Annotated in this window: 52 protein-coding genes and 1 other annotated feature (2 of these 53 only partly in view); of the genes, 4 read left to right on the top strand and 48 right to left on the bottom strand. The window is 43.3% G+C overall.

Translation table 11 applies throughout. The annotated features are described in order from the left end of the window. The 29 genes from rpoB to OCV60_RS12535 all read right to left on the bottom strand — a co-directional run. On the bottom strand, window positions 1–2,400 hold the 5' portion of the coding sequence (gene rpoB, locus OCV60_RS12395) for a DNA-directed RNA polymerase subunit beta (protein ID WP_118483189.1). 1,440 nt of this gene lie to the left of the window's left edge; 2,400 of the gene's 3,840 nt are visible here — the first part of the coding sequence; its start codon is at window positions 2,398–2,400; its stop codon lies off the left edge, out of view. A gap of 449 nt (window positions 2,401–2,849) precedes the next feature. Beyond that, window positions 2,850–3,215: a 50S ribosomal protein L7/L12 gene (gene rplL, locus OCV60_RS12400; protein WP_118675227.1), complete on the bottom strand. Its 366-nt coding sequence runs from the start codon at window positions 3,213–3,215 to the stop codon at window positions 2,850–2,852. 84 nt (window positions 3,216–3,299) lie between these two features. Further along, window positions 3,300–3,788, bottom strand: a complete 489-nt coding sequence (gene rplJ, locus OCV60_RS12405; protein ID WP_008402032.1) for a 50S ribosomal protein L10 — start codon at window positions 3,786–3,788, stop codon at window positions 3,300–3,302. A 55-nt stretch (window positions 3,789–3,843) separates the two neighbouring features. Beyond that, window positions 3,844–3,981 (bottom strand) — a sequence feature (ribosomal protein L10 leader region). A gap of 93 nt (window positions 3,982–4,074) precedes the next feature. Beyond that, the gene (fabF, locus tag OCV60_RS12410) at window positions 4,075–5,310 is read right to left on the bottom strand and encodes a beta-ketoacyl-ACP synthase II (RefSeq protein ID WP_117785714.1); all 1,236 of its coding nucleotides are present in this window, start codon (window positions 5,308–5,310) and stop codon (window positions 4,075–4,077) included. A gap of 202 nt (window positions 5,311–5,512) precedes the next feature. Then, a complete protein-coding gene (locus OCV60_RS12415) occupies window positions 5,513–6,268 on the bottom strand; it encodes an OmpA family protein (protein ID WP_262530267.1) in 756 nt (251 codons plus the stop codon). A 3-nt stretch (window positions 6,269–6,271) separates the two neighbouring features. Then, the gene (locus OCV60_RS12420) at window positions 6,272–7,282 is read right to left on the bottom strand and encodes a MotA/TolQ/ExbB proton channel family protein (protein WP_161117202.1); all 1,011 of its coding nucleotides are present in this window, start codon (window positions 7,280–7,282) and stop codon (window positions 6,272–6,274) included. A 277-nt stretch (window positions 7,283–7,559) separates the two neighbouring features. Continuing rightward, window positions 7,560–8,408, bottom strand: a complete 849-nt coding sequence (locus OCV60_RS12425; RefSeq protein WP_008402025.1) for a hypothetical protein — start codon at window positions 8,406–8,408, stop codon at window positions 7,560–7,562. Between the two features lie 75 nt (window positions 8,409–8,483). Further along, complete coding sequence (locus OCV60_RS12430) at window positions 8,484–10,379, bottom strand: fibronectin type III domain-containing protein (protein WP_021944602.1); 1,896 nt, start codon at window positions 10,377–10,379, stop codon at window positions 8,484–8,486. 3 nt (window positions 10,380–10,382) lie between these two features. Next, window positions 10,383–12,602, bottom strand: a complete 2,220-nt coding sequence (locus tag OCV60_RS12435; RefSeq protein WP_021944603.1) for a hypothetical protein — start codon at window positions 12,600–12,602, stop codon at window positions 10,383–10,385. Between the two features lie 35 nt (window positions 12,603–12,637). Further along, on the bottom strand, window positions 12,638–13,705 hold the full coding sequence (locus tag OCV60_RS12440) for a hypothetical protein (protein ID WP_021944604.1): 1,068 nt from the start codon (window positions 13,703–13,705) through the stop codon (window positions 12,638–12,640). Between the two features lie 337 nt (window positions 13,706–14,042). Beyond that, window positions 14,043–14,216: a hypothetical protein gene (locus tag OCV60_RS12445; RefSeq protein ID WP_173788741.1), complete on the bottom strand. Its 174-nt coding sequence runs from the start codon at window positions 14,214–14,216 to the stop codon at window positions 14,043–14,045. Next, on the bottom strand, window positions 14,206–14,496 hold the full coding sequence (locus OCV60_RS12450; protein ID WP_118483180.1) for a type II toxin-antitoxin system RelB/DinJ family antitoxin: 291 nt from the start codon (window positions 14,494–14,496) through the stop codon (window positions 14,206–14,208). The genes OCV60_RS12445 and OCV60_RS12450 overlap by 11 nt, the downstream gene beginning before the upstream one ends. Window positions 14,497–14,734: 238 nt before the next feature. Then, window positions 14,735–15,475 carry a 3-oxoacyl-[acyl-carrier-protein] reductase gene (fabG, locus tag OCV60_RS12455; protein ID WP_118483178.1) on the bottom strand — a complete coding sequence of 247 codons (741 nt, stop codon included), beginning with the start codon at window positions 15,473–15,475 and terminating at the stop codon, window positions 14,735–14,737. Continuing rightward, a complete protein-coding gene (gene fabD, locus OCV60_RS12460; RefSeq protein WP_008402593.1) occupies window positions 15,468–16,391 on the bottom strand; it encodes an ACP S-malonyltransferase in 924 nt (307 codons plus the stop codon). The genes fabG and fabD overlap by 8 nt, the downstream gene beginning before the upstream one ends. A 118-nt stretch (window positions 16,392–16,509) precedes the next feature. Next, the gene (gene acpP / locus OCV60_RS12465; RefSeq protein WP_008402591.1) at window positions 16,510–16,743 is read right to left on the bottom strand and encodes an acyl carrier protein; all 234 of its coding nucleotides are present in this window, start codon (window positions 16,741–16,743) and stop codon (window positions 16,510–16,512) included. 118 nt (window positions 16,744–16,861) lie between these two features. After that, window positions 16,862–18,145 carry an ABC transporter permease gene (locus OCV60_RS12470; RefSeq protein ID WP_262530268.1) on the bottom strand — a complete coding sequence of 428 codons (1,284 nt, stop codon included), beginning with the start codon at window positions 18,143–18,145 and terminating at the stop codon, window positions 16,862–16,864. Then, window positions 18,146–19,066, bottom strand: coding sequence for a COG1361 S-layer family protein (locus tag OCV60_RS12475; RefSeq protein WP_262530269.1), 921 nt, complete (start codon window positions 19,064–19,066; stop codon window positions 18,146–18,148). 2 nt (window positions 19,067–19,068) lie between these two features. Beyond that, entirely contained in the window at window positions 19,069–19,746 is a 678-nt protein-coding gene (locus OCV60_RS12480; RefSeq protein WP_008402588.1) for an ABC transporter ATP-binding protein, read from the bottom strand. Between the two features lie 146 nt (window positions 19,747–19,892). Further along, window positions 19,893–22,349: an ABC transporter permease gene (locus OCV60_RS12485; protein ID WP_262530270.1), complete on the bottom strand. Its 2,457-nt coding sequence runs from the start codon at window positions 22,347–22,349 to the stop codon at window positions 19,893–19,895. 62 nt (window positions 22,350–22,411) lie between these two features. Continuing rightward, a complete protein-coding gene (locus tag OCV60_RS12490; RefSeq protein ID WP_117785872.1) occupies window positions 22,412–24,841 on the bottom strand; it encodes an ABC transporter permease in 2,430 nt (809 codons plus the stop codon). A gap of 213 nt (window positions 24,842–25,054) precedes the next feature. Then, the gene (locus OCV60_RS12495) at window positions 25,055–26,092 is read right to left on the bottom strand and encodes a HAMP domain-containing sensor histidine kinase (RefSeq protein ID WP_117822297.1); all 1,038 of its coding nucleotides are present in this window, start codon (window positions 26,090–26,092) and stop codon (window positions 25,055–25,057) included. Window positions 26,093–26,109: 17 nt separating this feature from the next. Continuing rightward, complete coding sequence (locus OCV60_RS12500; protein ID WP_021944614.1) at window positions 26,110–28,215, bottom strand: glycoside hydrolase family 13 protein; 2,106 nt, start codon at window positions 28,213–28,215, stop codon at window positions 26,110–26,112. 647 nt (window positions 28,216–28,862) lie between these two features. Beyond that, window positions 28,863–30,785, bottom strand: coding sequence for an ATP-dependent zinc metalloprotease FtsH (gene ftsH, locus OCV60_RS12505; protein WP_021944615.1), 1,923 nt, complete (start codon window positions 30,783–30,785; stop codon window positions 28,863–28,865). A 49-nt stretch (window positions 30,786–30,834) separates the two neighbouring features. Further along, window positions 30,835–31,356: a hypoxanthine phosphoribosyltransferase gene (hpt, locus tag OCV60_RS12510; protein ID WP_021944616.1), complete on the bottom strand. Its 522-nt coding sequence runs from the start codon at window positions 31,354–31,356 to the stop codon at window positions 30,835–30,837. Beyond that, the gene (tilS, locus tag OCV60_RS12515) at window positions 31,340–32,782 is read right to left on the bottom strand and encodes a tRNA lysidine(34) synthetase TilS (RefSeq protein ID WP_262530271.1); all 1,443 of its coding nucleotides are present in this window, start codon (window positions 32,780–32,782) and stop codon (window positions 31,340–31,342) included. The genes hpt and tilS overlap by 17 nt, the downstream gene beginning before the upstream one ends. A gap of 211 nt (window positions 32,783–32,993) precedes the next feature. Next, window positions 32,994–35,117 carry a SpoIIE family protein phosphatase gene (locus OCV60_RS12520; RefSeq protein ID WP_262530272.1) on the bottom strand — a complete coding sequence of 708 codons (2,124 nt, stop codon included), beginning with the start codon at window positions 35,115–35,117 and terminating at the stop codon, window positions 32,994–32,996. A gap of 130 nt (window positions 35,118–35,247) precedes the next feature. Next, entirely contained in the window at window positions 35,248–35,547 is a 300-nt protein-coding gene (locus OCV60_RS12525) for an FtsB family cell division protein (protein WP_117808147.1), read from the bottom strand. Between the two features lie 85 nt (window positions 35,548–35,632). Continuing rightward, window positions 35,633–36,013: a spore cortex biosynthesis protein YabQ gene (gene yabQ, locus OCV60_RS12530; protein ID WP_021943526.1), complete on the bottom strand. Its 381-nt coding sequence runs from the start codon at window positions 36,011–36,013 to the stop codon at window positions 35,633–35,635. Next, on the bottom strand, window positions 36,013–36,297 hold the full coding sequence (locus OCV60_RS12535) for a YabP/YqfC family sporulation protein (RefSeq protein ID WP_021943527.1): 285 nt from the start codon (window positions 36,295–36,297) through the stop codon (window positions 36,013–36,015). The genes yabQ and OCV60_RS12535 overlap by 1 nt, the downstream gene beginning before the upstream one ends. A 333-nt stretch (window positions 36,298–36,630) precedes the next feature. Between OCV60_RS12535 and spoVT the strand changes: the two genes are divergently transcribed. The 4 genes from spoVT (at window position 36,631) to OCV60_RS12555 (ending at window position 38,682) form a co-directional block, all read left to right on the top strand. Beyond that, window positions 36,631–37,176, top strand: coding sequence for a stage V sporulation protein T (gene spoVT / locus OCV60_RS12540; protein WP_262530273.1), 546 nt, complete (start codon window positions 36,631–36,633; stop codon window positions 37,174–37,176). A 187-nt stretch (window positions 37,177–37,363) separates the two neighbouring features. Further along, window positions 37,364–37,636 (top strand): HU family DNA-binding protein, encoded by a 273-nt coding sequence (locus OCV60_RS12545; protein WP_008402552.1) that lies wholly within the window; start codon window positions 37,364–37,366, stop codon window positions 37,634–37,636. 278 nt (window positions 37,637–37,914) lie between these two features. After that, window positions 37,915–38,373 (top strand): ferritin-like domain-containing protein, encoded by a 459-nt coding sequence (locus OCV60_RS12550; protein ID WP_262530274.1) that lies wholly within the window; start codon window positions 37,915–37,917, stop codon window positions 38,371–38,373. A 69-nt stretch (window positions 38,374–38,442) separates the two neighbouring features. Then, window positions 38,443–38,682, top strand: coding sequence for an RNA-binding S4 domain-containing protein (locus tag OCV60_RS12555; protein WP_117785864.1), 240 nt, complete (start codon window positions 38,443–38,445; stop codon window positions 38,680–38,682). A gap of 451 nt (window positions 38,683–39,133) precedes the next feature. Here the strand turns inward: OCV60_RS12555 and epsC are convergent, their stop codons facing one another. The 19 genes from epsC to OCV60_RS12650 all read right to left on the bottom strand — a co-directional run. Continuing rightward, window positions 39,134–40,036: a serine O-acetyltransferase EpsC gene (gene epsC, locus OCV60_RS12560; RefSeq protein WP_021943530.1), complete on the bottom strand. Its 903-nt coding sequence runs from the start codon at window positions 40,034–40,036 to the stop codon at window positions 39,134–39,136. A 183-nt stretch (window positions 40,037–40,219) separates the two neighbouring features. Further along, the gene (locus OCV60_RS12565) at window positions 40,220–41,845 is read right to left on the bottom strand and encodes a response regulator (RefSeq protein ID WP_262530275.1); all 1,626 of its coding nucleotides are present in this window, start codon (window positions 41,843–41,845) and stop codon (window positions 40,220–40,222) included. Window positions 41,846–42,165: 320 nt separating this feature from the next. Further along, window positions 42,166–43,227 (bottom strand): IS30 family transposase, encoded by a 1,062-nt coding sequence (locus OCV60_RS12570; RefSeq protein ID WP_173698538.1) that lies wholly within the window; start codon window positions 43,225–43,227, stop codon window positions 42,166–42,168. 277 nt (window positions 43,228–43,504) lie between these two features. Beyond that, a complete protein-coding gene (locus OCV60_RS12575) occupies window positions 43,505–43,999 on the bottom strand; it encodes a hypothetical protein (RefSeq protein WP_262530276.1) in 495 nt (164 codons plus the stop codon). Window positions 44,000–44,020: 21 nt separating this feature from the next. After that, window positions 44,021–44,218: a helix-turn-helix domain-containing protein gene (locus tag OCV60_RS12580; RefSeq protein ID WP_055148480.1), complete on the bottom strand. Its 198-nt coding sequence runs from the start codon at window positions 44,216–44,218 to the stop codon at window positions 44,021–44,023. A 463-nt stretch (window positions 44,219–44,681) separates the two neighbouring features. Next, the gene (locus OCV60_RS12585; RefSeq protein WP_262530277.1) at window positions 44,682–46,091 is read right to left on the bottom strand and encodes a phage tail tip lysozyme; all 1,410 of its coding nucleotides are present in this window, start codon (window positions 46,089–46,091) and stop codon (window positions 44,682–44,684) included. A 78-nt stretch (window positions 46,092–46,169) separates the two neighbouring features. Beyond that, window positions 46,170–46,652: a phage holin family protein gene (locus OCV60_RS12590; protein WP_002591287.1), complete on the bottom strand. Its 483-nt coding sequence runs from the start codon at window positions 46,650–46,652 to the stop codon at window positions 46,170–46,172. A gap of 2 nt (window positions 46,653–46,654) precedes the next feature. Further along, window positions 46,655–46,834 carry a hypothetical protein gene (locus tag OCV60_RS12595; protein ID WP_117553022.1) on the bottom strand — a complete coding sequence of 60 codons (180 nt, stop codon included), beginning with the start codon at window positions 46,832–46,834 and terminating at the stop codon, window positions 46,655–46,657. Between the two features lie 24 nt (window positions 46,835–46,858). Next, the gene (locus OCV60_RS12600) at window positions 46,859–47,920 is read right to left on the bottom strand and encodes a reverse transcriptase/maturase family protein (protein ID WP_021870670.1); all 1,062 of its coding nucleotides are present in this window, start codon (window positions 47,918–47,920) and stop codon (window positions 46,859–46,861) included. Between the two features lie 326 nt (window positions 47,921–48,246). Further along, window positions 48,247–48,603 (bottom strand): diversity-generating retroelement protein Avd, encoded by a 357-nt coding sequence (avd, locus tag OCV60_RS12605; RefSeq protein WP_002591284.1) that lies wholly within the window; start codon window positions 48,601–48,603, stop codon window positions 48,247–48,249. Between the two features lie 40 nt (window positions 48,604–48,643). Beyond that, a complete protein-coding gene (locus OCV60_RS12610; RefSeq protein WP_262530278.1) occupies window positions 48,644–49,786 on the bottom strand; it encodes a phage major tropism determinant in 1,143 nt (380 codons plus the stop codon). Further along, window positions 49,779–50,216, bottom strand: a complete 438-nt coding sequence (locus tag OCV60_RS12615; RefSeq protein WP_209291098.1) for a hypothetical protein — start codon at window positions 50,214–50,216, stop codon at window positions 49,779–49,781. Before OCV60_RS12615 ends, OCV60_RS12610 begins: the two co-directional genes overlap by 8 nt. Before the next feature lie 14 nt (window positions 50,217–50,230). Continuing rightward, window positions 50,231–51,211, bottom strand: coding sequence for a hypothetical protein (locus tag OCV60_RS12620; RefSeq protein ID WP_262530279.1), 981 nt, complete (start codon window positions 51,209–51,211; stop codon window positions 50,231–50,233). 161 nt (window positions 51,212–51,372) lie between these two features. Then, window positions 51,373–52,527, bottom strand: a complete 1,155-nt coding sequence (locus tag OCV60_RS12625; protein ID WP_262530280.1) for a siphovirus ReqiPepy6 Gp37-like family protein — start codon at window positions 52,525–52,527, stop codon at window positions 51,373–51,375. A gap of 4 nt (window positions 52,528–52,531) precedes the next feature. Next, entirely contained in the window at window positions 52,532–53,419 is an 888-nt protein-coding gene (locus tag OCV60_RS12630; RefSeq protein WP_003023324.1) for a phage tail family protein, read from the bottom strand. A gap of 3 nt (window positions 53,420–53,422) precedes the next feature. Continuing rightward, a complete protein-coding gene (locus OCV60_RS12635; protein WP_262530281.1) occupies window positions 53,423–56,422 on the bottom strand; it encodes a phage tail protein in 3,000 nt (999 codons plus the stop codon). A gap of 205 nt (window positions 56,423–56,627) precedes the next feature. Next, on the bottom strand, window positions 56,628–57,032 hold the full coding sequence (locus OCV60_RS12640; RefSeq protein WP_009297822.1) for a hypothetical protein: 405 nt from the start codon (window positions 57,030–57,032) through the stop codon (window positions 56,628–56,630). Window positions 57,033–57,081: 49 nt separating this feature from the next. Next, window positions 57,082–57,645, bottom strand: coding sequence for a major tail protein (locus OCV60_RS12645; RefSeq protein WP_002591275.1), 564 nt, complete (start codon window positions 57,643–57,645; stop codon window positions 57,082–57,084). A gap of 7 nt (window positions 57,646–57,652) precedes the next feature. Beyond that, a protein-coding gene (locus OCV60_RS12650; RefSeq protein WP_002591274.1) for a hypothetical protein crosses the window boundary here: on the bottom strand, window positions 57,653–57,671 show its 3' portion. 308 nt of this gene lie beyond the right edge of the window; only the last 19 of its 327 coding nucleotides appear in the window; the start codon falls outside the window, past its right edge; it ends in the stop codon at window positions 57,653–57,655.

Below are 57,671 nucleotides of genomic sequence, written 5' to 3' on the forward strand. Positions count from 1 at the left end.
TCTTTCACTTAAAAGAACAGCATCCTCGTAGTTGTAACCTTCCCAGGTCATGAAACCGATCAGCGGATTCTTTCCAAGTGCGATCTCTCCACCTGAAGTAGATGGTCCGTCTGCGATAACCTCTCCAGCCTTAACATGCTCGCCCTTGAATACGATAGGTCTCTGGTTCATACAGTTACCCTGATTGCTTCGTGCGAACTTGATAACGTGGTAGATATCCTTTGTTCCATCTTCATCTGCCTTAATACAGATTTCCTTACTTGTGGAATATTCAACTACACCATCTCTCTTTGCAACGATACATACACCTGAGTCAACGGCTGCCTTTGCTTCCATACCGGTACCTACAACGGCTGATTCGGTAAGCATAAGCGGAACTGCCTGACGCTGCATGTTTGATCCCATCAGAGCACGGTTTGCATCATCGTTCTCAAGGAAAGGAATCATGGATGTAGCAACTGAGAATACCATCTTAGGAGAAACGTCCATCAGATCAACTCTTGATTTCGGGAACTCTGTTGTATCCTCTCTGTATCTTCCTGATACGTTGTTATTTACGAAATGACCATCTGCATCCAGAGGTTCATTCGCCTGTGCAACTCTGTAATTATCTTCTTCATCTGCAGTCAGATAAATAACCTCATCTGTAACTACAGGGTTTGCAGGATCTGATTTATCCAGTTTTCTGTATGGTGCTTCTACAAAACCATACTCATTGATTCTTGCATAAGTAGCCAGAGAGTTGATCAGACCGATGTTAGGACCTTCAGGAGTCTCGATAGGACACATTCTACCATAATGAGTATAGTGTACGTCTCGAACCTCGAATCCTGCTCTGTCTCGTGACAGACCACCGGGACCAAGGGCTGATAATCTTCTCTTATGAGTCAGCTCAGACAATGGGTTGTTCTGATCCATGAACTGTGACAACTGGGAACTTCCGAAGAATTCCTTAACTGCTGCTGTTACAGGCTTGATGTTGATCAGAGACTGTGGAGTGATCGTCTCTACGTCCTGAGTCGTCATTCTCTCTCTTACAACTCTTTCCAGTCTGGAAAGACCGATTCTATACTGATTCTGAAGAAGTTCTCCGACTGCACGGATACGTCTGTTACCAAGGTGATCGATATCATCCTTTGTTCCAATACCATATTCAAGGTGAATGTTGTAGTTAATTGAAGCGATAATGTCTTCTTTTGTTATATGCTTTGGAACAAGGTCAGATGCATCTCTTGCGATAGCTGCCTTTAATTCTTCTTCGTCTGAATATTCATTTAAAAGGGTTTCAAGGACAGGATAGTATACACCCTCATGGATACCTACTTCAGCAGGATCAAATCCAACATACTTGGACAGATCTACTACCATATTTGAAAGCACCTTTACGTTACGTTCTTCTGTCTGGATCATAACATATGGTACAGCAGCATCCTGGATATCCTTTGCCTGTGCTCTTGTAAGTGTCGTGCCTGCTTCTGCGATTACTTCACCGGTTGCCGGATCGATCGCATCCTCTGCAAGTATCTGACCTGTGATTCTGTTCTGGAATGCCAGCTTCTTATTGAACTTATAACGTCCAACCTTTGCAAGATCATAACGTCTTGGATCAAAGAACATTGCATTGATCAGGTTCTCTGCACTCTCTACTGCAAGAGGCTCACCCGGTCTTATTTTTTTGTACAGCTCAAGAAGACCATCCTGATATGTCTCAGAAGGATCCTTTTCAATACTTGCTAAAATCTTTGGTTCTTCGCCAAACAGATCGATAATCTCTGCATTTGTTCCGATTCCCAGTGAACGGATAAGTACTGTGATAGGCACCTTTCTGGTTCTATCTACACGAACATAGAAAACATCATTCGAATCTGTTTCGTACTCCAACCATGCACCACGGTTTGGGATAACTGTACAGGAGTACAGCTTCTTACCAATCTTATCATGTGCAATATCATAGTAGATACCAGGTGAACGCACCAACTGGCTTACGATAACTCGCTCTGCACCGTTGATCACAAATGTACCTGTCTCGGTCATAAGAGGAAGATCACCCATGAAAATCTCATGTTCTGACATTTCCTTTGCGTCATTTGCATGGAGTCTTACTTTTACTTTAAGCGGTGCAGCATATGTTGCATCTCTTTCCTTGCACTCTTCGATTGAGTACTTCACATCATCTCTACATAACTGGAAATCTACAAACTCAAGACTAAGCTGTCCTGTATAGTCAGTAATAGGAGAGATATCTTTAAATGCCTCCTTCAGACCATCGGTAAGGAACCACTGGTATGAGTTTTTCTGAACTTCGATAAAGTTAGGCATCTCCAGTACATCTTTCTGTCTGGAATAACTCATTCGGATACCTTTACCAGATTGAACAGGACTAATTCTGTTTTTTTCCATCGACACATTCACCCCTTGGAATTTATTTTTAAGCGTATATTCTGTTGAAATGCTTACATTTAACCGAAATATATTAGCCGTGTCATTATATGTCTGGTTTGAACGCAAACCAACCCATAGTATAGACATCCTACACTGTATCACATTTTCAAGGTATATGTCAAGAAATATTTGGAATTTTTTATTAAAGAATTGTATATGAACTTTTATCCATATTTATATGCCCCTCTGCATTCTTTTGAAACAGCCTGCAGCGGTATTATTACAGAACAGATACATAACGCTGACTATATCATGTCGTATCTGTGTTCAGAATCTTAAAATCACTTATTCGGTTTCAACTGCTCTTATTGATAAAAATGATCAGTTCGCCGGAACTTTGACAAAAACGACCTGGCAGGTAATTCTCCCGCCAGGTCGAAAGATATTCATAAATACAAGGAATAAAATTACTTTAATGTAACCTTAGCGCCTTCAGCCTCTAACTTAGTCTTAGCTTCCTCAGCCTCGTCCTTTGAAGCTCCCTCTTTGATAACCTTTGGAGCGCCATCAACAGCATCCTTAGCTTCCTTTAAGCCAAGACCTGTGATCTCACGAACAACCTTGATAACCTTAACCTTGTTAGGACCAACTTCTGTAAGTTCGATATCGAATGCATCCTTCTCTTCTGCTGCTGGAGCGTCTCCGCCTGCTGCTGCTACAACAACACCTGCTGCTGCTGATACACCGAATTCTTCCTCACATGCTTTAACTAAGTCATTTAATTCTAATACTGATAAACCTTTGATTACTTCAATAATTTCCTGAGTTGTCATTATTATTTCCTCCATTAATATAATATAGTTTAATAATTGCTGCTTCTATTAAATAGAAGCCGACGTGCCTGTATGCACAAATAATTAAGCTTCCTTCTGTTCTGCAATCTGCTTGATAACACGAGCGAAGTTTGCAATAGGTGACTGGATACTTCCAAGGAATTTGGAAATAAGTACTTCTCTTGAAGGAATGTTTGCAATAACTGCGATACCTGCTGCATCGTAGAATGTACCTTCTACAACGCCACCCTTAAGCTCAAGTGCTGGAGCAGTCTTTGCGAAGTTAGCCAGGATTCTGGCTGCTGCTGTAGCATCTGTCTTACAGATAGCTAATCCGGTAGGTCCTTCGAGACATGGCTTCAGTCCCTCGAACTCTGTGCCTTCAATAGCGAAGTTGATCATGGTGTTCTTGTATACCTTATAAACAACCCCAGCTTCTCTTAACTGCTTACGAAGCTGTGTGTCCTGCTCAACTGTAAGTCCACGGTAGTCAACTACAACTGCTGTCTGAGCACCATCTAAGTTAGCTTTGATTTCTTCAACTACTGGCTTCTTAATCTCTACCTTTGCCATAATGCGCCTCCTTGTTTTACTAATGACTGCACATAGTTAACAGAAAGCATCTTCTGCTAAAATAAGAAAAGCTCTCTGTCGATAAGACAGAGAGCATATAGTTAAAATAATATTAACGATATATTCCTCGGTAGGCGTTTTTCAACTTATGCCATCCGGCACCTACTGTCTTCGGCAGTTCATCGAGAGGTACTTTACCATAACACAAGGAATATGTCAATACGTTTTTTCAATTTTCTGACAAATATTTTTATACTGAAATGAAACGTTTATTTCCGCACGGATCTTATTCTTCCCATTTCTTTACAAGAATGCTGGCATTGTGTCCACCAAATCCAAGAGAATTGCTCAGCGCATATGTAATGTCCTTATGAACGCCCTCACCCTTTGTATAATTCAGATCGATCTCGCCTTCTGTCTCACGAAGACCTACTGTTGGATGAATGTATCCATCTTCGATAGATTTTACACATGTAATAAATTCAACTGCTCCGGCCGCGCCAAATAAATGACCGATCATGGATTTTGTAGAATTAATATTTACATTATATGCATCTTCACCAAATGCTTTCTTAATTGCTCTTGTCTCATAGAGATCATTGTGGTGGGTACTTGTTCCGTGTGCATTGATATAATCAACGTCTGCCGGTGTAATGCCAGCCTCGTTGATTGCAAGTGTCATGGCTCTTGCTGCACCCTCTCCATCCTCGGCAGGGGATGTAATGTGAAATGCATCACAGGTGGAACCATATCCGACAACCTCGGCAAGGATCTTTGCTCCTCTTGCCTGCGCATGCTCCAGAGATTCCAGAACTACGACGCCAGCTCCTTCACCGATAACGAATCCACATCTGTCTTTGTCAAACGGAATCGACGCACGATCTGCTTCTGTTGCACTTGAAAGTGCTGTCATGGAGATAAAGCCTGAAACATTTGTCTCACAGATCGGTGATTCAGCGCCTCCGGCTACCATCACATCTGCATCTCCGACCTGAATATAACGATATGCCTCGCCAATGCTGTTTGTTCCTGTCGCACATGCTGTTACAACATCTGTACATTTGCCCTTTAAGCCATATGCGATCGCTACATTTCCGGCTGCCATATTCGAGATCATCATAGGAACCATCATTACACTGACACGGTTTGCCTTACCATTCATAACCTTGGCATGTTCCTTTTCGATCGTAGCTACACCGCCAAGTCCGTTACCGATACAGGTTCCGAATCTTGTCAGATCTTCTTTCTCAAGATCAATACCGGCATTCTTGATTGCTTCGCCTGTAGCTGCAACTGCATACTGGCAGAACGGCTCCATTCTTCTGGCTGCCTTTGGATCCATATATTGTTTCGGATCAAAATCTTTTACTTCGGCACCCATTTTGCATTTATATTCGGATACATCAAATTTTGTAATCTCGCCAATACCTACTTTATTCTTCTTAATGCCATCCCAGAATTCTTCTACATTATTTCCGATTGGGGTTACAGCACCCATTCCTGTTACAACTACTCTTTTCATCTCGTTTTCCTTTCAAAAGACAATCTATCCATTTGGTACATATAAACATGTACCGTCGCAATGCTCATTGTACCATTTCACCTGTCGGTTCAATGTTGGTTTCGCATTATGCTGGTATGTGTAAACACATCCCATCGCAATGCTCATTGTACCATCTCGTTTTTAAAACCGCAAGTGTTGGTCTGTTTCTCTTTCAAAATATCTATTTCTCTTTCAGAATATCCATCATCTCAGCGATCATTTCTTCATCCTGAAGCCGGAACAGAATCTCTACTCGTCTGGATGCTTCCAGATCGACAGATCCATCCTCCTTATAAATCGGATTGCTGTAGGACTTTCCATTTGCCGTCAGCACACTTCGGAGCAGTTCAACATCCGTGGAGCTTATGATCCCGTTACTCTCGGTCAGGCAATACTTCGCAACAGAAAAGGCTCTCTGCTGGGAAAGTTCAAGATTATAAATATAAGATCCATTCGTATCTGTATGACCTTCTATAATAATCTCCGATACATAATCACGATATTTTTCATTTAACAGCACATTACAATATTTGGGAAGAAATTCCTTTAAGAACGTCTTTCCTTCTTCCTTCAGATCACTGTCTGCTACATCAAACAAAACGCTTGCATCAAATGTGATCGCTCCGGTTTTTTCATCAACTTTTACATTTAACGAACTGTCTGCAAACTCATCGCGGAGAGCCGCCACCAGATCACTTCGGATGCCTGCGATCCGATCCAGCTCATCCTGCTGATCTTTTAACAACCGCTCCTGTTCCTTGATAATTTCTTTCTGCTTATCAAGCTCTGCCTGTTTACTCTCATACTGGCTCTTTGACTGCATCAGTGTAAAAGAAATGATCAGAATAAAGATCAGAAGGAGTGCCGCCATCATATCGGAATACGACAGCCAGTAAGAGGTTTCTTCTTCCTCCGGTCTTCTTCGTTTCTTACTCATACCTTATCCCTCCCTGCTGCTCTGCCCGATCGCCCTCGGGCGGTTCAGTCTGCCCCGGAAGATGTCATTCTGATCTTTCGTCAGGATACGGATATCTTCGATATCTTCATGCATGGACTTCAGATATGCAAGTGTTTCTTCGATTGCTTTCTGTGTTGCTATCGTTGCTTCCAACTGTTTCTTCTGGAAATCCAGTTCCAGATTACCGTTATCGTAAGTCGCATCCGGACGTACATACCGTTTGAACTCTGCTACAAATTCATCCAGCTTATGATATGCCTGTTCCAGCACCGTCTTAAAGATCAGATTAAATGTCAGGGAAAAGATCATTCCATAGATAGAGGTATGGAACGCAACCTTGATACCATCCATCAGAGGTCCGATACTGTTCGTGATCTCCTCTGCTGAACCTGTATTAAATGCCTGAAGGCCGATTGACAGACCGATAAAGGTACCAAGAATACCCAGCCCTGTCATGGCTCCCGGAACCAGACTCAGACGACCTTTTTCAACCGCATCATCGATCAGCTGGTAATTGATAAAATCTTCGATATCGCAGGCATATTTTCCTTCCTCATCCTGCTCCAGACGTTTCATTTCTTCCACATAATCTACATAGGAATTTCTCAGATGTTCCTCATTAAAGATACCATACCGAGTCTCGGTACGATACAGATCCCAAAGAAGCTTCTTTTCTTTTGCATAGTCGCCCTTGATATAGCTGATGGCTATACGAAAATCTTCCCCCATCTGGTCGATATGCTTCAGATGCTTATATGCGTAGACAAATATCGCTCCCACGATTCCAAACATACAGACACTGATCAGCACATTTGCCGGATCCAGACTATCATTTGTCACATTCAGTAAAATACAGATACCGAGCATCACCACATAGACAACAGGCAGCCACTTTTTATTCAGCTCTACCTTCATGTTCTGCTTCTTACGGAATGCTCTTGCCGCACGTTCATTCTGCGGCCGAATGGTTTTTAACCGGTTTCGTTTGTTCATTTTTTCGTTTCCTCTCGTATGATCTCATTCAGCCTTTTCATTCGCATCTGCCAAAGCGTTTCCCCATTCGTTTTATTGTAGCATTAATCCGCATTTTTTACCATCACGATGCGTAAAAAACGGCACCAGATACAAATAAATTCGATCATCTGTACCTGATGCCATATGCTAAATACAACATCGTCCATCTGATGCCATAAGCTCTAACTGTCTATCTGACGCTATAAGTTCTGACCCTCACCTGACACCGACCGGCTGTAACGCCTGTATTTTCATTTTACCAACCGCTTGCAGAAGGTTCTGAATATAAAACTTTGGATCCTTTCCCGTTCTTTTTCACGAGTATCAGTTTGGAATATCCATTTTTATCACATTTCTTATACACAATGTAATCACCCTGTAATGTATAATACTGTATCGTTGAAGTACTGCTTGCATTCTTATCCTTCAATACATTATAGATCTCCGTTTTCTTTCCCTTTGACGTCGTATAATCTATCGCCTGTGGAAAATATAAACTACCCACTGTCTTTCCTCTGGAGGTAAGTGAACCTTTTGATGTCTTGATCGGCGTTCTTGCATCCCGTTCTGTACTTAATACAACAGATTTTGCTTTCTTTTTATTTTTTCCGGTAAGTGACATGGAATATGTACCAACCGTTTTATCATATTCTATATCACTGGTCTTTACATGCTGCGTCTTTGTATAGTAGATCTTTTTGCCTGCAAATACAAAATCACGGCCTCTTGCAAGTTTTGTTTTCTTACCATTCTTAATTGATACACGCACGATATACTTATCTGATCCATCGGATCCGCCATAATTATCATAGACTGCATACAGATAATTTCCTTTTTTTCTCAAGCTTCTAAATCCTTTTCCACCTGCTTTGGCAATGGTTTTTGTCTTCTTCGTTTTGATATCATAGCAGAAGATTTTTCCAGTTTCCGTGATTGAATAATAAACCTTATTACCACTGATCACAACTGAACATCCGCCACCACCAATATAGTTATCCTGTGTCTGATATGTCTTTGCATCTGCCTGATTCGGGTAAATTAAGCATCCGATCAGGACTGCAAGCATACTGAATAAAATTGCATGTGATTTTAAAAATTGTTTCATATCTTATCCATCTCCTTCATTATTTGATTAAATATCTGCCTCTATATTCTTCGCCTCTTCATGTCCGGCGCGGCTCTAGTCTCTGATGACCTTATCCAGGCAGCCATGTTCTTCACATGAATTTCTTGCCATTCTTCCCTGCGCATCGATATATACAATATTGCCATCGGCATCTTTGTATGCCAGAGACTCATGCGCTCCTGCGCTTGGATTGGTACTGGCATCTCCGATCGTAAGCCATACGCCTTCGCCTTCTGCAACAGTATCTGTCGCTTTATCATACAGATAATTCAGTCTCAGATCCTCCTCTGCCGCAGCGCAGACAATATCTATAGCCACACAGGTTATGATACCGCCACGCAATGCCATCGCGCGGTTTAAAACCGGCATATTGAACATATTATAATAAAGTGCAATACCATCGACTGAGAATCCATCCCACAGAGTCGGATTTACATCTTTTTGAGTACATTGATATCCCGGATAATGCGCTGTCGTTGAAATATAATCTGCAAGAGTTTTCAGCTTATCATAATTCGACATATCATCTGTCCACAGCTTTGCCTCTACATTTCTCCGAACCTTTGTATACAATTCTGTATCAAGAAGATTTCCATCTTCATCATATGGCTTCGGAGCAACATACATAGTGTCATATAAAACGCCATCCCTGTAAGCATCCAGTCTGCACACGCGCACACCTGCACCAGCTGTTACAGTAAGCTTGCACTGTGACATTGCCTTGCCGGAAAATTCTATTTTTCCACTTGTTGTCGAAGTCGTAACGGATGTTGTCTCTCCATATACCCCCTTCAGATTATAGGTTTCTACTTTTATTTCCGGTTCTGAAGTATTCCAGCCTGCCCAATCCATCAGATTTCTGTATTCTTTCGGTGTAACATCGGATACCTTAAAGGTTATATGTTCATTTAACCATGCAGCATTACCTTCACATGCAAACCATTCACAAAAAGAACCTGTACCATTCGTTACGGTTATATCTTCAACCTCTTTCTTCATGGTTTCCCCGTACTTATAACCGGACAGATTAAATCCTCCAAGTGGGTCTTCATTATTGTATATTCTCACTTTTCCCAAAGCAATCCATGTCTCTTTATAATGCTCTGTCTCAGGGAATATAATACACAGGCTGGTATGTCCGACACTCGTACATACCACATTTCCGTTCTCATTCTTTTTGGTATATCTTTCTGTATAATCGATATATTCTCCCTGATTACCATAAGTATAATATTCCTTTATTTCTCCTGCACATTCCGGCTGCTTGGAATAATGAACCTTTATTTCTTCTCCCACTTCATATTCCATTTTTTCCAGCTCTGCCGTGCCATCCCACTCTTTTTTTTGATCCTCGGACTCCTGTCCGCCGGAATTCGTGTCCCCGGTAGTGCCTGAGTTCCCGATGGTATCTGTATCCTTAGTTGCACCTGTGTTTCCAGTGGTGTCTGTATCCTTGGTGGTGCCTGCGTTCTCAGTGGCATCCGTTACATCTGTGGTGTTCTCAGACTTATTGCTATCACCAGTATTCTTCTGACCGGAGTCCTTCTTTGTCGTCTTCTTTTTCACTTTAACAGACTTCACTTTACTCCATGCGCTGTGATATTTTTTCTTCTTTACAGTCCGGTACACACGCACTCTGACATAATATTTTTTGCCCTGCTTCAGCTTCTTAAACGTTACCGTTGTTTTCTTAGCACTGACTTTCTGGCTTTTTACGTTTTTCTTAAACTTCTTGTCTGTACTGATCTGAATCTGATAGCTGCCCGCCTTTTTTGATTTCTTAAATCTTACTGTCACCTGTCCCGCTGATCTGGATCTTACTGACGTAATAGATGTCTTTGGAACTGTAACCTTACTGCCTGTTTTCGCTTCTGATGTAAATGAGCAATTCACGCATAGCAATGCTGCCACCATGCACCAGACAATGATCTGCTTCAATCTATTCTTCATGTATTATCTCACCTTTTTTACTTTTACACCCTTCTTCACATAGTAAACATGATTTCTATAGGTGACATTTCCGGTATAAGACTTCTTCCATACGCCATTCTTGACATAGTATTCCTGTCTGCCATTCTTGATAAATGCTGTCTGTGTAGTCTTCAGACCTTTCTTAACGTAATAAGTTGCCTTACCGACTTTTACAAATCCGGTCTTGGTGTTCTTTGCGCCCTTATTCAGATAATAGGTCTTCTTACCTACCTTTACAAATTCATTCTTTGTACTGCAGACACCCTTCTTTACATAGTAGTACTTCTTGCCGTTCTTCACGAATCCGGTCTTTTTATTCTGCACTACACCCTTCTTGATGTAATAGGTCTTCTTGCCAACTTTGATGAATCCGCTTCTGCCTGACTGGATCAGACCTTTCTTTACATAGTAATATTTTCCGTCAGATCCCTTTACAATGCCATTACTTGTAAGGGATACCTTTGGTTTTGAGATCTTATAAGAACCACCATTGATGCTTCTTGCCATCTTATCGAATACTTTATAAATATTCTGATTATTTTTCATAGCTGCAGGATTCTTACCCTTACTGACCACCTTCTGAGCTGCAACGGTATTATTTGGAAGGTCGCCCAGAGAACCCATTACAGAAGGATCGCAGCATAAGGCTTTTAGGAACTGCACTGCTGCTTCATCCTGCCTGCCACTCTTAATTGCGTAGTATGTACCACCCCAGTTATAGGCAAATGGTCCCTGACAGGCAGCCATCGGCTTGTCAAATGTAATGCTATACTGTCCCCAGGTGCCAGAGAACCAGCCAAATACCTTACCGGATGTCATATCAGCCACCCAAGCACTGCTCCACATCGAGCTTCCTGTATCATATCCATTTCTACGGGTCGCCTTCGCGATCTTTTCCACAGTCTTCTTATCTGCTTCAGATAACATAAATACCTTGCTATTATCCTCGTAAGAATACGATGTATCCCCTATCATGTTATTGAGAATACCCTCACAACCACTCATTGTATATTTTGATGCTCCGGAGGTCATATAGTAACCGGCCTCTTTCATCTTTGCAGCAACAGACAGATAGCCATCAGCTGTTCCGATCATCTTCTGAACCTTTTCAGGATCTGAAGTTCCAAGAACCTTCTGTGCAATATCCGGATCAAACATAAATGCTCCCGGTGTTGCTTCCGGTGTCATCGCTACAAGCTTGCCCTTATAGGTTCCTGCTTTTCTGGTATATGGATAAGACTGGCTGTAAGCATCTGTAAGTCCAAGCTTGTCCAAATCTGTAAATACTCCTGTAGATAAAAGTACATCCAGCTTTGCTGAATCCATCAAAACGATAAACGTAGCTTCGGGATTGTTTGCAAGCTTCTGCTGTACTAATGCATAATATTCAGCTGATCCTCCGCCAACTTCATATTTGATCACTTCGATATTCTTTGTATAAGACGGATATATCTTATTAACCGCCTTTATCGCCTGTTCCACCTGACTATCCCATGTCAGAATATAGACCTTATTTGTCTTTAATTTGCTCTCTTTGGCTGTACTGTTTACATATACAGTAAAGGAAACTGTGCTTGAATTACCCATTTCATCAGAAATCACACAGTGATAATCCTCAGTCTTCAGCTTTTTTGTTTTGTTAACCGGTGCTGTACAGGTATAAGATGCTTTATGCCCTAACTGTCCTACATCTCCTCCGTATGACTGTCCTTTATACCATGTATATGTAAGCTTCCCCTGATTACTGCTTGCGGATACCTTTAGTGTTACTTTCTCTCCTGAGTTCGCTATCACCGTATTATTGCCAACTGCTTTAGCTGTTATATTTGAAGAATTTACATAAATATAAAATTCACAAAATTTTCCATCTCTACTATTCTTGTCGGATATAGATACATAAACAAACTGGGATTTTGTAACATTTCTCAATGTATATGACAATCCATCTGCACTGACAGTTCCACCATCTGCACTGACAGTTTCACCATCTGTAATCCAGTTACAACTACCCACCTCAAAACCTGCCGGTAGATTTAACTTACTGAGATTTATTGATAAGGTGACATCTTCTCCGGATTCTACCAACACCATCTCCTCGTAATCAATACCTCCCGCCTCTACCGGAAACTTTAGTCCCGGCAGCCATATGAGTGCAGCTATAGCGATGCACATAAGCGCCAGTAGTTTCTTCATTTTTTTCATAATCATCTCTCCTTTGCTTTTAAAATTGTGATATATTACTCATTATAATTTACATTGTAGCTATACAGATCTTTGATCTTCTTACCTTTATTATTAAGAAGCTGAAGGGTGATTTTACATTCACCCAGTTTCTTCTTTGCTTTATTCTTTCTTAACAGAATATAGTCTCCAAGCACAATATAGCTTCTTCTCTCGCTTGAGCTGGAATTAATGACCTTTTCTTCTCCTGTCGCAATATTCTTTTTGTTTAACAGGCCAAAAGATCCCATTGAGTCATATTCATATCCCTTATACTGTGCTTTCTCACCGTCAATTACGCAGCCGGATGTGCTGACCTTAACCTTCATATATGTTTTCGGCAGATTCTTGATCTTTGTCTTTTTCCCTTTTTTATTTATTTTGTAGAAAACATCAAAGTTGTTATAGACATACACCGCATCTCTATAAACAATCATGCGGCTGTCCTTTACATTTCGACACACTTTCGTAAGCGCTTTTTGGCTGATTACTTTTTTATGAGAGCCATCCAGATTCATAGATGCAAAATAATAATTATAGTTTGAAGTGCCATTTGAATATGCATAATATATCTTATTCTTATAAATGGAAAACTCAAAACTCGGCTCCGGCAAAACACTGCTTGATGAACACTCAAAAAATAATTTTTTCACCTTTCCGTTTTTCACATTTACGCGAATAATGCCATAACACATAAGACCATCCATTAAACCACAATAAAGATATCCTTTATAGTAAAACATGTTGCTGATATTTGCATAATTCTTATAGGAATAATATGTATTCTTATTTCTTACCTGCTTTGGCAGCTTTGCTAACTTCTTGTTTGTCTTTTTCTTGACATCATAGCAAAAGATATAACCCGTTCTGTCACTTGAATAATAAATCTTATTGCCTACCTGTACCGCAGCATAAGATGTATCATGCAATCTATGACATCCTATCACTGTCTGGGAATCATCCGCCGCTGATAATGATGCTGCCTCCGTCTTTAATACCGGTGCCGTAGGTATGATACCGCTGATACCCAGCATCACGGCTAATACAAGACACATGATGCGTTCTTTCATCTTATTCTTTTTCATCCATCTCTCTCCTTTTCTCTTATACACTATGCCTTCTATCTGTTACATTGCTTTTCTTATACTTATGTAAACCTCATTGATGTCTGTAAAAAAGCACAAATATTATAAAAAAAAAAAACGGCTGTCAATAGTTCACAAAATATTTCTCATTTTTTATATATTTTGCTTCATTTTACTCTCTCCCTTCTATAACTATCTGCATGTCCCTTTTCTCATAAAAGGAACATCTACTATCATAGACAGGGCATCGGCAGAAAAAGTTTTAAAGAATTAAAAAAAATCCAGATACAGCACCTCTGCCATATCTGGATCTTTTATTTATCAATATTTCGCAAAATCAATATCCTTGTAAGCAATTAATTTTGCTCTCAGTATATCTTATTTTCGTATTCTCAAAGTCATTTAATAAACTTGTCGCAGCCTGTGGATTTCTCTTTTTCTCAATCAAATATTGAATAATCTTCTCCAACTCCTCTGCTGCATCAATCGTCATAAAAATCTTATATGCCATATTTTGTCCTCATATCCGCCACAAATGCATCTGCATCTATACATGTTCCCTGCTCTGCGTGTTTTCTCGCATCTTCCAGTCTTTTCAGTACATCTTCTTCGGACATACTTTGATATATGTTGTTACTTCTTTTAATCTCAAATGGAAATCCATTTGCGGCTACTGCCTGTGTCAAAAAGATTCTTATCGCCGTCGTAGTATCTGTTCCCAAATCCTTGAACAAACTATCTGATTTTCTTTTTAATTCATCGTCTACTCTAACCTGAATTGTACTTGCCATATAGTGCCTCCTTTATTCTTGTTGTTGTATTGTGTTTGTATTAATATGTCAATATATTGTATTGCTTTTATACGTTTATATTACAATATCGAATATAAAAAAACAATATTAATGATAATTTCATTACAACATAAATATGATTTTTGAAAAATAAAAATGCTATAACGAAACAATGCCAGATACAAATATATACTTTGTATCTGGCATTTATATTCTTTAAGCTATATTCTATTCTATCTTACAGGCTCATGCCACCGTCTACACGGATAACCTGTCCTGTAATGTAAGATGCCTTGTCGGATGCAAGGAATGCTGCTGTCTCAGCGATATCTGATACCTCACCCAGTCTCTTAACTGTGATGTGGTCAAGCATCGCATCCTTCATCTTATCTGACATTGCGTCTGTCATATCTGTCTTGATGAATCCCGGCGCGATCGCATTTGCTGTTACGCCACGGCTGCCAAGCTCCTTTGCTACAGACTTCGTCATGCCGATGATTCCGGCTTTGGATGCAGCATAGTTGATCTGTCCTGCATTTCCCTCAATGCCGACTACGGATGACATGTTGATGATCCTGCCGTACTTCTGCTTCATCATCGGTCTGTACACATGCTTGATACAGTTAAATGCACCCTTCAGGTTGATATTGATAACCTGATCGAAATCTTCTTCCTTCATACCGAGCATGATATTATCTTTTGTAATACCGGCATTGTTTACGAGGATATCAACTCTGCCATACTGCTCCAGTGCGAACTTGATAAGTCCCTCTGCTTCTGCAAAATCAGCTACATTTGCCTTATAAGCAACTGCTTCTCCGCCAGCTTCCTTGATCTCTGCTACGAGACTGTTTGCACGCTCCTCTGAGCCATTATAATTGACAACTACCTTTGCGCCATATCCTGCAAATGTCTTTGCAATGGCTCTGCCGATACCACGTCCGGCACCTGTTACGACTGCTACCTTATCCTTAAGCATTCAGTTCCTCCAATTTCTTCAGATCATCAACCGTTGCGATGTTGATGCATTTCATTTCCTTGTTGATCTTTCTCATAAAGCCGGACAGAGTCTTTCCAGGTCCAACCTCTACAAATGTATCTACGCCGTCTGCGATCATAGCTTCGATACTCTGCTGCCATCTGACAGATGAATATACCTGACGCATCAGTAAAGTCTTAACCTCTGAAGCATCTGTTACATAACATGCATCAGCATTACATACATACGGAAGGAAATCGTCTGCGATCTCTACATCTCTTAAGTATGCATATAACTTTTCACCGGCCGGTTCCAGCATCTTGGAATGGAATGGGCCGCTGACATTTAACTTGATCACTCTCTTGGCTCCTGCTGCCTGAAGGGCTTCACATGCTTTGTCAAGGGCTTCTGTCTCACCGGAAATAACGATCTGTCCGGGGCAGTTATAATTTGCGATCTGAACATTGCCCGGAGTCTCCTCACAGACCTTTGCGATCACTTCTGCATCTGTAGCGATAACGGCTGCCATAGCACCCTGACCAAGCGGAACTTCATTCTGCATCAGGATACCACGCTGTCTTACGGTACGGATCGCATCCGGAAGCTTCATAGCTCCACAAGCTGTAAGTGCGCTGTACTCACCAAGTGACAGACCTGCGAATACATCTGCCTTCAAACCTGCATTCTTTACATGCTCATAGATAGCAAGTTCTGCTGCTACCATAGCAGGCTGTGTATATTCTGTCTTGTTGATATCTTCATTTTCCTCAAAGCAGATCTTCTTCAGATCAATGTCAAGCACACTGTCTGCTGTATCGATCACTGCCTTACTGTCTTCAAAATTGTCATAAAAATCCTTAGCCATGCCTACATACTGAGCACCCTGGCCAGGGAAAATAACTGCTGTTTTACCCATTTTTTCTCACCTGTTCCTCTATACTAAAAGAAGCAGCCAGTCTGTCATCCACCAACCTGCGCTGGGCAAATCTGGTATATAGACATCTTCGCTGCCTCTTGTCTGCTTCTGATGTGAATTATTCTTCTACACCTTTGCTCTTAAGATAGTTAAGTACGTCTTCGAATGTAGCAACGTCTTCAAGCTCCTCAGCAGGGATCTCAACGTCGAATTCATCTTCCATCTTCATTACTATCTCATATAAATCTAATGAATCTACTCCTAAATCATCTTTGAAGTTAGTATCAAGCTGCATCTCATCCTGTGATACTCCTAACTGCTCTTCGAAAATAGCTTTTACCTTATCGAACATATTAATAATTCCTCCTAAATATAGTAAATGTTTATCTCACTGCCCCGCGGACGATTATAATATAACGCATGGATACAGTAAAGTCAACAAAATACTGTTCCGTTTTTTTCCTTTTTTTCTATCTGTTTCTGACAGCATCTAACGGCTGCAGTTTCGATGCAAATCTCGCAGGAAAATATCCGGCACATATCGCAAGCAGAATCGCTCCGACAACGGCTCCGGCTGCAAGCTCCCATGGGATCATTGCAATCTGCGTTCCCTTTGCCAGATCGAACATTTTAATAGCGATCTTATCTACGATACCCTTAAAACCATACGATAAAAGCACTCCTATGATACCGCCCGCCGCTCCGATGATTCCTGCCTCTGTAAGGAACAGGAGCTGCAGTTCATCCGGGTCGCAACCAAGAACCTTTAATACACCGATCTCATTGATCCGGTCAAATACCGATGTTGTCATGGTATTGCTGATTCCGATCACCGCTACGATCAGCGCGATCGCTCCGATACCACCCAGTAAAAGCTGTACCATCTTCAGATATTTCTGTATCGTATCCAGATACTCTTTCTCATTTTCCGTCGTATACCCCATATCCTGAAGCTTCTTCACGATAGAATCGACATGATCGATATTATCAACAGTCACAACCGCTCCGGAATATACGAAATCCTTGTACGGATTTCCATTTGCATCAAGCGGCTGTCCCGGCAGCGTTCCCCCACTGGATACTCTGCCTAAAAAGCTCTTTAACACATCCAGATCGCAGTAAATGCTCTGTGAGTCTCTGTTATATGTATCTTCTCCACTGTCAATAACCGCTCCGACTTCTATCTTTACCGGTGTCATCTCCTGTGAATCCCAGAAGGACAGATCCACTTTTTTTCCGATCCATGTCTCTGCTTTTTTCTTCTCTGTCACATCATAGGTCTGCTCCGTTTCCGGATTATAGAATAAGGATGTGACCTTATTTCCCATAATAAGCACCGGCTTCACGCTTGATGTTGTCTGCTTTGACGTCTTTGTATACTTAAGCTTCGCAAGCTCCGACTGTGGAATACCGGTAATCGCACCATCATAAGAATATTTTCCATTTGTGATGGTCACATACATCTCATAGGTCGGATATACGGAACTGACATATTCAAGCTCCTGAAAAGTTTTCACGGTCTGATCCATGATCATCCGGTCTTTGTGCTTGCCGCCGGTTGCTCCGGTCACCTGAATCCGGCAAATACTTTCACTATCCACCATGCTATTGATCATTTCCTGTCGTACGCCGATACCAACTGCAAGCAGGGTCACAACAGAGATCACACCGATCACAACTCCAAGTATGGTTAGAAAGGTTCTGGTTTTTCGTCTTTTCATATTCATCAAACATAAATGACTGATCCAACCCATTTAGAACTCCTCCAATATCTCTTTCTTCCTCTTTCTTCTGCGGATAATCCAGATAACAATAAGTGCTGCAACAACCACAGCAACAACGATCTCTATGATCATCTTACTGTAATCTTTCTTCTGTACATCCTTTACCTTTTCAATATCTGTATAGACAGGTGCATTTACGCTGATTGAGAAATTTTCTTCCAGTGTTATTACATTTCCTGACTTATCTTCATATGTAACGATAAGCTTACCCATCTCACCGCCGGTGCCTGTCGTCTTCGTTGTGTTTGCAAGTATATCGATCGAGCCATTCTTACCCGGTTCGATATTGCCGATATAGACATCACCTTCAGATGTAAATCTTGTATCGATCTTTGCCTTTACGTTATAGAGGGTAGATGCTCCCAGATTGCTGACACTTCCCATGATCTCGATAGAATCTCCAAGTGTCACATCTGACTCTGCATATACGCCTGTGATCTCACCGCGCTGTTTGATCGTAACCGGCAGATAGATCGTATCTGTCACGGTATATGGATTGCCATAGCGGTCTTCATACTCATCTGTCACTGTCAGCTTATAAGCCTTTTCTTCCAGATTGGCTGCTGCCTGCATCGGGAACTCAAATGTATAAGTCTCTCCGCCTTCCAGACTTGCCAGATATCCGGTTCCGGCTCCGGATGCCGGAATCAGTTCGCCTCCCTCGGAAGCGACTGCCATTTTCAGATTACTGATCTTTTTATCTGCGGTATTCTTGATCGTAACCTCAAGTGTAAAGGTTCCGCCTGCCACTACTTCATTCTCTTTGATCTTATAATCGGTTACCATAACCTTTGGCTCCGCTGCTGATACAAAAGCCATCGTGTCCTTATATCCAAATACAGTAAGGAATCCAAGTACACATGCCATACAGATTGTTAGTATTCGTTTCATCTCTACATCTCCTCTCCTTCTGATATCTTTCCATCCGTGATCCTCACGATACGGTCTGCCTCTCTCGCCAGATCGATATTATGTGTGATAAGTACCAGTGTCTGATCCAGCTTCTTAACAGAATCCTGAAGCAGAGTGATAACTTCATTTCCGTTTTTGGAGTCAAGTGCTCCGGTAGGCTCATCGGCAAGAATCAATGCCGGGCGATTTGCCAGTGCTCTTGCGATCGCTGCACGCTGCTGCTGTCCACCAGATAACTGGTTTGGAAGATGCTTCCGTCTGTCCTTCAGACCTAACATCTCGATAATATGATCGATGTAATCGCGATCCGGCTTTCTGTGATCGAGCAGGATCGGCATCTTGATATTTTCCTCTACTGTCAGTACCGGGATCAGATGATATGCCTGAAATACAAATCCGATCTTTCTTCTACGGAAGACTGACATCTCCTCATCGGTCAGTCTTGTAATATCCTTTCCGTCTACGATGACATTTCCCTCATTTGGAGTATCCACACCACCCATAACATGAAGCAGGGTGGATTTACCGGAACCGGATGCACCGACAACCGCCACGATCTCGCCCTTATTGACTGTCAGGTTCACATCATCAAGTGCCCACACTCTGGTATTTCCTTCTCCATATATCTTTGTTACATGTTCCATTTTTACGATTTCCATAGTGTACCCTCTTTCCTCTGCCTTTCCCGCAGATCTTTCTATCTATAATTTTTATCTATATATTTATTGCATTTCTGTTTTTTAACCTTGTAATACAGCAACTCCGTTTCACCTTTCATCTGCTGTATCAAACTTACCTTTCACGCCTACTCTTCAAGCTTCAGATCTTCTACCATGGCTACCGGAAGATCTCTGATCCCCAGCCAGATGCTTCCGCAGATGATCAGACCGGATGCCACAAGTCCGACTCCAAATGCCCACCAGGCAATCGACTTTCCTGCCTCGATCACCATATTAAGATACATGAATACTCCATACGATAACCCGATACCTATAATAAAGCCGAGTACATTGGCTACCACTGTCGTCATAACCCCCTCTAACATAACGGTTTTCAACAGGCGCTTTCTGGACATTCCGATGACACGGAGCTGTGCGAATTCTTTTCGTCTCAGATGCAGATTTCCGGCTGTCGTATTCACAATATTTACTGAACTTAATACAAAGATGAACAATACCGCTGCGATTGCATACCGGACAAAGCTTTTCAGGTATACACAGAGCTGCATAGACTCTCCATATAAGGAATCACCGATATAGGAAAGCATATCTGTTACAGAGCTGGCTGATACACTGTCCAGATTGACCTTATATTTCATTCCGGCAATGTCATTTTCTCCATATCCGGTCAGATCGAAATAATCATTCTGGCGCATATAGATCTGACGGTCTGCAGTCTCACCAAATACCTGTGTGCCAAGATCCAGAATACCTTCGACCTTGTAAGTCTTGTAGTGTCCCTCTGCGATCAGCTTATCCTTGATCTTCTTGTATTCTGCATATTCCTGTCGTACGGAAGTCCGGTCTTCCCCATTTCCTACCGTACTGCCTTCGCTGTCACCATCTTCTGTCGCTGTTTCCTGAAGCTTTTCATATTCCTGATCGATCTTCTCCTTTGCTTTCAGACATTCTTTCTGGTATAAAGCAAAATCAACTAACTGAACCGTATCGCCCAATTCAAAATGATAAGTGTCAAAATGGTAGGTCTTATCATATAAAGTATCATTCGTATCCTCGGTCTCCTCCAGATCCCAGCTGTTAAAGCTTCCTCCTGCCACAACCAGAATACCGTTCTCTGACAGCTCCGTTGTTCCTGCTTTCAGATATTTCGTCAGATCGTTCAGATCAGAATCGTCACATCCGATCACATCTGTACTGTTTACCATGCTTTCTGCTACACTTCTGGTAACTTCCGGATCCTTATCATCAGATGCCTCTCCTGTTCCATTTAACTTATCCATATAGACACCGTAATAATGTCCCATCGTAACCTTGGTTCGAAATTCATCTGTGATCTTTCCTGTATAAGAATCCGTATCTACCAGATCGGCCTTGCAGCCATATACCTTCTTCGATTCTTCTACACTATTATTCCGTGACAATTCCCGGAATACCTCTACAGATGGCAAGGTGCTCTGCGCTTCCTCCAGACTCGTTGTAGCGGATGAATATGATGTCAGATTGATCTGATAATCTCCAAACTTTTCATCTGTAGACTTCCAGTATTTCCGAAGCTGTCCCCAACAGCTGCAGATCAATACGATCGCCGAAATGCTAAACACCATAGCGGTTACTGTCTTTATAAATCTTCCTTTGTTTCGAAGAACACTCTTTCTGGCATATGATCCTTCGATTCCAAATATCTTTCCCATCAGTCCGCCGCCATGACGACGAAGCTTTTCTTTCTTGATCCTGTATTCACCACGAACCGCACTGACCGGCGTCATCTTCGTTACCAGCTTGGCATTCTCACGCATTACAAAATACATATCTCCCAGATAAGTGATCAGGATCGGTATCATCGGAATGATATGGAAGCCTGCGCTTATCTTAAATATAAATCCAAGGATCATGCTGACAATTCCGCCCATCACAATGCCGGCAAGCAGTCCGGCTATCTCAAGCATGGCTCCCATCCGATAGATGATGCCGCTTAGCTGTCCTTTCGTCGCTCCGATACATCGTAAGATTCCATAGTCTTTCACCTGCTCTAATGTGAACATCTGGATCGTATTTCTGATAACTCCGACTGCAAAGATTGCAAATATATATGCAATCAGCAGAACCACGATCAATATAACGGCAAATCCTTCCTCCATGTCCTGCAGATACCAAGTGGAAAGATTCCAGTTAAGTTCTGCATCCACCCCATAATCTTCTATCATCTCGTTCATGATCTTAGCCATCCTGTAAGGATGTCCGGTATTTACATACAATGCATTGTCGTATACCTTTTCTACATATTTGCCATCCGTTCCGTTCACTGTCTCCCACTCACTCACCGCATATTTTCCTGTATATGCCTGTGTGACACGATCATCCGACGCAATCTGTGATAAGGTTTCCTGATCATCCGTCAGGAACACGATCTCATAGTCCGCTTCCTTTCTTACATCTTTTTGCTGCTGCAGCATATAAGAATAGAAAATGTTCAATCCCGCATACAATACGATCACTGTGATCATTACACCGATGATCGTGATCACACACCGCTTTTTGCTGGCTTTCAGATAATATGCTGCAAGTTTCTTATAGTCTGTCATTTCTCACCTCTCCTTTTTATTTCACACCGATAACTTTGGCCTTTCTTCATCATTATCGTTTTTTATTCCTCAAGCTTCAGGTCATCCACAATATCAACCGGAAGATCCCTAAGTGATACATAGATGCTTCCACAGATTACCAATGCAGATGCGGCAAACCCGACTCCAAATGCCCACCAGGCAATGGTCGGTTTTATATATAAAAGCATGCTGAGATATTCATAGATATATATTGTAAATATCGTACCGAATAAAAATCCAAGAATATTCGATAAGGCAGTTGCCATCACTCCCTCTAACATGACCGTATGGATCAACCTCTTTCTGGACATTCCAAGTACCCGGAGCTGCGCCAGTTCTTTTCGCCTCATATGCAGATTTCCTGCTGTGGTATTAATGATATTCACTGAACTTAATATAAATACAAAGGCAGCAAACGCCAACGCATACCGCATTACATTTCTGGCATATGCATATCCATACAAAACATCCGTAAGATCGGACGATAGCATGTCAAAATAGGATATCGGTACACTGTCAAGATCGATCGCATACTTTACTCCCGTCATATCCTGTTCATCAAATCCGGTCAGATCGAAATAAGAATCTCTTTTCATATAGATATCAGCCCATTCCGGAAGCAGCTGATCTCCAAAATCCAGAACTCCCTGAACTGTATAGGTTCGATAATATCCTTCCTCAATAAGTTCCTGACGGATACGCTCAGCGATCACATACTGTTCACGCCAGGTTGATCTGCCCTCTTTGGTTGCCCGTTCTTCTGAGATATAGGTATCTCCCGTATCTACCTCAGGACTGACCAAAATGCTGTCTGCCATCATCTTGTCATAAGCCGCCTGATATCGTTTTTTATATTCCCTGTAATCAACCAGCCGGATCGTATCTCCTACCTGCAGATCATATGTATCAAAATGCTTTCCCAGATCATACAATGTCAGCTTTTCATCACCCGTCCAGGAATAATCCATTACACTTCCTCCACCGATAACCAGGATACCATCGTCATCCAGCTCCGCAGTTCCACTCTCTATAAATTCGGACAGATAGTCCAGATCATTCTGATCACAACCTTCAATGCTTATAAATGAACTATTCAGACTGTCAACAGCCTTTTCATATTCTACATCATCTTTCTCGCTGTATTCCTTTGTATTCCGTTCTCTCCATCTCTGCATCATTGCTTCGATGTAACTTCCCAAACTCGTCTGTTCTGCATAATCTTTGTTAAACTTGCCATAATAGGTTTCAGGATCTACCAGATTTCCTCTGGCACTGTATACCATTTTTGTTTCTGTTACATAGTAATGCAAAGAATTCTCTTTGATCTCTTCGGCAGAGGGCAAATCCTCACTCTGTATCCATTCCACATCATTAAATATGCTGGCAGGCGATTGGTTTTCTTCCAGATATCTGCCATACATATCATTAATATTCTTTTTCGTATCATGAACCATACTCTCGATGCTTAAGCATATAATGATCGCCGTTATGCTGAGCATCATGGCTGTTACTGTCTTTGCAAATCGTCCGCTGTTCCGCAATACACTTTTTCTTGCATAGGCGCCTTCAACACCGAACAACCGCCCCATCAGACCATTTCCACGAACCTTGATCTTTTCCTTTTTGATCCGGTACTCCCCACGGACCGCACTGACCGGAGATATCTTCGTCACAAGCTTTGAACACTCCTGCATAACAAAATACAGATCTCCAAGATATGCGATCAGGATCGGAATAGCCGGTCCGATATGGAATCCGACATTTACATCCTTTGAAAAACCAAGGATCACACTGATGATGGTTCCGAGCAGTACACCGGCTGCAATGCCTGTCAGTTCCATGCCCGCTCCCATCCTGTATATAACCCGGTTCAACTGTCCTTTGGTTGCTCCGATGCACCGCAGGATTCCATAATCCTTTACCTGCTCTAACGTGAACATCTGCACCGTATTTCTGATCATTCCGACAGCAAAGATTGCAAAGATATAAGCAACCAACAGAACAAGGATCAATACAACACCAAGCAGACCATCTGAATCCTGAAGATATAACACAGCCAATTCATTATTCAGCCTTGCATCCACTCCGTAATCCGCTTTCATGGCCTCCATGACCGACTCCATCTGATAAGGATGTCTGATATTCACATATAAAGCATTTTTATAATTTACTTCTACAAATCTTTCTTCATCACTGACATATTCTTCCCCTGTATACGCCCCGCTATATGCCTGAAGTACCCGGTCATCTGCTGCGATCTGCGCTAATCTGTCTGTATCTTCTGACAGAAAAACGATCTCATAGTCTGCTTCTTTTCTCACTTCCTGCCGTTTCTGGAGCACATACGAATATCCAAAATTCAATGCTGTATATAGCACCGCCACTGTGATCATCACCCCAACGATCGTAACGATGCATCGCCTTTTACCTGCTTTTAGATAATAAAGTGCGAGTTTTTTATAATCTGTCATTCATTACCTCCCCGTGATATATATGAAAAAAAGATAGATACCTCTTCGTTGTATCTATCTTCTCACTTCTATCTTACATTCCCGTGAATATCTGTGTATTCTTTTCTTACAATATTGTAAGAAAGAGATAATTTCCTACATCAATTCCCATCACCATAGTATTTTCTGTTATTGCTTCACATTAATTTCTTTAGAATTCTTTTTAGAATCAGCTTAATCTACATGTACAAATGTAATGATAAACCAGGTATATGCTCCTTCTTCACTCCGCACCGTGATCTTGCCGCCCATTCCTTCTACGATAGATTTTGTAAGGGATAAGCCGATTCCGACACTGTTCGGATTCACATCATGGTGTACACGGTAGAATCGTTTAAATATATTTCCGAGATCCTTCTCTGCGATTCCCATTCCATGATCCTTGACATAGATCCTGGTAAAGACCGGATTGTGTTCTACCTCAACCGTGATCTCTGTCTTCTCCGGTGAATAGTCTGATGCATTCTTCAAAAGATTGATGATCGCCTCTACGAGCCAGTCTCCGTCACAGACCAGCTTCCTGCCATCCTCACAGATTACATGAACCTCCTGTTCCCTGCTCTCCGTCAGATAAGTTACGCTGTCTCTTGCCTGTAATAATAACAGCTTCAGATCACATTCTTTTCGGTCAAACTGGATTGCTCCCGCCTCGATCCGTGCAAGCTTTAAAAGAGATAATACCATCCATTCCATTCTGGTAAGCTGATTTTTTGATTCGTTAAGCACCCGCATCCGTTTTTCTTCATCTGTAAAGGAATCATCTAACAGCAGATCGATGAATACATTTAAGGATGCCAGCGGTGTCTTAAGCTGATGAGAGATATCTGACATGATATCACGTAAGAATACTTTCTCTGACATTTCCCGCTCTTTGTTTTCTTTTAAAAATGTCACCATCTTATAAAAGTTCGTATATAAGATTCCGATCGTGCCCTGCATGTATTCTTCCTCCGGCAGCTCATCTTCTCCCTGAAGCACACGAAGCATCTCATCCGACACATGCTCAATCTCCCGATAAGTATGGTCGATCTCCCGATAACTGATGAAAAACAGAATTACAAGCCCAACCGCTAACATCAGCAAAATAACTGCAATTCTCTTTTCATCGCCACCGAACAGGAACCGTATACCGATTCCAACCACTGCCAGCAATATTACAGCCAGGATCACAAATCGTTGTATGAACCGTTTTCTCTCAAAATCACTTTTCAAGACTTTAGTTTCCTCTTTTAAACATCTCTTCCCACATTTACAAGAACCATAGCTGACATCTTCGGCACCTTCATATAAAGCATATTATGCTCTACTTTGTAGTCACAGGTTTCCAGACTGTAGCCTTCTTCATTTGTAAGCATCACTCTGCGCATGATCTCATGGTTCTTGACCCCAATCCGTCTGACATGCAGCTTCACATCGATGTCTTCATAATTTGTATTCAGGATCACAACCAGTTGCTCCGTATCTGTGAACCGTCCATATGCGATAATCTTATGTGCTCCATGCAAGAACATAACCGAGCCACGGATCAGAGCCTCATAGTTCTTATGGATACAGATCATGTCTTTATGGAACCGGATCAGTTCCATATCTTCTCTGCCCCACGGATACGTTCTACGGTTATCCGGGTCAGTCCAGCCACAAAGTCCTGCTTCATCTCCATAGTAGATCGTCGGAGCTCCCGGCCAGGTCATCTGGAATACAACGCCCTGACGGAATATACTCTTATCGATACCCTCATTTGCCGCCTGCGGCCCCATCGTATGCGTACGTCCGACTCTCCGGTTTGTACGGGTTAAGAATCTGGAATGATCGTGGTTTGATAATTCATTCATTGCAATCTCAAGGGATGGACGCTGGAATCTCGCCATATGATAATTCATGGCTCCCATAAATGTATCCGGATTACCCAACAGATCACCACGGAACTCATCACTGTGTTTCTCAACACCAGTCAGAAACCAGGTAATCGGCTCCATAAATGCATCATAGTTCATAACGGTATCCCACTGATCGCCCTTTAACCAAGGCTTTGGATCTCCATAATGCTCTGCCAGTACAATTGCATTAGGATTTGCCTCTTTGACTGCGTTACGGAACATTCTCCAGAACTTGTGATTATATTCCTCCGAATGTCCGAGATCTGCTGCAACATCCAGTCGCCAGCCATCCACGTTATATGGAGGGGACACCCATTTCTTTGCTATATTCAAAATATATTCCACCAGTTTTGGGGAATCTTCATAGTTCAGCTTTGGAAGTGTATCATGCCCCCACCAACCATCGTAGGTGGTATTATACGGCCATACCTCTTCGTTATAAAACTTAAAGAATGACTTATACGGACTGCTCCAGGATACATATGCTCCCTTCTCGTAGCCTTCCTGATTCTCATAGATACACTCACGATCCATCCATTTGTTGAAGGAACCGCAATGGTTAAATACACCATCTAAGATAACACGCATACCACGACTGTGAATCTCCTCCACCAGTTCTGCAAAAAACTGATTGCTGGCTTCCAGATTCCGTTTGTCGGTTACACGGCTGATATATTTTGTTGCTCTTTTATTCTCTTTTACGCCATCCGGCAGGCATTCGCCCTCGTCCACAACGATCTTTCCGAAATGCGGATCAATATAATCATAATCCTGAATATCGTATTTGTGGTTGGATGGTGATACAAATAACGGATTAAAATAGATAACATCTACGCCCAGATCCTGCAGGTAATCTAACTTATCCTTAACACCCTGAAGATCTCCGCCATAGAAACGTCCGACATCCATATTTGCCGGATATTCATACCAATCCTTCACCTGTCTGGTAGGACTGTCGATGTAGCAGTATTCGTTGTCCAGTACATCGTTCGATGGATCTCCATTACAGAAACGATCCACATAGATCTGATAAAAGACAGCTCCCTTTGCCCAATCCGGTACATCAAAGCCCGGACAGATTTCAAAGTTATAGTCCGGATTCACATTCTTCTGTACACCGATCCTATTATAATAACAGGTCACACAGCCCGAATGGACCTCAAAATAATAGGATATATATTTCTCTCCGGCGGGGATCACCGCCGTATAGTAATCAAATAAATCATCGGATTCTTCAACAGACATGACGAGTTCCTCGCCATTGTAGATCAAATAAACTTCATCGGCATTATCTGCACATGTTCGAAATCTAACCTTCACCTGGTCATTGATTCCAGGCTCCTGCGGTATTCTATAGTATTCAGAACCATCGGAAAACAATCCCCCTACATTGATAACCGGCTTCAGATCATATATATAATCATGAATTCTTTCTGCGTTCGTGTATTTGTCGGACATTCAAAACTCTCCCTTTCGTTTATGCCTTTTCATTCTAATACTTTTTTAATAAATAGACAACCTTTTTATGCTGACAACCAATGGCAAAAACTAAGCCCCACAGCATCCTCCACCGCTCCCCGGGGGCCTGTCCCTGTTATAAATACGATTGCGAGGCTTTCGTCATGAACTGCACATTGTCAGTAAATACGAGTGCTTGTTTGAGCCGAAGGCGAGTTAGCACAGGAGTATTTACGAATCAGACATGTGCAGTGAATAGAAAACGTAGCAAGGTATTTATAACAGGGGCAGGCCCCCGGGGAGCGGTGGAGGATGCTGTGGGGCTTTTTTTTCGGATGGTCGGCATAAAAGGGTTGTCCTTTCACCGAAGCAAAATAAAAGAGACAGTCAACGCACGACTGCCTCTTTTGGAGAAGGTATTTTGTTACTTATGGGGTGTAGCCAAAACTATATAATGTATTGGGGGGTTACAAGTATTATTATATACAAATACTTCTAAAAGTCTGCCCAAACATTTTTTTATTTTAAAAATTTTATTGTGCAAAACAGAGAGCGGCGTTTTTTGAAATTATTCAAAAAACGCCGTTTTTGTGCAACATGTACAATTTTTTATTGGTTTTCATTCAATTTGTTCGTGTTACTATTGTCTATATTGTTGAAGGCTCTGCGTTTGCAGCAGAATTTGCATTTGGTACATCATCAAACAATGCTTCAAACTCAGCCCGGTCGATTCTCTCTTTCTCGAGAAGAAGAGCTGCACATTTATGAAGGATATCTTCATGTGCTTCAAGGATCGCTCTGGCGTCTGCATAACATTCATCGATGATACGCTTCACTTCCTTATCGATTGTTCCGGCAACCTTCTCACTGTAATTCTTTGCGTGACCAAGATCACGTCCAAGGAACACTTCTTCCTGATCATCACTTTCGTAGTTGATCAGTCCAAGCTTCTCAGACATACCATACTTGGTAACCATTGCTCTGGCATACTGGCTTGCCTGTTTGATATCCTGCGAAGCACCTGTTGTGATATCCTCAAGGATCAATTCTTCCGCGATACGTCCGCCAAGGCTTACCTTGATATCCTCTAACATCTTTGCCTTTGTCATGAATACGTTGTCATTTTCAGGAAGCGGCATCGTATATCCACCTGCACCGGTTCCGGTCGGGATGATAGATACGGTATAAACCGGTCCCACATGAGGAAGCAAATGGAACAGGATCGCATGACCGGATTCATGATAAGCGGTGATTCTGCGCTCGCTCTCCGGTACCAGACGACTCTTCTTCTCTCCACCGATTCCAACTTTGATAAATGATTTATCTACATCTTCTTTTACAATATAAGCACGGTTATCCTTCGCTGCACAAATCGCAGCTTCGTTCATCAGGTTCTCCAAATCAGCACCTGCAAAACCTGCCGTTGTTCTTGCAATATCATTCAGATTTACATCTTCTGCAAGTGGCTTATTCTTTGTATGAACCTTCAGGATCTCTTCTCTACCCTTGACATCCGGACGATTTACGAATACCTTACGGTCAAAACGACCAGGTCTTAAGATCGCATGGTCAAGAATATCCACACGGTTGGTTGCTGCAAGAACGATAATTCCTTCATTTACACCGAAACCATCCATCTCAACAAGCAACTGGTTCAAGGTCTGCTCTCTCTCATCATGTCCACCGCCAAGTCCGGTACCACGCTGTCTTGCAACAGCATCGATCTCATCGATGAAAATAATACATGGCGCATTCTTCTTTGCTTCGTCAAACAGATCTCTTACACGAGAAGCACCGACACCGACAAACATTTCCACGAAATCAGATCCCGAAATGCTGAAGAACGGTACCCCGGCTTCACCTGCAACCGCCTTTGCCATCAATGTCTTACCGGTTCCCGGAGGTCCTACTAACAGAACACCCTTAGGGATTCTGGCTCCAACCTTTACGAATCTTCCCGGATTCTTAAGGAAGCTGACGATCTCTTCCAGATCTTCTTTCTCCTCATCCAGCCCTGCTACATCTTTAAATGTAACCGTCTTTCCGATATCTTCATTCTTCTTGGCACGGCTCTTTCCGAAGTTCATCATCTGTCCGCCGGATCCACCACCCTGGATTCGTCCGATCATGAATGTCATGATAATGACCATAATGATCATAATGATCAGATATGGGATCCACATGCCAAGCATGCTTTCCTTCTGCACATCATACAGATTGTACTTTGCCAGTTTTACCTGATCCTCTGCAGAAGCTGTCGCATTCTTCTTATCAACTGCTGCTTCATAGTCATTATAGATCTTAATAATCTCATTAACATCTGCCGCATAGAATGTAAGCTGTTTTCCGGAAACAAACTCCACATCTACGGTTGCTGTCGGCACATTTGTATTCTGTGTAATATCTACCGCTGCGATGTTTCCCGCGTTCAGATCTGCCGAAAATTCCGTATAGCTGTAATTGGTCGCAACATTACTGCTGCCACCCAGCCATTTGTTGATCAGCAGGAATCCGACAATAAGGATGATCGCATAAATCACAACAGCACTTCTTGCTCTCTTCTTATTCATTGTCTACTCCTTCATCTTGGTCTGTCTTTTTATATAAACAGTCTGATATCTACTGTTCAATCACTCCGATATATGGAAGGTTCCTATACTTCTGTGCACAATCAAGTCCATATCCTACTACAAAACGATCCGGGATCGTAAATCCTGTCATATATAATTCAACCGGAATCACACGTCTCTCCGGCTTATCAAGCAGAGTTATTACCTGCATGCTCGCTGGCTTTCTGTTATTTAATAATTTGATCAGATACGACAGCGTTCTTCCTGAATCGAGAATATCTTCAACGACGATCACATTTTTTCCTTCTATTGATTCATCCAGATCCTTATTCAACTTCACAATTCCTGATGATTTCGTATCATCTCCATAACTGCTGACTGACATAAAATCCATGGTTACAGGAACCGTGATCTTCTTCGCCAGCTCACACATGAAGAATACACTTCCTTTTAATATTCCGATCAGATGAACGGCCTTTCCTGCATATGCTTTATCAATAGCTGCTGCCATCTCTGAGATTCTGTTATCTACTTCAGTTTCAGATATCATGACTTTAATCTGCTCTTTCATCTTCATTTTCTCCTTCTGGTATATATTCTAAACATATTACTCTTTTTGTATCAGGCCGTACCTTGTACTTCTCACTCAACCGGACGCCTACTGCCCAGATGATGTCATGTCCGGAAGCTACAAGCGGTATCTGCAAACGCTCTGCCACCGGTATCTTGCAGGATGAAAATAACCGGTTTATCTTCTTCGTTGAGCCGTCTGATGCGATCACCATATAGTCATTTTCCATATATTTCCTGATAATAATGCCATTCTGTATTCTATCATAATCTGCAAACTTCGTATACTCTTTTTTTGTTAAATCTAAATGAACAGATTTCTCAAATATTTCAATCTTCATCCTTCCCATTCCGGGCAGGATATATTCACCTGCACCTTTTATAACTATCTCCTGCCAGTCGACATCGCGTGCACCCTCTGCTGTCTTCTCAAAACACAGGTATCCATAATTCTGATATACCATTCCACCATGCGGAAGCATGATCCGGCTTCCCGCAGCTGCCTGATACAGCTTCTTCACTTCTCTTACATGGTTCTGACCGACATCCTTTCTTCCACCGCTGACTCTGCCAATCAATTCTAAGATCACAAGATCCTCGATCAGTTCATCCTGTTCCCGTAGCTTCCTGATTTCCAATACATATGCATCTGTTTTTCCGGTCTGTTTCCGTATCTCCATATGTTCATCCAGAAAATATCCTACCTGCTTCGTCACATAGGTATCATACATAGCCGCATAGGCTGCTGCCTGACTGATATGTGCCGCTGCCTGTGTGTTTATCTCATTAAGTGCCGGAATCACCTGATTACGGATCTTATTTCTGGCATAATCATTTTCCAGATTTGTGGAATCCGTACAATACTGTATCTCCTGCTGTTCCAGATAAGCCTCAATCTCCTGTCTGGTACATGAAAGTAACGGACGCACGATTCGGTCCCGCTTTACCGGTATTCCGGCCATTCCGGCGATCCCTGTTCCCCTTACCATGTTGAGCAGTACCGTCTCTGCTACATCATTTTTGTTATGAGCAACCGCTACCTTATAATCAGAAAGGCCACACCTGTCTGCCGTCTGAGAAAATGCCTCATACCGTGCATTTCTTCCCGCTTCTTCCTCCGTCAGCTTCTGTTCCTTTGCAAGCAGCGGCACATCGATATGGTAACAGTCACATGGTATTCCAAGCTTCTCACAATACTCTGCCACATAAGATTCATCTGCATCTGCCTCTGTTCCGCGGATCATATGGTTAACATGGACAGCATACAGCTTGAGCTCCATTTTCTCCCGAAGTCCTGCCAGAACCGTCAGCAGACAGATGGAATCCGCTCCGCCGGACACACCAACGATGCAGACATCTCCTGCTTTAAGCAAATTTTTTTCTTTTATAAATTGATAAATCTGTTCTTCTAATGTATTTTCTGTCATCTGTTTTCCACACCTGTCCGTCTTCTATGATTCGGATATTCGATCATCTATATTCATTACCTGTATCTTTGTATGTATATTGTATAAACATTTCTTTAAAATCCTGCATCCACCGATATATGCAGCTTCGTTATTTTACATCCGGTCATATACATTTCTTCGTTATCTTAATACAAGCCTGCTATAAATTTCAAGTAACAAACCAGAAAGTTTATGCTATTTCCAATTTTGCCACGATCACCGTCACATCATCCTCAAGTCTGCCTTCACAACGCAGAAGCACCTGTGAAATGATATACTCCAGCGTTTCCTTGCAGTCCTCCGTATCCAGATTCTCTAGGATCTCACGCATATCCTCTTCATCCCCAAACGCTCCATCACTCACCATCACCAGTCGATCCTCCGGTTCCAGCTCCTGATGGATCACATCACATTCTGCCTCCGGCAGAACTCCGATTGGAAGTGACGCCCCACAAAGAACCTCGATTCCCTCTGAATGTATAATATATGTCGGTGCTGCCCCCTGCTTATACTGTGTCAGCTCCCCGTTGTACAGGTCTACGATTCCCATATCAAAAGTTGTAAAACACCGTCCGCTGTTTTTTTCGGAAATGCAATTATTGGAAAATGCAATTCCATAAGAAGGGTCAAAGCCAGCATCCAGCAGTTCTTCCATCGTGTCAATCATCAACGTACTCTCGCAGGATGCAAGGCTTCCGCTTCCCATCCCATCCGAGATCATCATTACAAGTCTGCCATCCTCATGCTCCTTCACCGAAAAATTGTCTCCCGATACATTGGAACCATATTTCTTGATCCTTCTGACAAAATAACTGCAGCGATACCTCGCACATTCCTCAAATGTGATCACACGGTCATTTTCAGATATGATCGCTGAAGTATCCTCGGATGCCCGGATTGGCTTATCAAAAACCTCTGAAAGAATGTCTGCTGCATCCTTTGACAACATGATTTTCTGATTCTTTGTTCTGGCTGTTATATAATACTGTACATGATCCATTTCATTCTTCATCGAAGAAAGGTGCGTCATGATCACCCCCTGTTCCAGAAAGCGCATCCGCAACTGCTCCTCCCGGTTAAACGGAACCGGTTCTGCCGTTTCCAGATTATCGGAAAATCTTCCGATCATATCTCCGATCTCACCCAGATCTACCTTGGCAGCCGCCGGGCCACATCCGGCAAGCGTATATTCGATTCGTTTAAATGCCCCGGATAATTCCCGTATTTTCTCTGCCGTTATCCGGTTGATTTCCGTTGCTGTCTGAAAATTATACTGCGACTGGATCCATCCATCCCTGACGGTAAGCATCCATTTTGGTGTCGCTGCAAATAACAGCACTGCACTGCCAGCACTTTTTATCCCCTCAGGTGTCAGAAAATATGGATCGTAAGTAAGTCCGATCAATACACATGCAAGCAGCACTGACACAATAGTGCCTGTTTTCTTCTTATCCGACAGTGCTCTGCCCGCAAGCACCAGGATCGCACAAATAAAAAAACTTCCGACAAATTCTGCTTGTCCGCTTTTGATCGCTGTGATCAGACCACATACACCCGTTACCGCCATTCCATATCCGGCTCCAAACCGATGCAACGTATACCAAGACAGATACAGACCGGTCATCAGCAGCCAGGTAACAACTCCGCCTATTTTATATGGCATTCCCCATATACATACTGTAACTACTATCAGTATTCCAAGCAATTCTTCATTATAATGATCCCGTTCCCTCTTATGCAGCAGGATAACCTCCAGACCTTTGCGGAATGCAGGAATCAATCCTGTCGAGATCACCGCCTCGCAGCCGGCAGCCGGCAGGGCATTCTGCACCGGTTCGACCATCAGACCACAGACCGTACTAATTCCAAAGACAAGTATGGCACATATGCCAGCCAGAATCCACCGGATATTGGTTCCATATGATTGTTTCACACCTTTTCGTTTTGTCTTTTTTCCACTTCTGTCTGTGTGTTCGGACAGGTTTCTCCGAACTCCCTCCGTCAGGTTCAGACCGACCAGAACACCGATCAGGATCAAACTATATTTTAATAGAAAATATGTAACCGGAAGCTGCTGTTCCCCCATTACATATGGTCCCATCTGAAAAAAGCTTCCTGCATTCCAACCGCCGATTCCATACATAACTGCTCCGCCAAAGAGCATGGCTGCAAACAGCCCAAACGTACTTTGTCTGATGCTGTAAACTGCTGCCAGCATCGAAACCATAAACGGATGCATTCCAACAACCGCAGAATGGCCACACAGAAAGCCCAGCAGATACAACAAAACCCGATTCACCTTTTTTTCTTTCATATATATGTCCTCCCTTTTTGCCTTAAGTGTCAGACATTATACGGAGACTGAACGTAAAAAAAAAGCGAAAGCTGAAAACAGCTATCACTTTTCTTTGACTCTTTTTTATATTTCTTTCTTAATTCTGTGTTTATTCTTCAGGGCGAATCACTATTTCGTCAGGATATACCAGCCCAAGCTGATTTCTTGCAACATCCTCAACGTATTTCTTCGTCTTCATATAGTCTTCTTTTTCTTCCAGTTTCTTATGCTCGTTCTGTGCATCTTCAATCTGGGCAGTAATCTCTGCTGCCTGTACCTGCAGCTCTGCTTTCTTCTCCCTTAACTGAATCGACTTCACCAACACGACAACAACCAGTAAAAGAAGAGTGATCAGAATAATAGCGGTACTGATCTTCGATTGTTTTCTTCCGGTATTGCTTCTACCCATGGTCCATTTCCCCTGTTTCCTGCTTCTTTTCGAACAGACCTGTTCTGCTATAAAAACAGTTCTTTCGAAGTGTATTGACATAATTTTACCTTCTCGAACAAATTATGTCAACAAGCATTTTTGCCTTTAAAATCACTTTTCTCAACCCCATTTTTATCCCATACAATATGTAGTCCAGCAGTCTGGAAACAACCCAATTTATAGTAGCAAAATACACCCCGGCTCCCGAAAAAAATCCTAAAAAAATATACAGCCGAATCTCTCCGCTATTATAATAAAACATCACCAGAATAACCATTGCACATAATGCAAGCCAAAACGTCAGATCAAAAATACCGATCCAGGCGCCATGCATCTTTATCACTTTTTTTAAAGCATAAAAACAGCTTATCAGAAAACCAATGATTACGCCGCATAGCACACATACGGCAAACGCGGTTGACTGTTGTTCCATCATTTCCGTCATTATTTAAACAACCTCTTAAGCGAAAATGTTCCGTCCTCTTTATCTGTCATATAACAAATACAGTCAACCTTTCCATTCATGTCAAGAACGCCCTTGTCAATATCCAGATTCGTCATATGCATATCTTTTCCGGTCAGCTTCATCTTTCCGGCCTTTGTGAGAAGATATACCAGATCCGGTTCAAACGAGATTACCTTTTCCACTCCGGTTATCTTTGCTTCCTTTCTGGCATCCATGATCAGTTTATGTCCATCGGAATTTCCTGTGCTCTGTACCTTCTCCATGTATTCCCCTTTTCCAAAAAGCCTTCAGAAGCTTTCTTAAGTCTGTTAGAACAGTATATGAAGCTTATACCTGCAGTAGAACCTGTTCTCAATCCCATATCTCAACAAACAATTCTTCCAGCTTGCCGATATTGATCAGTTTTGACTGATTTTTATTTTTTGTTCTTTACCATCTCTTAGCCATAAATTTATATCCATTCGTATTTGTAAGAGTATAATTCCCCACATTTGCCACATACTAACTCTAAAGCTAAAACCTAGCAAAAAAGGATGTATTTTTATTACAACAAAAAATCATTCTTACAAAATATGGGTATTGGAGGAAAATTAAGTATGAGACCCACAGGAATTGTCAGACGTATCGACGATCTGGGCAGGATCGTTGTTCCGAAAGAGATCCGGCGTGTGCTTCGGATCCGGGAAGGTGATCCCCTTGAGATCTTTACCGGAAAAGACGGCGAAGTTATCATAAAAAAATATTCCCCGCTCGGCGAGCTCGGAACCTTTGCACAGCAATATGTAGATTCCATTTCACAGATCCTCGGCTGTCCGGTATGCGTCACTGACCGCGATCAGATCATTGCAGTAGCCGGCATGCCAAAGAAAGAGTTGGTCGGCAAATCCATCCACAAGGATCTGGAGGATGTCATCAATGACCGGGAAGCTGTAATTGCCCGCCGCGGTGATACAAAATATGTCAACATCACTTCCGATGGCACTGACTATGCCGGACAGGTGATCCAGACGATCATCTGTGAAGGTGACGCGATCGGAGCGGTCATTGTATTGAGCAAAGATGACAAAATGCGTTTCGGGGAAACTGAACAGAAAACCGCGATCATTGCTGCTAATTTTCTCGGAAAACAGATGGAGAACTAATTCTATGTCATTTGCCTTGAGAAATGGCGAAAAATCAAGGTTTTTCAAGGCAAAATGGCGTTCTAACCTTGACAAATACTGGCATTTTAGGTATAAATATACATGTTGGGGCGTGATCTACGCCAGGAGTTATCCGGTTTAGCTCACCAGGATAATATATTATGAGTATTTTAGGAGGATTTTTTCGATGAACAAGACTGAATTAGTTGCTGCTATGGCAGAAAAGACAGAATTATCAAAGAAAGATGCTGAGAAGGCTTTAAAGGCTTTTACAGACGTTGTAGCTGAAGAATTAAAGAAGGGTGAGAAGGTTCAGTTAGTTGGTTTCGGTACATTCGAAGTTGCTGAAAGAGAAGCAAGAGAAGGTAGAAACCCAAGAACAGGCGAAACAATGACAATCGCTGCTTCTAAGTCTCCAAAATTCAAAGCTGGTAAGGCTTTAAAGGATTCACTTAACTAGTTTTTATAGAACGAATCAAGTACTTAAGGGATGCTGCATCGTATAAATCAGCATCCCTTTTGCTTTTCTATTTTCTGGAATAGTCCGTCTGTTTTCCGGAATAATCCGTCTGTTTTCCGGAATAATCTGACCGCGGTCTTGCATGATATGATTATTTGCGGAATAACCCAGCTGTCTTCTGGCAATACTTCTGGTAGATGCAAAAACAGCGTACTGCCGGTTGTTCCTGCATACCTGTTATATGTATCAATTCATTAAATAAGCAGGAGGCAATAACTATGGTCTTAAAAGAAAAGGAAAAACAGGCGATCAAGGATCTTCAGACACTGGAACAGGCCTGCATTGACAAATACGACAAATATGCAGCCCAGGCAAAGGATCCTGTGTTACAGGAATTATTTACCACACTGAAGGGAAATGAACAGAAGCACTATGACAGTCTGGAGCAGGTTCTGACCGGAACCGTACCAAGCTGTAACTGCAATGACAGTGATGGCAGAGACTACGACCCAAAAGCTACCTACAGCCAGCTTGGACAGTCTCAAGATAAGAAGAATGATGCCTTTCTTGCAACAGACTGTATCACCAGCGAAAAGCTCGCATCCTCTGAATATAACAGCGATGTATTCATATTTGGCGACAGTACGATTCGTAAGCTTCTAGCTGACATCCAGGTTGAAGAACAGAATCATGCCGAAATGCTCTTCAAATACAAAACAGTAAATGGAATGGCATAAGCCCTCCAACAAAATACTTTTACGACTATATAGAACACCATCATTTAAAATACAAAAGGAGATATACAAATGAGATTAGACAAATATTTAAAGGTTTCACGACTGATCAAAAGAAGAACCATCGCAAATGAAGCCTGCGACGCCGGACGTGTTATGATAAACGACAAGGTTGCCAAGGCATCCACTGATGTGAAGGTCGGCGACGTTATTGAGATTAGCTTCGGCAACAAAACCGTCAAAGTCGAAGTTACGATGATTGCCGACTCCACTAAAAAAGAAGACGCCAAAGAAATGTTCCGGTATTTGTAAAACGAACATGACGACATAAAGTCCGCCTACCTGACCGCTATATAAACACATGACTCATTTCGTTTCTATTCGATACACTCGCCTTTTTGTCAGCAGCCGCCCAAACTCACCCTTACGGGTTCAGACATGGGCTTGATGCTGACGGCTAGAGTGTATCTCATCACGAAACTACATGAATGTCATTGTTTATTATATAGCAGCCAGATACGCAGACTTTATATCTGTATGAAAGACAAAAACAGGTGGACTATCTACAATAGCCTGACTATACATTGACATTAGCGAGAATTTCGTAATGAGATGCACAGTGCCAGTAAATACGGGTGCCTGTTTGAGTCCGAAGGACGAGTTGGCACAGGAGTATTTACGAATCAGACATGTGCAGCGAATAGAAATCGCAGCGAGTCAATTATGGTCAGGCTGTTAGAGATAATCCACCTGTTTTGTCCGCCTAGTTTGAGGTCTTGATTTCGAGTTCCGGCATAGTGGAGGCAACCTTGGTGTTGGCAGGGATGGACTTCGTCACGAAGGTATTTCCCGCCACTACGGAATTTGCACCAATAATGGTCTCGCCACCAAGAATGGTTGTATTCGCATAGATAACTACATTGTCTTCTATGGTTGGGTGACGTTTGACACCGGACAACTGCTGGCCCTTTCTGGTCGACAGCGCACCAAGAGTAACACCCTGATAGATTTTTACATTATTTCCAATATCGGTCGTTTCGCCGATAACGATTCCGGTTCCGTGGTCAATAAAGAAATATTCGCCAATATTGGCACCCGGATTGATATCGATTCCTGTCTCACCATGTGCATATTCTGTCATGATCCTTGGAATAAACGGTACCTTCATCTGATAGAGCACATGTGCGTATCGGTATACAAATATCGCAAATAACCCCGGATAGGAGAAGATGATCTCTTCACGGCTGTTTGCAGCCGGATCTCCGTTATATTCTGCTTCTACGTCTTTGCAAAGAAGTGCCTGAACCTCCGGTATGCAACGGATAAAGCCCAGAGCTTTCTCCTGCGCTTCCTCTGTGATCTCCTGATAGCTCTTAGCATCATTTTTATAGCTCAATGCCACCTTGATCTGACGGAATAATTTATCATATATCAATGACAGCTTATGTCCTGCAAAATACTCCTTATTGGCATATGCCATATTCTCTCTCCCGAAGAAACCCGGAAATGTTACTTTCCGTAATTCATCCACAAAATCAATGATCTCATCCTTCTGTGGAAGTCGTTCTCCGAGTGACAGATCAAATAATTTCTGATCCGAATAATTCTTATTTAACGCCTCAGCCATTTCTGCAACGACTGCTTTTACATCATTTTCAAATTCCATTCCAGTCTTACTCCATTTCATTTCCTAATATCAATATATGCAACTCGATATCATATGTCCTGTAAAACATTATTCATCTCTAACTGCATATAGCATTAGTATAACATCTCAATAAAAAATGTAAATAATAGTTTTTTCAGTCCACTTCGATGGAAAATACAAATAATGTTTTTCAGCTCCTTGCTATTTCCTGTCATAATCATATCCCGGATGGATTCTGTTCTTACTCTTCAGTTTGGTTATGATCAGCGCAAGCGTCTGCATTTTAACCGGCTTCTCAACCTGACCGGACATACCTGTTATAGCAGCCATCCGCATAGCCTCTGGTGTTGCGTGATAAGTCATTGCCAGAATCGGTATCGTTTTTGCCTGCGGATGATCCATCAGCCGGATTCTTCTGGCTGCCTGATAGCCATCCATATCCGGCATATCAGCGTCCATCAATATATACTGGAACTTTTCATGCTTTGAGCGTTTAAACATCTTCAATGCCTGCTCTCCGCTCTTTGCTACGGTACATTCCGCTCCTCTTTTGGTCAATGCCTCCTGCAAAAGCAGTCCTTCCATATCATTATCGTCGACCAGCAGGAAACGTTCGCCTACGAATGCGACCCTTGGAAGTGCTTCACGGATCTGTCTTTCTTTTTCCCGTTCTTCCTCTGCCTCTCTTTCAGCCGCTTCCTCTTCGGTTTCTTCTTTCAAAGCCCCTTCCTGTGCTAACCGGTACTCCCGGACGGTTTCCTCCATCACGGCATTCATACGCCGCAATTGTACATTGTTTTCCCGGTGCATATCAGCCGTCTGACGCTCATATTCATACCAGGTTCTCATATGGATCGCTCCGACGGTTCCTACTGCCAACACTAACATGATACATGCTATGATCACAACCGTTACCATCCATGAGCCTGACACCTTCTTCTGATAATCCGTCAATACACTCTGTACCACTGCACATGGCGCCTGAAATACGAGAAAGAACTCCGTTCCCTCTAATGGCTGGTAATAGAAATATTCAGCATTTTTCCCTTCATACAAGGTTACACAATTCTGTCTGCCTTCACTGAAATCCTCTGTGATCTGTGCATACTGCTCTTCTTCGATCACAGACTCGTCCAGATAGTGGTCAAGGATATTATAATTGCGCACAACGCCCTCATTATTATCCAAATCTGCATATGTAACCATGCTGTCTACATTTGTCACATAGAGTTTTGCCTGTCCCCCATATGCAGAATCAACAAACAGATCATTTACCCTATCTGTATTGTAAATAAATGCTATGACTTCATATTCATTTTCATTTACATAGAATGCTTCATATTTTTTTGCTACAACAAATATTTCTTCTCCGTTTCTCCAGGTACAATATTGGACAGACTGACCGCCAACATCAAACAGAGTGCCCTTTGTATCACCCAAATCCAATGTTCCTGTTTTGCCATCATCACAGATATATTTTCCGGTATGATCAACGAATACGATATCCCGTACAGAATCATTCTCCATAGCTATAAAATAATCTTCATAATCTGCCAGTACAACAGACCTCGTTTTGCCATCAAACAGATAGTTCTCAAGACGTTCTGTTTCTTCATACATTGAATTAATCTGCATTTGATAGGAATGTTCTACCTGTTCCATCATTGCTGCGATCGTATTCTTACTGGATATATCAACATATTGTTCAAATTTGGAAAATACATTCCCACCCCAGATAATAAGCGCTATCAGAATAGCACTAAATAGAAATAATAGAAATGCAACTTTTTTATCCCGTTGCGTTCTGACATATGTTATCTTACTCATACGTTTATAGTCTCACCTTCGAGACCGTCCCCCCTTTTTCTTTTTTCCGTTTTTCGAAAGACCTTATCTGGTTTTCTTCCATCAAGATCTCTCTAGCATTGCAATTACTATAACCGATATTTCGACATTGTGCAACTATTTCTTTTTTCAGTTAGAATTCATAAAAATGTCAACATTAAATTCGACATTTTTTCATATTTTTATCGTTTTGCCGTTTTGCACAATACGCAGCCTGTTTTATTGTATATTTTCACTTTTGGACAACGCAATAGCAAGGCTGCCACTTCTGCCAGCCTCTCACGCCCCCCCTATTTCCGTTCTTATGCAAGCTGCTTTACCTCTTCCTCGAATAGTTCCCCTGCTGAATGATAGCCATGTATTTTGCGTGGGTATCCGTTTATCCAGTTCTCTATACTCTCTACCTCTTCCTCTGTCCTGTCGTCAAAATTTGTGCCTTTCGGTATCTTCCGGCGTATCATCTTATTTGTTACCTCATTTGTGCCACGCTCCCAACTGCTGTACGGGTGGCAGTAATATACCTTTGTCCGCTTTTCTCCCTCGTTGATAATAGAACGCTGTAAGCCCTCTGCATCTGCAAACTCGCTGCCATTGTCTACTGTGATTGTCTTAAATACCCGCTTAAACATATCAGCGCCCCATTTTCTTTCTAATCTATCCAGCGCCGCTACTACTGCCTCGTCTGTATGGTCTGGCAGTTTAAATATAATCTCGTTTCTGGTTTTCCGCTCTGTCAGTACCAGCAACGTATTTTTTGACTTTCCCCGTTGTCCTAAAACGCTGTCCATTTCCCAGTTGCCGAACTCTTCCCGTGTATCTATCTCTTTCGGGCGTTTGTCTATACTCTCTCCTGCTGCCGCCCTTTTCTGTTGCCTCTGTACTTTCTTATAATTTCTCTTCTTATTCTTCTTTACTGGCAAATTCTTATTAGACAACTTAAGGAAAATACCCTTATCAATGTAGCTGTATAAGGTCGTTACGCATACTGTTACGGAAAAGTCCCCCTCTTTCCCCTGTGCTTTCAATTCTCCCAGTACCGCAGCTGGGCTGTAATCTTCATTTACTATTTTATCCTCTATATAATTTGCGTATGCAATATCGTTTCCTATTTTAAGCTGTGTACCCCTTGCCTTTAAATTTTCCTCTGCTTTCATTTGTGCCTTGTTTGGGCTATAACTTAATGTTTCTGTATAGTCGCTATTTCTGTGCATATATTCCCCTCGCTTAAGCTCATTGTATATAGTGCTGCGGTGTACGCCCAGCTGTTCTGCTATCTCTATCACGCTATGCCCTGCTTTTTTCAATGCCTCAATACTTATACGGTCTGTCCATGTCAGCTGTCGGCTGCCTTTCTTATTCGCCATTTCTGCTACCTCTCTTTCGTTCCTGTTCTTTCCCCATATACGACGAAAAGCCGCAAACTCTTTTACAAGTCTGCGGCTTATGCCTTTACCTATTTACAACACTTTTTACAAGCGGTGTATTTCTTCTTTGCTTGGCTTAGCGGTATGCTCTTTGGGTTTTTCATTCCCGAACAGTTAGGCTTACTATGGTATTTTTTGTTGCTACGGTCTACATATACTGTAGTTTCTCCCGTATGCTGGCTTACGCTTGGCGTTGCGTCCTCGATTACGTCAAGCTCTATATTGCACCCGAACGTCTGTACCCCCCCCCAGAAATTTCCAGTATTTCTGCGGTGTAGCGGGCTTTCGGGTACTTTCTCGCTAAGTCCCCCGCCAGCTCTGCCGATAGATTGCCTATTACCTTATCGCCCCACTTTACGTATGCGGCAGGCTCTCCGTTGTATGTATACTTTTCTACTGTAATATCTTCACTGCCGGACATTCTGCTTAAAATATCCTGCCTGTTTTCTCCGTCCTCATTATTGAACGTCACGCCTACTACTTTCGTTCTGATTGTATCTAAAATTCTGCCGCCAGATGCAGCGGCAGGCGCTGGCGTTCTGTTTCCGTTCTCTTTTCCTGCGCTTTTCTTTTTCAGTCCAAAATAGGCGCATACTGCCGCAACCACAATGCAGCCCACCCCACCTGTTATATTTCCAGACGGCAGCGCCGTTAAGCCGCTTACTGCAAATAATGCAGCCGCTGCCAATAAAATTACCTTTTTCTTTGTCATAGTAAGCCCTCGCTTTCGTTTCTACTTCAATTCTAAAATTTCATCAGCAGAGGCGTTAAGCTCTCTGCAAATTTTCGCCAGTGTTATTGCGTTTGGCGTAAGCTCGTTGTTTTCCCAGCGGCTTATATCTTTCTGGTATACTTGCAGGCGCTCTGCAAGTTCCTTTTGCGTCACGCCTGCCGCTTTTCTCGCTGTTTTAATGTTTTCGCCTAAATTCATGCCTTACCTCTCTTTTCTCTTGCCCTCAAAATGAAAGCAACCAGCAGCTTTACCAGTCCTACTGCTACTAAAAATACTCCTAATTTTAAAAGCATACTCTTTACTCGGCTTTGGGTTTGTGTTATATTTCTTATAGGCGGCGGGCTTATCGCCCGCCTGTTGGTTAGGGCTTTCGCCCTAACCTATGTACTTACCAATTATGATAAGTATTGTTCCTATGATTAAGTCTATCACTGCACTGATTGCCAATTCTTGCCAGTTGATAGGCTTTTTCTTTTGTTTCTTTTTCTTACCCATTGTGCCGTTTCTCCTTTCCAGTGGCTTTGCCTCTTATTTGTTCTTATCTCCTTTCCATGATTTTATTATATACCTTTTTCGGTATATTGTCAACACTTTTGTATAGATTTCTAAGAAAATCGCAAAAAAATAGAGGGCAGACAGCGAACCGCCCACCCTCGAAAACTTAAGCTAATCTTGTGGCATAATCTAAGCTAATCCAGCCTGCGCCACTCTTCAAGCGTCCCCAGCCAGCACTTGCGCCCTGTCCGGCTTTCACTTCCACAATGGTAAATACTCCCTTTCCTGTGGTTTCTCCCGTCTTTGCATAGTTCGTGCCTGCTCCTGTTCTGATATTAAGGTCTAAAATATCTACCTGTACGCTAAACGGAACGCCTGCGCTTGTCTGCTGCCCCGCTGCGGTATATACCGCCTTGCCGTTATCATCATATACAGTATAACCCGCCTTGCAAGCGCTCTTTGCATTTTCCAGCGACGCAAACGCCCCCAGCTGGCTTGCTGCGTCCGTCCAGCTCTTGCGCACTCTGTAATACTTTGTACCGTTTCCTGCTGCATACTTTTTATAGTATCCCTCGCCGTACTCTGCACGCTTTTTCTTTACTGTTTCGCTCTGGTCTGCTGGCTTTTCATATCCAGTAAGAACGGCATCAGATGCAGCACGCACGCTGCCCGCCTTTTTCAGTGCGTCCATTACTGCTGTGTATCCCTGCAATTCTTCCCATAAAAAGCCCAGCTGCATATTAAGGTCTGCAATGGATGCGCCCGCCTGTTTTGCATGATTAAGCAACGCCTGCTTTCTGCTCCAATACGTCCACTGCGCCAGCCCATAGCCTGCACTGTCCTTTACAAAATTGCCATAGCTGCCATTATCCACCGCTGCTGTATATTCTGCGTCCGTCTTACCCAGCTTATTGTTATAGGTGTTCTGTAAGTTGTTCGGCATAAGCCCGCTTTCAGCATACAGATTACCCATAATACCAGCCACGGCATAAGCATTTAAGCCCTTTCCTGTAAGAAAATTCCAGATTGTTTTTTCATTGCCGCCCTGCGGTGTTTCTGCCTGCCCGCTGATTTTACGCTTAAACTCGTCCCATGTGTGGGCGCTGGTGTTATATACATACGGGTTAGGGCAAATCTTGCCCGTTACGTCGTAATGTCTGATTACATGAGATGCAGGCACGCCGTATTTATTCATAAGGTAACGGGTAAGCTCTGCCGCTGCCTCTACTGTTGCGTCCTCAAAATACCAGTCTTTATCTGTTGCGCCCATGCTCTTTGTGTTTTTCTTCCTTACGCACATTTCAATACCGATACTATTAGCGTTTCGGCACTCTGCGTGCTTATAGCTCGACGCTCCGCAATGCCACGCTATATTAGCGTCCTCTACGCACTGCCATACCTCGCCGTTAAATCCTACAAAGTAATGCGCCGACGCATTTCTATTGCCGCCGCCATAATATCGGCAGTTGTCCTCTGCGCCGCCCAGTGCGCCTACATAATGGATAACAATATACTTAATTCTGGAAACGCTGCCCTTATTGAAATTGTACTTACTTATCTTTCTGTTAATGTTCATATTTCCTGCCTTTCCGCATACAAAATAAGCGCCTGCGGTGTCCCGCAAGCGCTCTTTGCTGCTATGTCCTTATTATTCTTATCTTTCCTGTGTCCTGTGTTCCTCTACGTTGCCTGTGGTGCTGTCCCCGTCCAGTTCGTCTGTGTCCGGCAGTTCGTCCGTATACTTCGCCAGAAACTCCCGCACCTTTTCCCATACCTTTTTTACGGGCAGCCCGCATAATGCCATATTCTTAAAAATACTCACTACCTCATAGGCAATGTAAAGCAATGCGAAAAATTCAGCCACGCCCACGGTATCAAGCCCTAAATATGTACGTGCCTGCTCCGGTATAAATCCGATTAAGTTAATCTTAATCAGTACGTCGATTGCCAGCATGAATACCAGAGAAATAAGCATACCTACTTTTCTGATAGCCCCGTCAATGCCTGCGCAGCTGTTAAATTTCTTCTCTTTGATTGCACGCAGCACGCCAAAAACCGTGTCGCACACAATCGCCAATACTACCAGCTGGATAATTTTGTTATGTGCCGCCGCCTCAATAAATTCTGTAATAGTCATGTTCATAAATCCTGCCTTTCTCTTAATTGCAAATCTTTTGCCCGCTCTTTCAGCTCTGCGCCGTCGTAGCCTGCTGTCTGCTCCCAGCTTTCCAGAGTGGCTATTAAATCAGCAATAAGCCTGCTTTGCTTTTCTATGGTTTCCTGTTGTTCTTGTACTACCCTTAGTAAATTGCTACTCATGTACTCGCTCCTGCATTCTGCCGCTTAAGCAGCCTTTTCTATGGCTGCCTCTGCCAGCGTTTCTATTTTCTTTCGTAGGTTGTAGCTGTCGGCGTGTCCTGCGTGTCCCGTCCAGCTCTGTATGCTCTTTTGTAACTGCTCTTTTGTGATTTTCCCGCTCTCGCACTTCTTGATAGTACGCTTTATGCGCTTTATGCTGTCCTTTCGTACTTTCCTGTGCGTTGCCCTGTGTTTGTAGCCTACAAAGTCTATACCGTTCTTTGCTGCCAGCATGGTAGTTTTCGGGTTAAACTCTAACTTAAGCTCTTCCCGTAAGAATTGCTCTATCCGTGCAAGCCAGTTGCGCAACTGTTCCTTGTCTGGGCTTAATATTACAAAGTCGTCCATATATCGTATGTACGCCTCTACGCCCAGCTCATGCTTAATAAACTGGTCTAATGCGTCCAGATAGATATTTGCAAATAACTGACTGGTAAGGTTTCCTACTGGTATCCCTACGCCGTCCGGCATATTGCCGTTGTGGTCTATTATCCTGTCCAGCAATGCCAGTACCCCAGCGTCTTTTATAACCTTACGTATTTCAGTTTTTAATACCGCATGGTCTATGCTCTGGAAATAGTGGTGTATATCTGCCTTGATAGCATAAAGCGGCTGGTCTGGGTGGTATTTGTTCCACTCATACAGCCACTCTTTTAGCGTATCAGACGCAGCGTGCATACCTTTACCTTTCCGGCAGGCGTAAGACTGCGATATAAACCGCTTATCAAATATAGGCTCTAACACGTTGTTTATGGCGTGCTGTACCACCCTGTCATAGAACGGCAGCGCCATTATCTGCCGCTCTTTCGGTTCGTACACCTTAAAGTAATGGTATTTGCTTGGCTCATAGGCAAGGTTTATAATATCTTCCCGCACCTTGTCTAAGTTTTCCTCTTTGTCTTTCGTAAAAATCAGTACGTCTTTTCTGTGGCGTTTACACTTTCTGGCTTTGTTATAGGCTTTCTGTATGTTTCCATAGTCACCCATAGCCTCTAAAAGCGTAATGCGCCGCCCGTCCTTATCGGTAATGTATCCTACTCTCTTCAAGTATTAAGCTCCTGCCTTTCGCCGTAGCTACTAACCAGCAGCCGTATTTTTTCTCTTTGCCTCACGGCGGGACAGCCACTCTGACTATAGGATATTAAACACTCGGTCTTATCCCTTTCTAAGTCCTTGCCAGTATTCCGTAGAACTCTGTGCCTGTAATGTTCTCACTAAGTCACACGCCCCACGAGCGCCAATGTTCGTATTGACATTCCACGGGTAATTGTTGCAATTCACGGCACGAGCGCCGCAATTCGCCCCATTGTTCCAGTTGCCGCCCGCTATCAGCGCCGCCAGAGGCTGTAAGTAAGCAGCTGCCCCATATCCTGCTATTTTCTGGTCTTTACCTCTTCTATCAGTTCGCCCAGCATAACGCCTATTTCTTTCAGCTTGCGGCAGCTCTCGCCGTAGTGCCGTGCGTTCATAGCGCTATACTTCAAGTCATGCGCCAGCCGCAGCAATTCTTTACTTTCTTGCAATGCCGTATCTACCGTGTATAAGTGGCTTTTCGTTGCCGTCTTATCCCACTTTATAACCTCTTGCAGCATTTCAAGAATTGCGTTTCTTGTCGCCGTCTGTAAACTGAATTTCTCATACTTTGGGTACTTCGTAAGCAGAGGGTAAATATATAGCAGAAAATCGTATATTTTCTGGTGTATAATATCTGTTTTTGTCTGTATGTCCATGCCTTACCCCCGTTTATCCGGCTGGGCTTTCGCCCGCCGTCTACAGAGAGTCACACGCCCCACGAGCGCCAATGTGCGCAGAGACATTCCACGGGCAATCGTTGCAAGCCACGGCACGAGCGCCGCACCTCGCCCCATTGGACCAGTCGCCGCCCGCTCTCAGCGCCGCCAGAGAATATGCGTAATACTGGTAAATGTTACCAACGTCGTAAGACTTCTCGCCTGTGTTCAATGGGCTTTTCTTGTCCCAGCCCCACGCTACGCTTGCGTGGTAGTCTGCATTTGTGGCGTGTTCCGCTCTTGTAATAAGCTCGTCCAGCCACTCCCAGACACGCCCCACGGCATCTACAACGCCCACGGAAGAAACGGCATTTACCACACTGCCTGTTACGCCCCTACCTGTGTTGCTGGTGGCGCTCCATGCGTTTGTATTTGCGTTATCCAGTCCGGCAGGGCTACCAAAAGCATAAGCGCAAAATTCCGCATAGTTCGGCAGACGCTTACCGCTCTTTGCCAGACGTTCTACAAAGTTGTACCAGTTCATGCTTTCTGTACCCGTCATAGGTGCGCATCCGTACTCTGATTTCAATCCCTTTGCTCCGTCGTCAGAATTAAGGTAAATATCTACCCATGTGCCGCCGCCTAAATATACCATACCCTCTGGGCTGCATTTCGGGCGGTGTCCCAGTGTCCATACAGAACGTGGTACAATGCCGTTGCTTACTGCACTTTCCCAGCCAGTGCCAAAAATAGCACTGCTGCCATTAAGTGGCTGTAAATTGCTGTCTACCTTGCGGCAGCGTCCATAATGAAAGCCGCCGATTTTACGGCTATTTGTAGCGTTCCAGCCTGTCGGGTATGTAGAGTTAAGGGAAATTACGTATTTCTCGTCTGCGCTGTCAATTCTGCTGTCACAGATATATACGTAATAGTCCTTACCTACCGCAAAAGCGCTGCCTGCGTCCAGATTAGCAGCCGTAAGAATTGTATTTGCTGTCTTGAAAATTCCAGCGCCGCCCACGGCAATTACGCAACCCTCTACTACGGTCAGCTCATTTGCTCCGCTGGCGTAAATGTACTCATTGCTCGGTGCTACAATATCGCTGATTGTAGCCATTTTATTTACGTTCAAAAGCGCCCTTGCGTCGGTCTTTGTAACGTCGTCCACTAATAATCTACTCATACTGCTTTAATACTCCTTTCAGTGCTGCAATGTCGTCTGTTGTCATTCCTGCCACGGTGTCTGTGCGTTCCAGCGCAATTACCTTGCAGCCCGCTTTTACCGCTTTGGAAAGTGTAAGGGCTGTTCTGTCGTTTCCCGCCTCTCCTGCTGCCGCTGCCTCGTCGGTCTGGATATGTGTTACTCCCTGCACCGTGCCGGATACGTCGCCCGCTACAAATTTCATACCTACCGCTGCCTCGTCGCAGTAATATACCGTAACCGCCTTTTTCTCTTCCTCTACAGCTGCTACGCCGCACTCAATATAACGCTGGTTCTCTGCGCTCACGATTTTCGCCAGCAAATCTGCTGCCGCCAGTTCTCCGCTTGCTACCATAGCAAGGCAGTTGTAATAATCCTCTTTTGTCTTTAATACTTTAGGAAATCCTTTCATGGTCTGCCGCCTTTCTAAAATGTATTTGCAAGATAGGAATTACCCACGTAAGTAGCCCCTAACACTGCCGTTTCTACTGTTCTTTCGTAATGCTGGCTCATGTATGCTGCACCCATGTAGCACAATCCCAGTACAGCATCATGCTTATAGTCAATGCCCCAGCCGCTTTCTACTCTCTTAAGTTGCTCGTCCAGCGCTGCTATTGCCTCTTTGGTTTCTTTCGTGCCCGCCTCTGCCTGCTTTTTCACTTCCTGCATGGCTGCTGCCAGCTCTTCAATTTGCAGTTGCAGGCTGCCTGCTATGTCCTCGCCCAGCTTGTCCTTGATACTCTCAAACCATGTGTTAAATTCGTTTTCAGCGTCCGACTGGAATAGCTTAATTTTTGCCATAAATTCTGTATAGGCGCTTAAAAGTTCCTTGTCCCAGTTGTCAAGCGTGCTTTCAAAACTGCTGTATCTTTCGTTAAACTGGCTCTCATACTGTGCAAATAAGCCCTCTGTCTTGCTTACGTAGCTGTCATATACGTCCGCAATCTCTGTAAGGTACTTTTCCATACTCTGCTTATATGCGCTGAACTCGTCCAGCACGGCTGCGCTGTAGGTGTTGAAAAAGTCCGTAAACTGCTTTGTAAGCACGCTTGCGTCTATCTCTTCCACCGTTCCTGTTACAATGCCGCAGACTGCGCTATTAAATCGCTGGTCTGTGATGTTCTGCGTCTGTATCCTTGTTACGCCCTTGCCTACGTAAATATCTGCAAGCGCAAGCTCCCATATTTCCGTAGTGCGTGTTACTGCCGTTGCTGTCGGCTTTGCAGACGGTGTGCCTTTCAGCACCGCAATATACATATCTCTTTGCGGCAAATCCCAGCGAACTACTACCCTGTCCACCCTGTTAAGCGCTCCCTCTGCCGTATCCAGTGTTACGCTAAGCGTTGCAGGATTTCTAAAGGCGTAGCCGTTTATAAAGGCATAGCCTGCATTTACTCTTATTTCCATGCCGCTGTAAGCTACCACCTGTAGCCCGTCGCTCGGCTTTGGAAAAATGCCGTTTGCAATGAAAGTAGCAAAGTACCACGCCCAATCCTCGGCTTTATATACCCTGTCGTACTCTCCGTCTACTGCCACGGCATTAAACGGTAAGCTGTTTGCCATTTCTGCTACCTCGCTTTCCTAATCTGGTCTACCAGCGTCGGCAGGCTGTCGCCAAAGGTCGCCTCTATGGTTTCCTCGCCTTTCTGGTATGTTTCTGTTACTTCTGTAATACGTGCATCTATCTGTATGCCCCACTTGGTTTCTTTGCAAGTAATACGGTCGCCTAAATCAAAATCAGCCTTAAATTTTAAGTTTGAATTTGTATTTATGGTACTTACAAAATTTATGTTCTTGCCGTAGTTTTCCAACTCTGCGCCGCCTCTCGTTTTCAGCATTGCAATATAGGTATTCAGCGGTATTGTTACCTCTGTTTCCCCCTGCTGGTACTTTCTGGCAATGTCCGTAGCGTCGCAGAATACCTCTACTAAATCCAGCCCCGTTGCGCCCTCGCCGTCCACTGTGGTTACTGGCTGGCTGCCGTCGTCGTCAGCTGCTCCCTGCACATAAATAAAGTTGCCGCAGTTCTCTATACTGGCTGTATATTCCTGCTCGTTGACATTATCAAAATCTCTTGAAAATATGCAGGGTGTGTTACCCTCGGTATTTGTGGCTGTAAGGTCATTGCCCTTATACAGATAAAAGCCAAACAGTCTCTCTCTTTCGTTAAGCAGAATGTCATAGCCCAGCTTTCCAGCCTGCGCCCTTGCCTTTACTTCCTGCCCCAGTTGTGCGTATACCTCGTTTGCATATTCAACCGCCACGCCGTCTATGGTTTCCTGCGCCAGAAATGCAAGCAATGGAAAACGCCGCTTTGTTCCTGCTGCGTTGCCGCAGTTGTTCTTTACCATAAGGTTTATAAGATACTGGTTTGTACCTGTCGCCACAATCTGCGGATAAATGCAGCGCTTATTAAGCCACCAGCTAAGCATATAGCCTTGTGCCTCTAACTGCTCTAAGCCGTTCTCGTCTTTGGTAATGTGTACGTAGGTTATCTGCGCTGCCCTGCGCCATACGCCGCCGTCAGCGGTCTTTACTTCCTTTTTTTCGTCGTGCTTGGTTATTAAGTTACCCTCTACCAGCAAACGGCTGTTATTGTCCGTAATCGGCGCAAGCAGGCTAAAAGTTCCTACGTCAAAATACTTTGTATGCCATAGCAGGCTTGCCAGCTCGTCTATAGCTCCCAGCGGCTGTACTGTCTTGTCGAATACTCTAAGCTCCATACCGTCACACTCCTAAAAATTCCTTGCTGTAGAATATGGATACTTCCAGAGAATTTACGCCGCTGGCTGCATCATACCTAAACATATTGTCGCCTATGGCAAGCTGCATAAATGTACTGTCTACATCAATGTAGCGGAAATAGTCGGTTTCTACGCCGTCCCTTATCAGCTTAGCGCCCTTGCTGCCGTACTTCGTGTTAATCTCTATCACGTCGCCCGTTTTCATAGTGGCGTTAATCTGTATAAATTCCTCGGTATCCACATTAAGCAGTATCGGGTTTGAAACTGTCCCCAGTGCTGTAAACCTTATCCTCATTCCTGTTGATACGTCGCCCTCGTTGTAGCAGTCCACTATTACGCTTTCCGCTCGGTATCCGTATATCATGCTCTTTGTGCTGTCCTTTTCGATAACGCAAGGGAAATGCCACGCAGCCACCCAGCTTGCTATATCCTCTTTTGTTTCTTCCTCTTCCCGCCAGAACGGGTTAAGGCACTCTATTTGTAAATCAAACTCATAAAGTACCTCTTTCTTTAGTATCTTAGGCTCTCCATACGCCCTGCAATCAATCACACGCTTAAAGCCGCCGTACTCATACACCAGCGTAGCGCTAAGCTCTGGGTTAAATATCTTAAGCATACGGCGGCGCAGTTCCAATGCCTGCGCCTTGTCCCGTGTGTTGATATGTCCCACTACGTCTATGTCCCTCGCCTCGATACGCTGCCCTACGTAGGTGTCGCCGTGCTGTCCCATACTGTTTGTGCTGTAAATGACGCTCGTAACGCCGGAAATGCCCTCTACGTCTTTACTTATATTGCAATGGTATACGCTGTCTACTCCCAGCTCTAACCGCTCGCCCCTTGAATTTATGTAAGTCAGTTTTTCATTTTCCATGTGTTACACCGTCCTTGCTATCATTCTGAACTGTCGGGCTGCCTCTTTCTGCTGTTTTGCATAGTCCGTGGTATTCGCATAAATATACTGATTGACAACTACGCCGCCTGCTGCACTGCCGCCGCCTCTCGGCTTTGGCTTTTTGTCGTCGTTATCATGCTTAAATTCATTGCCTACATTTACCTTTGCGTCTACGTCAAACTCCTGCGGTACGCTGTCCTCAATCATTTTCTTAACGCCGCCGATTTCATTAGAAAAGCCAACGCCGATACCCTGCGCCAGATATACGCCGATTTCGTCACGCATCAGCTTAGACGGGCTGGCAATTCCAAATAAATCCTTAAGGAAGTCGGTAACATTGCCTACCCAGCCGCTTATTTTGTCCTTTATCCACTGCGTAGCTCCGTTTATGCCGTTCCAGATGCCCTCTACCATGTTTTTACCGAACCCAGCAAACGTACTGCCAATATTCTTAAATACGTCTGTTATTCCAGTAATTACATTTTTCATGCCCTCTACGGCTTTGTTCTTTACTTCTGTACCCCATGTAGCCACTTTGGTAATTGCACTAGAAATGCTGTTATAAATCTTTTGCGGTATTTCCTTAACAATCGTAACAATGCCCGTTACCATGGCATTCATTACCTCTTTGGCTTTCGTAAGCATATTGTTACCCCACGTAGCCACTTTGGTAACTGCCCCTACTATGCTGTTCCAGATTTTCTGCGGCAGTTCCTTAACAATCGTAATAACGCCTGTTACCATGGCATTCATTACCTCTTTGGCTTTCGTAAGCATATTATTACCCCACGTAGCCACTCTGGTTACTGCCCCTACTATACTGTTCCAGATTTTAGCAGGCGTTTCTTTCACAATCGTTACAATGTTCGTAAGCATTGTGTTCATTACTTCTTTGGCTTTGGTCTGCATATTTGCGCCCCACGTAGCCACTCTGGTTACTGCGCTTACTATACTGTTCCAGATTTTCTGCGGCAGCTCCTTAACAATATCTATAACTTTCGTTACAAAATTTGTTATAACTGTGCCGCCTTTTTCCTGCATATTTGCGCCCCACTCTGCTATTTTCTCAACGCCCGCAGCGATTGCCTGCGGTATCAGAGTAGGTAGCTCTTTTATTTTATTTATGATTGTCGTTACCAGCTTGCCTGCCGCCGTCAAAATCTTAGGCAGCCCCGTAATCAGTCCTGTTACAATGGCTGCTATAATCTGCGGTATGGCTGCGATTAAAAGCGGTATTGCATCTATGATGCCGTCAATCAATGCAACTATAATATCGCCCGCACTTTCAATAATAAGCGGTATGCCCTCAACCAGTGCATTTATGATAGCCGTTATGATTTCCGGCAGCGCCTCAATCAGTACAGGCAGCGCTGCTACCAGCCCCTGTGCCAGCCCCGTAAGCAGCTGTAATGCTGCTGTAATCAGCAACGGTATATTTTCTATCAGCATGGTTACAATGTTCGTAACCACCGTTACGATTGTTGGCAGCAATGTAGGTAACGCTTGTGCGATACCTTGCGCCAATTCCGTAATAATCTGTACGCCTGCCTCTAAAAGCTGCGGTAATATAGTAAGCAGCGTATCTATGATTGTCGGTATAATCTGCCCGATTATGCTTATCATTTCCGGCAGCATTCCAACCAGCGTATTAAGCAAGTCCTGTACGCCGCTCATTAAAGGCGGTAATAACTCCTGTATAACCTGTGGTATATACGTTGCAAGCTGCTCTACGATTTCTCCCAGTCCGCTTACCAGCCTCGGCACTGTTTCTATTACCCTCGGTGCTATATTCCCTACCACTGTTACAATACTGTCTACCAGATTGCTTGTAAGCTGTGAGAAATTCGCCTCGCTGTCTGCCATTCCAGCTACCCAGTTGTCCCACGCTGAACTCATAGAACTAACCGAACCCTCTATTGTTGTACTTGCCTCTTTTGCCGTTGTCCCTGTTATGCCCATTTCCGTCTGTACGACGTGAATAGCGTCTACAACGTCTGAATATGATGAAATATCATACTTAATGCCGGATAGCTTGCTTGCATCATCAAGCAGTCGCTGCATTTCCTCTTTTGTACCGCCATATCCCAGTTTTAAGTTATCCAGCATGGTATAATTCTGCTTTGCAAAACCGTTATAGGCGTTCTGTATAAGCGATATATCAGTACCCATTTTATTTGCATTGTCTGACATATCCGTAATTGCCACGTTTGCCTTTTCTGCTGCCGCTGCCGTGTCATTATTCATACTGGCAAGCAGCGACGCTGAAAAGCTGGTAACTGTTTCCATGTACTCATTTGCAGACATTCCGGCTGTTTTATATGCGTCGTTTGCATAACCAACAACCGTATCAGACGACGTTTTGAAAAGAGTTTCTACACCGCCTACAAGCTGTTCCTGTGCTGCGTATCCCTCTATCGCTTTTGTGGTAAGCGCTCCTATGGCTGTTGCCGCTCCCGCAACTGCTGCCGCCGTCGCCGCTGCTGCTGCTTTAAGCGCTGTACCCATTCCGCTTAGCACGCTTGTAAATCCAGAAAATTTTCCCTTTGCGTCGTCTGCCTGTTCCCCGCTGTCTTTTATTTCCTTTCCCATTTCGTCAGCGGCTTTTTCTGCTTTTTCCATTTCGTCAGTCGTTTTGCCTAATTCCTGCTCTGTCTTTACAAGCGCTGCTTTCTGGTAATTTAACTGAGTTTCAAGTTTTTTACTTTCTTCGCTATTGTCTCCTGTTGCCTTGCGACATTTTTCTAAAGCCGCCTCGGTTTCTTTTACCTTTTTTGCCTGCTCGTCGTATGTTTTCTGTAGTACCGCCTGCTTTGCTTTCAGCGCATCTACGCTGCTTGCATTGTCCTTATATTCAGCCGTTACAAGTTTCATTTCAGAATTAAGCACTTTAAGGGTGCTGTTAATTTCCTTGCAGGCTGCTTTATACTCTGCCTCTCCGTCAAAACTTAACCTTGTTTTGACGTTCTGCGTCTTATCTGCCATAATTAAAAGCCCCCTAACGCTATGTCTATATCGTCCATGTTTTCTGTAGCTGCTGGTGTTCCCGCCTGTTCCTGTCGGAAAATGTGCGGGTTATATTCCTTGTGATATTTAAACAGTGTCGTTATCTGGTATGGTGTTTTTCTCCATGCCTCACGTTCCCTGTATCTCAAAAGCACTACTGCAATATACAAAAGCCGTGCAGTATCTAATTTTCCTGCACGGCTGCCCTGTTTCCCTCTTCTGTTGTTTCTTCTCCGTCGTTTTCGTTCTCTGTGTCGCTGTTGTCTCCCGCAGTTCCTCTGTAGAACGATTTAAAAATAGCGTTCTGTACTTCCTGCAAATTTCCTGCGTGTATCAGTCTGCCTACCCTCTTCTCTTCAAGCAGCTGGGCGTTTTCGTCCTCTGCTAAAAGTGCCTCGTTAATAAGCAGCGTAAGTAACCACCTTGTATCTTTAAAAAGGTTTGGGTTATCTTTATTGAATACCTCACTTAATTTGTCGTAGCCCCCAAACTTTTCCTGCACTTCGTCTAATGCGTTCAGTGAAAAAAGTAAACCATATTCTTTGCCGTTCAGCTCTACGGGAAAAGCCCCGCTCTTTAATGCTCCCATGATATAAAATTAAGGCGCAGCCCATGCTACGCCTCTCTCCTTTCCTGTTTTATACACTTTCCATTGCTGCTGCCTTTTCCGGCACTGCTGTAAACCACGTTTTAGCCGCTGCGCTTTCCTCTGTTCCCACAAAGTCTGCTTTCCACAAGTTATCTTTCTTTCTTGTTGTAAAAGATGCCTCAATGTCCGGCGTGTTAAACTTGATACTCTCGCCCTTTGTTTCGTACTTTTCAGACGGTACTTTAAATTTTGCTTTAAGCAGCCATACGTAACGGTATTTACCACCCGTTTTCTTAGCTCTGAACCCTACAGCAACATACGGCGGCTCGTCCTCTTTTCCCGCCCATACTACGCTGTTCTTATCTACTGCCTGCCCCAGCAGCTCTGCCAGCACTTCCGGCGTAAGGTCTTTAATTCCCAGCTTAAGCGTTCCGCTTGCAAACTCCGTGACGCTCTCGCTTAATGTGTCGTCTGCATACAAGCTGCCGTCTGCTGTCTTTACGGATAAATCGGCGCTCATTGCCTCTGCCATTTTCTTAGGTGTCCCGTAGCTCTCTGCTCCGTCTGCCTCTGTGCATACGGCGTAATATAAATCTTTCAGTCCCAGTGTCATTGTTTAATCACTCCTCTTTCAAAATC

It is taken from the genome of Coprococcus ammoniilyticus (assembly GCF_025567345.1).
GTDB lineage: Bacteria > Bacillota > Clostridia > Lachnospirales > Lachnospiraceae > Coprococcus > Coprococcus ammoniilyticus.

Bases quoted from the DNA above. Each gene is read 5' to 3' on its own strand.
- rplL (WP_118675227.1), bottom strand. From the start codon at position 3,215: ATGACAACTCAGGAAATTATTGAAGTAATCAAAGGTTTATCAGTATTA.
- rplJ (WP_008402032.1), bottom strand. From the start codon at position 3,788: ATGGCAAAGGTAGAGATTAAGAAGCCAGTAGTTGAAGAAATCAAAGCT.
- fabF (WP_117785714.1), bottom strand. From the start codon at position 5,310: ATGAAAAGAGTAGTTGTAACAGGAATGGGTGCTGTAACCCCAATCGGA.
- OCV60_RS12415 (WP_262530267.1), bottom strand. From the start codon at position 6,268: ATGAGTAAGAAACGAAGAAGACCGGAGGAAGAAGAAACCTCTTACTGG.
- OCV60_RS12420 (WP_161117202.1), bottom strand. From the start codon at position 7,282: ATGAACAAACGAAACCGGTTAAAAACCATTCGGCCGCAGAATGAACGT.
- OCV60_RS12425 (WP_008402025.1), bottom strand. From the start codon at position 8,408: ATGAAACAATTTTTAAAATCACATGCAATTTTATTCAGTATGCTTGCA.
- OCV60_RS12430 (WP_021944602.1), bottom strand. From the start codon at position 10,379: ATGAAGAATAGATTGAAGCAGATCATTGTCTGGTGCATGGTGGCAGCA.
- OCV60_RS12435 (WP_021944603.1), bottom strand. From the start codon at position 12,602: ATGAAAAAAATGAAGAAACTACTGGCGCTTATGTGCATCGCTATAGCT.
- OCV60_RS12440 (WP_021944604.1), bottom strand. From the start codon at position 13,705: ATGAAAAAGAATAAGATGAAAGAACGCATCATGTGTCTTGTATTAGCC.
- OCV60_RS12445 (WP_173788741.1), bottom strand. From the start codon at position 14,216: ATGGCATATAAGATTTTTATGACGATTGATGCAGCAGAGGAGTTGGAG.
- OCV60_RS12450 (WP_118483180.1), bottom strand. From the start codon at position 14,496: ATGGCAAGTACAATTCAGGTTAGAGTAGACGATGAATTAAAAAGAAAA.
- fabG (WP_118483178.1), bottom strand. From the start codon at position 15,475: ATGCTTAAGGATAAGGTAGCAGTCGTAACAGGTGCCGGACGTGGTATC.
- fabD (WP_008402593.1), bottom strand. From the start codon at position 16,391: ATGGGTAAAACAGCAGTTATTTTCCCTGGCCAGGGTGCTCAGTATGTA.
- acpP (WP_008402591.1), bottom strand. From the start codon at position 16,743: ATGTTCGATAAGGTAAAAGCTATTTTCGAAGAGCAGTTAGGAGTATCA.
- OCV60_RS12470 (WP_262530268.1), bottom strand. From the start codon at position 18,145: ATGGGTTGGATCAGTCATTTATGTTTGATGAATATGAAAAGACGAAAA.
- OCV60_RS12475 (WP_262530269.1), bottom strand. From the start codon at position 19,066: ATGAAACGAATACTAACAATCTGTATGGCATGTGTACTTGGATTCCTT.
- OCV60_RS12480 (WP_008402588.1), bottom strand. From the start codon at position 19,746: ATGGAAATCGTAAAAATGGAACATGTAACAAAGATATATGGAGAAGGA.
- OCV60_RS12485 (WP_262530270.1), bottom strand. From the start codon at position 22,349: ATGACAGACTATAAGAAACTTGCAGCATATTATCTGAAAGCCAGCAAA.
- OCV60_RS12490 (WP_117785872.1), bottom strand. From the start codon at position 24,841: ATGACAGATTATAAAAAACTCGCACTTTATTATCTAAAAGCAGGTAAA.
- OCV60_RS12500 (WP_021944614.1), bottom strand. From the start codon at position 28,215: ATGTCCGACAAATACACGAACGCAGAAAGAATTCATGATTATATATAT.
- ftsH (WP_021944615.1), bottom strand. From the start codon at position 30,785: ATGAATAAGAAGAGAGCAAGAAGTGCTGTTGTGATTTATGCGATCATC.
- hpt (WP_021944616.1), bottom strand. From the start codon at position 31,356: ATGAAAGAGCAGATTAAAGTCATGATATCTGAAACTGAAGTAGATAAC.
- tilS (WP_262530271.1), bottom strand. From the start codon at position 32,782: ATGACAGAAAATACATTAGAAGAACAGATTTATCAATTTATAAAAGAA.
- OCV60_RS12520 (WP_262530272.1), bottom strand. From the start codon at position 35,117: ATGAAAGAAAAAAAGGTGAATCGGGTTTTGTTGTATCTGCTGGGCTTT.
- OCV60_RS12525 (WP_117808147.1), bottom strand. From the start codon at position 35,547: ATGGGTAGAAGCAATACCGGAAGAAAACAATCGAAGATCAGTACCGCT.
- yabQ (WP_021943526.1), bottom strand. From the start codon at position 36,013: ATGACGGAAATGATGGAACAACAGTCAACCGCGTTTGCCGTATGTGTG.
- OCV60_RS12535 (WP_021943527.1), bottom strand. From the start codon at position 36,297: ATGGAGAAGGTACAGAGCACAGGAAATTCCGATGGACATAAACTGATC.
- spoVT (WP_262530273.1), top strand. From the start codon at position 36,631: ATGAGACCCACAGGAATTGTCAGACGTATCGACGATCTGGGCAGGATC.
- OCV60_RS12545 (WP_008402552.1), top strand. From the start codon at position 37,364: ATGAACAAGACTGAATTAGTTGCTGCTATGGCAGAAAAGACAGAATTA.
- OCV60_RS12550 (WP_262530274.1), top strand. From the start codon at position 37,915: ATGGTCTTAAAAGAAAAGGAAAAACAGGCGATCAAGGATCTTCAGACA.
- OCV60_RS12555 (WP_117785864.1), top strand. From the start codon at position 38,443: ATGAGATTAGACAAATATTTAAAGGTTTCACGACTGATCAAAAGAAGA.
- epsC (WP_021943530.1), bottom strand. From the start codon at position 40,036: ATGGAATTTGAAAATGATGTAAAAGCAGTCGTTGCAGAAATGGCTGAG.
- OCV60_RS12565 (WP_262530275.1), bottom strand. From the start codon at position 41,845: ATGAGTAAGATAACATATGTCAGAACGCAACGGGATAAAAAAGTTGCA.
- OCV60_RS12570 (WP_173698538.1), bottom strand. From the start codon at position 43,227: ATGGCGAATAAGAAAGGCAGCCGACAGCTGACATGGACAGACCGTATA.
- OCV60_RS12575 (WP_262530276.1), bottom strand. From the start codon at position 43,999: ATGACAAAGAAAAAGGTAATTTTATTGGCAGCGGCTGCATTATTTGCA.
- OCV60_RS12580 (WP_055148480.1), bottom strand. From the start codon at position 44,218: ATGAATTTAGGCGAAAACATTAAAACAGCGAGAAAAGCGGCAGGCGTG.
- OCV60_RS12585 (WP_262530277.1), bottom strand. From the start codon at position 46,091: ATGAACATTAACAGAAAGATAAGTAAGTACAATTTCAATAAGGGCAGC.
- OCV60_RS12590 (WP_002591287.1), bottom strand. From the start codon at position 46,652: ATGACTATTACAGAATTTATTGAGGCGGCGGCACATAACAAAATTATC.
- OCV60_RS12595 (WP_117553022.1), bottom strand. From the start codon at position 46,834: ATGAGTAGCAATTTACTAAGGGTAGTACAAGAACAACAGGAAACCATA.
- avd (WP_002591284.1), bottom strand. From the start codon at position 48,603: ATGGACATACAGACAAAAACAGATATTATACACCAGAAAATATACGAT.
- OCV60_RS12610 (WP_262530278.1), bottom strand. From the start codon at position 49,786: ATGAGTAGATTATTAGTGGACGACGTTACAAAGACCGACGCAAGGGCG.
- OCV60_RS12615 (WP_209291098.1), bottom strand. From the start codon at position 50,216: ATGAAAGGATTTCCTAAAGTATTAAAGACAAAAGAGGATTATTACAAC.
- OCV60_RS12620 (WP_262530279.1), bottom strand. From the start codon at position 51,211: ATGGAAATAAGAGTAAATGCAGGCTATGCCTTTATAAACGGCTACGCC.
- OCV60_RS12625 (WP_262530280.1), bottom strand. From the start codon at position 52,527: ATGGAGCTTAGAGTATTCGACAAGACAGTACAGCCGCTGGGAGCTATA.
- OCV60_RS12630 (WP_003023324.1), bottom strand. From the start codon at position 53,419: ATGGAAAATGAAAAACTGACTTACATAAATTCAAGGGGCGAGCGGTTA.
- OCV60_RS12635 (WP_262530281.1), bottom strand. From the start codon at position 56,422: ATGGCAGATAAGACGCAGAACGTCAAAACAAGGTTAAGTTTTGACGGA.
- OCV60_RS12640 (WP_009297822.1), bottom strand. From the start codon at position 57,032: ATGGGAGCATTAAAGAGCGGGGCTTTTCCCGTAGAGCTGAACGGCAAA.
- OCV60_RS12645 (WP_002591275.1), bottom strand. From the start codon at position 57,645: ATGACACTGGGACTGAAAGATTTATATTACGCCGTATGCACAGAGGCA.